A 57,671-nucleotide genomic window follows, 5' to 3' on the forward strand; every position below is an offset into this window, starting at 1 on the left:
ATTTGCACCAAGTCATATTGTGATTTCATATAAAAATGTAAAATGATATTTACAACTTCCAGTTTGTCAGGTTCTGTGACAGTCAAGGCGGTTCATCACGAGCCGCCTTTTCCATTTCTATCGTTTTTTCTTCCTGCCGGATCGTCCGGTTTTCAGCAATGAAGACTTTTTTAAGATATTTATGAACTGCTGAAATTCAAGAGGTGTCAACTTCGAGTAGTTGATCCCAAGCTGCTTTAGATAAATCATCGCCTGCCTTTCCAGAGGGTTTCCGTTGAATTTCTGGGCGTCCTCTATGGCCTGTCGAATGTTCTCTGCTGCGGTTTCATCCGGGGCGGTCTCCTTATCCTGTGCATGGCTCTTTCTTATCTCTTTTACAATAGAGAAAAGGTCTTCTGCGATCCGGTTGTTAAAGAATTCGTCTTTCCGGACATGAGCAGCACGGAGTACGTTTAAGGTGGGATCGCTTTCCTCCGGATGATACTTTTCTATAATTTCATTTCGAACGAAGTCTACATAGGAGTTCAGGTTCTTTATCTGCATACTGGCGATTGCATCCACATAGATTTCTATATCGGCCATGAGTTTTAGAAAGTCCTTGTGTGCGATCAGCTCACTAAGAAGCCTTGCATTGAGTTTCCCGGACGATAGAAGTTCCACCACCTCATCGCTTAAATGTAGGCTTTCCAGGGGGCGTATTAGATTGCTTCCGAAGGTTGGTAAGCCCCAGGAGATAATCAACGCTCACGCCGTAAAATTGGGCCAGCTTCATCAGGCTGCCATGGTTGATCTCCTTAAAATCATCTGCCTCGTAACTTCCCAGGGCAGATTTGGAAATGCCGGTTTTCTCAGCCAGCTCCTCTAAGTTCAGTTCATCGATGGATTTATCCAATCGAATGACCGGCCTGTTTGGGATATGTTCCCCGGAGAAGCAAGGCAAAGACCTACCGGAAGAAGGAAGCGAGCGTGCCAAAGGGAAGAAAACGCCGCTGTGAGAGTCAGGGGCAGGAACGGCAGACAGAGAGAGCCGGCTGGACTTAATGATTAAGAGCAAAAGCTCAGGAAAAAGAAACGATAAGAGGGCGGGCATAGTTTTGTCTGCTCTCTCCCATAAGAGCGAGAAAACCAGGAGCAAAAGCTCCCTGCTTTGAAGGCAGAACGCTCTGTAAACATACGAATGAATGACAGTCTCCGGAGAAGTGTTTCCGGAGTTTTTTGTGAAGGAGGAAATGAAAATGAATGAGTTTTTGACGAGAGAAAAGAAGCTGCCCTACTGTCTTGCACTACCGAGAGTGCTGCTGCCTTATCCGATCAGCAGTACGGCAAAGCTTCTGTATGCCATGCTCCTTGACCGGGCAATCTGGGCAGGGGAGGAAGATGCGAACGGATATATCTATGCCAGTTATCCGATCCGGGAGCTCGCAAAGGATATGAAAAAAAGTGTGCCGACGGCCAAAAGGAGTTTAAGTGAATTGGACGAAGTCGGATTTTTGTTACGGGTGCGAACAGGATTTGCGATACCGAGTCGGACATATCCTTTGCTGCCGTAAAGCAGGAAAAGGGTTCAAAGGGTGCGGGTCGCCAGTGGCGACCTTTGCGGTGCAACCGCAAAAGCACCGACCGAAGCGGAGCGGAGACCGAAGCCCTTGCCGGGCTTGGGGCGGACAGCCCCATCGGGTCAAGGGTGAAACGCCTTGGCGGGGTTGAGGGGCGGCAGCCATCATCGGGTCAAGGACGAAGTGCCTGTCGGGTTGAGGGCGGAAAGCCCCATCAGGTCAAGGGTGAAACACCTTGCCCAGTAAGTGGCGTCTCGCCACTTAATACTGGGTATTACTTGGAGCTAAAAGCAGCAAGGAAAAAGCTAGTCTGCCCTCTCCCCCCCCCTTCAGGGAACCGCTTTTTAGAAACGGAGGATTGCGAATGAAATTGACAAGACACAACGGTCGTGCCGGGAAGAATAGAACCTACAATCCGAAGCACAATGACCGGAGCTTCGATCTGAAAAACAGCGATCACATCGACGAGGAACGAGCCGGAAAAAACATTTACTGGGATTGCTTCAACGGATTCAGAACACAAAATCTCACGCAGTATGAGAACGACGTAGCGGACACTTTTGAAGAAGCAGAAAAGACCTACTATGAAATCAAGTACAAGGATTTCATCAAGGGACAGCATGAACGAAATCGAAAGAACCGGCACCCGGAAAGAAACCGCTCCGCTCTCGATCTGCTTCAAAGCAAAAAGACCTGTCCGGAGGAAACGGTCTATCAGATCGGCACCATGGAGGATCACATTCCGGGAGAAAAACTTCTTGAGATCGTGACGGAGTTTATCGGGGAAATGAACACAAGGTTCGGTTCCCATGTAAAGACTTTGGACTGGGCGCTCCACATGGATGAGAGTACGCCCCATATCCATGAGCGGCACGTCTTTGAATGTGAAAACAAATATGGAGAGCTTTGCCCCCAACAGGAAAAAGCATTGGAAGCGTTGGGCTTTGAACTTCCGGAACCGGATCAGCCGCCGGGAAGAACCAACAACCGGAAAATGACCTTTGACTCTGCCTGCCGGGTGCTTCTCTTTGATATATGCAAGAAGCATGGCTTAGAGCTGGAAGAAGTACCGGAATACGGGGGACGGGCTTATCTGGAAAAGCAGGACTTCATCTTAGAAAAACAAAAGGAAAAGATCGCCTGTCAGGAAGAAAAGCTCACCGAGCTGACCGTTAAGATCGAGGATGTGGAACGATTGGTAGACGAGGTGACGGACGCTGCCTATGACAAGGCGGTAGAAGTCGTAAGCGATACGGTGTGCCTGGAAGTTCACAAAGAGGATATAAAGATAGCGGAAGGCTATAAGAGCTGGCTGCAATCTCCGGAGAGGAAAGCTCCGAAGAACTTTCGGGACTTTGCTGTGCTGCAACTGGACAGCCTGATCAAAAAATTCAAAAAGGCAATGGATTCCACCCTTGAAAAAATCCAGAGAAGGCTGATGAGCCCGGAGGTGAAAAAGGCAGCGAAAGAACAGATCAAAGAGAAAGCCCAGCCTTCTGTTTTGGGAATGATCGAAAGATTCAAAGCGGACATTAAGAGGGAGAATGAGGAAAAAGCAAAGAGGAAGGAAGAACTGAACAAAAACCAAAAACAAAATAGGGAGCGATAAGCGTCTGACCGTTTGAAAGAAAAACAGTTAGGCGCTTTTTTTGTCCCCAAAAACAGGAAGGAGTGACGGAATGAACGTATTTGAAGCGGTCAAAGAGAATGTGACTACGCTGGAAGCTGCAAGGCTCTACGGGATCAAGGTGAACCGAAACGGCATGGCAGTCTGCCCTTTCCATGATGATAAAAACCCAAGCTTGAAACTGGATAAAAGGTTTCATTGCTTCGGCTGTCAGGCAGACGGAGACGCTGTGGATTTTGTGTCACAGCTTTATGGGCTATCTGCAAAGGAAGCTGCGGTGAAGCTGGCTTCCGACTTCGGGCTTATGTACAGCAAAAACGCAAAGCCGTCCATCAGGAAGCAGCTTAGAAAACCGTCCATAGAGGAACAGGAGCGATCCGAAGAACACCATGCCTTTCAGGTGCTTTCCGGCTATTACCACACCCTCAGAGATTGGGAAAGCGCCTATGCTCCCCGCTCTTTGGAAGAAGCCTGGCACCCGAAATTTGAGGAAGCTCTGCAAAGGAAAGGATATGTGGAATATATGCTGGACACCCTCCTTTCCGGAACGCCGGAAGAAAAAAGGGAGATCGTGACACAGCAAAGAGAGGAAGTGAGAAAACTTGAGAAAAGATTTGACAAGCGTAGAGCAGGTCAGAGAAGCCCTGGCCGTCAACCAGAAAGGTAAGCCCTCCAATACGGCTGCCAATTACAAGCTGGTGCTGGAGTATGACCTGCTCTTAAAAGGTGCGATCCGGAAAAATATGCTGACGGAGCGGATCAACATTGTAAAAGATTTAGGCTGGAAGCGGGAAGAACCGACCTTAACGGATGTGGACTTGAAATATCTCCTGCTCTACTTTGAAGAAACCTATGGTCTTTCGGTAGAAAAGAAAATCCAGGACGCCGTCATGGTGGTTGCCAATGAAAACCGGTATCACCCGATCCAGGACGTTCTAAACGGCCTTGAATGGGATGGGGAGTACCGCATCAGGTATACCCTTCATCATTTCCTGGAAGCCGAGGTGAATGACTACACCGAAGAAGCCTTCAAGCTCTTTTTGCTGGGAGCCATATCCAGAGTCTTTCATCCGGGTTGTAAGTTTGAGACCATGCTCTGCCTTGTGGGCGGACAGGGAGCCGGGAAATCTTCTTTCTTCCGGCTGCTCGCCATCAATGACGACTGGTTTACGGACGATCTGAAGAAGCTGGATGATGAGAACGTCTATCGGAAGATGAACGGCCACTGGATCATTGAAATGTCCGAGATGATGGGAACGGCTACAGCAAGGAGCATTGAAGAAATCAAGTCCTTTTTAAGCCGTCAGAAGGAGACCTACAAGGTGCCGTATGAAACCCACCCGGCGGACAGGAAGCGGCAATGCGTGTTTGCCGGAACTTCCAATACTTTGGACTTTCTGCCCCTGGACAGAACGGGAAACCGGAGATTTCTCCCTGTGATGGTAGACCCGGACAAGGCGGAGGTTCACATCCTGGAGGATGAAGAAGCGTCCAGAGCCTATCTTCTGCAAGTATGGGCGGAAGCCATGACCATTTACCGGAGCGGTAATTTCAAGCTGAAATTGAGTAAGGAAATGGACGCATACCTTAAAGAACACCAAAGGGCTTTTATGCCGGAGGACACAAAGGCCGGTCAGATTATGGGATTTCTGGAAAGCTATTCCGGAAATATGGTCTGTTCCAAGCTGCTCTATAAGGAAGCCTTGAACCATACGTTTGAGGAACCAAAGCAATGGGAGATACGGGAGATCATGAATAACGCAGTGACCGGCTGGAAGTATTTTAAGCAGCCGAAAACCTTTCCGGGTTACGGCAGACAGAAGGGCTGGGAAAGGGAAAATGGTGCAACGGGCAGGTGCAACGGGGATAAAAAAAATGAGGATGGCTTTGTGCCGGTTCCGGAGCAGACCGTCCTTCCCTTCTAAAAATGCCCTCCGGTTGTACATCTGGTTGCATTCCCGTTGCATAGCCGGTTGCATGAGAAATCCTTATTTTTCAAGGCTTTTTCTACCTACTGCAACCAAAGCAACAGAAAATAATAAAAAAAAGAAAATAGAAAGAATAAGCCCGACAGAGAAGAAAGAAAGATTTTTTGAAGTCCGTTGCACGACTTCGTTGCACTTCCTCTCTACCGGGCATTTTTATGTGAAGGAGGAAAGAATGCCTATGAAAAAAGTCCCAATTTGGGAAAAAAGTAATTTAAGTCTGGAGGAAGCTGCAGCTTATTCGGGTATTGGTATTAACAAATTGCGTGATCTGACAAATGATAAGAATTGTGATTTTGTCTTATGGGTAGGAAATAAACGGCTGATTAAACGGCGCCTGTTGGATCAATATATCGAGAAAGCATTTTCTATTTAACGGTTTAGTGATAATTGTGATGGGACAGATTGTCTTGGTATGGTATAATAAAATGTCATATCAAGGCTCTTTCCATCACGGAAAGGAGATTGAGAATGTCCGAGAAACGCAAAGACCATAAAGGTAGAATCCTGCGGACAGGAGAGAGCCAGAGAAAAGACCTGATATATCAGTACCGGTATACAGACTGCAAAGGCAAACGACACAACATTTATTCCTCTGATTTGAAAGAGCTGCGTGAAAAAGCAAAAGAAATCCAGAAATAGCTTGACGAAGGAATTGACTATGCTGCCGGAAAGGCAACTGTGATTGAACTTGTAGAACGCTATATCAGCTTGAAACAGGGCGTGCGCTACAATACCAGAGTCGGTTACAATTTTGTTCTGAACCTGATTAAGAAGGAAGATTTTGGCTGCCGGCAGATAAGGGATATTAAGGTATCAGACGCGCAAAAGTGGATTGTGAAGCTCCACAGTGACGGGAAAGGATATAGCACCATTACGAGTGTCAGGGGCGTTGTAAAACCTGCATTTCAGATGGCGTACAACGAGGATATTATCCGCAAAAATCCGTTCGATTTTAAATTAGTGGACGTAGTTCCCAATGATTCTCAGAAGAGGATCGCCATGACCGTGGAACAGCAGCGGCTTTGGATGAGCTTTATCCGGGAAGACAAAACTTACACCAAGTATTATGACGAATTTGTTGTGTTGCTGGGAACGGGTATGCGCGTCAGTGAATTTTGCGGTCTTACAAAAAGCGATTTGGACTTTGAAAACCGGCGAATCCGGGTAGACCATCAGCTTGTTCGGGAACGGGGCGGAAAGTATTATGTCGAGAAAACCAAGACGGAGTGCGGCTGCCGCTTTATTCCCATGACAGAGGAAGTCTATCAAAGTCTGAGCAATATCCTTGAGCGCCGCAAGAAGGTAAAGACGGAAATCATTGTAGACGGGTACAGCGGCCTTCTGTTGCTGGATAAGGACGACAAGCCCAAGGTAGCGTTACACATAGAAAATGAAATGCGCTGGGCGATGAAAAAGTATAAGAAGCTGTATCCGGATAAGCCGTTGCCGCACATCACGCCTCATGTGTTCCGGCATACTTTCTGTACCAATATGGCAAACGCTGGTATGGATATAAAGACCTTACAGTATGTGATGGGACACTCTGATGTGGGCGTAACGCTGAATGTCTACACACACGCCAGCTATGCCCGGGCGGCGGAGCAGATGGCAAAAATCATAGATTTCAAGGGAACTGTCACTCCGGAAAAGCAGAGAAAATCAGGCTGAAATTGAACAGAGTTACTACACCATTTACTACACCATTTACTACACCATTTGGCCGTGAATTTATGTGGATTTATGAAGAAAGACGTAGATTCGGGGGAGAACAGAGAAATTGAAAACGATGCCAAAACGCTTGAAAAATCAAGGTTTGAAGGCTTATGAAGGGATATAAGAAATATGATAAAAGTATTATTCGTGTGCCACGGCAATATTTGTCGGTCACCAATGGCAGAGTTCGTTATGCAAAAGTTAGTAAATGAAGCGGGGCTTAGTGATCAGTTTCATATTGCGTCGGCAGCAACGTCTCGTGAAGAAATAGGAAACGATGTTCATTATGGGACAAAGCAAAAAATGGCAGAGATGGGCGTGCCGATATGGCGACGTGAAGCGCGTCAGATGACGAAGCAAGATTATCTTTCCTATGAGTATGTTATCTTGATGGATGACAATAATTGGCGCAACACAATGCGAATTATTGGTAAGGATCGGGATAATAAGGTGTATAAGGCTATGTATTTTACAACACCGGACGTGTCGCTACAGGCAGATGAAGGTCAGCGGCGAGCGCCGCGTGACGTGAAGGATCCATGGTACACGGGAAATTTTGATGAAACCTATGATGATGTCATTGTAAGCTGTACGAATTTGCTGGCAGTCATTCGGCACAAGCATGGAATATAAAAAAGGTTCTTCTATGAGCACGGATAGTGTCATAGGAGAACCTTCTTTTTATAGATTTTATAGATTTTGTAGATTTATAGACTTACGAAACACTTCTGTATGACTACGATAGGAGAGTAGTTTTGTAATCTAAACGACAATATAAAATTAATCTGTTCCCACTCTTTCGGTGGGGTGAATACGTGTTGCATGATGCGTACGACGGCACTCGCGATAGGAAAGGCTGCGCTTTATATCTTGCGTAGTGATGGTAAATAAATCGGAAAGTTCATAGTCAAGGGCAAAGGCGACTAAGCATAATTGACTCATAGTGATGCCGCCGGCTCTTTCACCTCGCTCGAGGCTACTGATATAGCTTACGCTTAGACCGGTAATATGGGCCAAGCTTTTTTGTGACACGTCTAACGAATAGCGGCGAAAGGCTAACTTTCTTCCCACACAAAGGGCCAGTTCATCAATTTTCTCTTCCGGGTTTGAAAGAGTCTCGAACAGACGATCATCCAAGGAATTTTTTTCTTGTAAGAAAAGGTGGGCTATTTCTTTGAGTGAAAATAGCTTTTCCAATAGTTGTGTACATCTTCTTTCTTTGGTTAGATTCTTCGCTTGTTGGAAAGCAAAGGGGTATTAGCGATTTTGGTAGTCGCACTTGTCATAATAATACAAGCGTTCAATATCTTTTAAGGAAATGCTGAAGAGTTCACCGAGCTGAAAGTTTACAGCATGGGCGATGGTCCATAAAATTTGTAAGGTAATGCCGGAACAGTTGCGACCACACTCGATTTTACTGATGTAGCTGGTGCTGACACCGGCGCGTTTTCCAAGCTCCTTTTGTGATAAATTCATGTTATAGCGACGTTCGGCCAATTTTCTCCCTATACAGCGGAATACGATGAGTAGTGTTTCCTTACTTTTTTCAGGATTAAAGTGGAATAAACAGTTATATGCACCGTCAATGAGTCCCTTTTCGTTAGCAAGCGATATATGGCTAGATGGTTCGGTAGGGGATGAATTATTCGGTGACTTCTTAGAATTTGATGTGTGAGAAACGTTGGCGGATATACTCTGTGTACTTCCTTCCGGTTCTTCTGAATTTGATACTAACACTGGCTTTTTCATTACTTAGACACTCCTTAATAAAAATATCAAAAATAAAAACATATATTATCTTACTATTTGTAGACATAAAAGTAAATAATTTGTGATAAATTGAAATAATGAATTTGTAGATATGTCAAATGATTAAGAATATATATTGATTGAAATGCAACGGCGTCGTCTGTATAGGTTGTATAATTGTAAGATGATTGCAGATACAGATATGATTTATAAATTCGGAGTCTTTTGCGATAAAATAGGATAGAGGTTGTAAGGAGAAAGCTAAGTTTGATACAATCTACATACTGGTGGTTGTGTAACAGTGGGTATACCAACGATTGTTGCGTATACCGGTGTTTATATAGATGTGAGTAGAGTAGGAGATATAGATGGCGGTACAAACTACGAAAGAAATACGATTAATTGTCAGTGATGTTGATGGAACATTAGTGAATAATAAAAAGAAGATAACTCCGGGGACGATGGCTGCCGTAACAAAGGCGCAAGCTGCCGGTATTCGTTTTGCTATTGCCTCGGGACGAGCATGGGGCGAAATGGATGAGATTTTAACTACATTGCCTATGGTGGAGGATTTTATTTGTAGTAACGGTGCATTGGTTGTTCATTATCATGAGGGAAAGGAAACTACATTGTTTCGCGAGTCTTTTAGTAGAGAGCAGACAAGGGCTATTTTAATGGCGTTGAAAGATGTAGATGTTTATATAGAGGCTTACTCGGGATCCCATATTTATGGCGAAGAGGCTTGCGTGTCTCATTTTAGCGATTATGTTAGTGATACCATTGCTCCGTTGATTATGGCAACGCGGCAAATGGTGCCACACATGGTAGACTATGTATTAGAAAAACAACTGCCGATAGAGAAGGTGCAAATTTTTTACGGTACAGAAGGTAAAAAACAACAAGCGAAGCGTTTGGTAGAAGAGCTCGGTATGTTTACGGTTATTGAGTCCAGTGAAGGCAATTTGGAATTTGTGCTTCCGCAAATCAGTAAAGGACGGGCCGTCAAAGCATTGGCAGATTCAATGGGAATTACGGCGGCACAGGTTATGACCATTGGTGACAGTAACAATGATTTATCTATGTTGACGTACGCCGGTACCTCCTTTGCTATGGCCAGCGGCGAAGATACGGCAAAGCAGGCGGCCAAATATATAACGGCCTCCAACGAGGAGGATGGTGTAGCACAGGCCATTTATACTGTTTTGGCGAGGCAAGGGAAATAAACACATGCGACAATTTAGTATAGATAGCGATCGGTGTGTTAAGTGCGGAGCCTGTGCCATGGATTGTCCGGAGCAAATTATCGAGGAACGGGATGTATCCTTTCACATTGGCGATGGTTGCATCGGCTGTGGCGACTGCTATGAAATTTGCCCTGTAGGGGCTGTGGTAAAGAAGGGTTGAGTGGGCGTAATACTTTACAAACAGGCCTCTTTTTGGTAAAGTTAATCTATATGTATTTTATATTTTTGGTGTAGAACAAAGAGGGATAGAAGTGGCCTTAATTGTTAAGAAATTCGGTGGTAGCTCGGTAGCTACGCCGGAAAAGATGTTCAATATTGTAAACCGCGTACTAGCGGGCAAAAAAGAAGATGACAATATTGTATTGGTTGTGTCGGCTATGGGCGATACAACAGATGAATTAGTGAGCCTGGCAAAACAGGTGACTTCGCATCCGTATGGCCGTGAAATGGATCGCCTTTTATCTACGGGGGAACAGATGTCGATTGCACTTATGGCAATGGCATTTATGGAAAAAGGGCACCCGGCTGTTTCAATGACAGGCGAACAGGCGGGCATTAAGAGTAGTAATGCTTACGGAAAAGGTCGTATTACGGACATCGATCCGTCGCGTGTGTTTGAGGCACTTAAGGGCGGCAACATCGTAATTGTAGCCGGTTTCCAGGGAATTACCGACGATGGTGATATTACTACCTTGGGACGCGGAGGTTCCGATACGACGGCAGTAGCCTTGGCAGGTGCTATGAAGGCTGACGTGTGTGAAATTTTTACGGACGTAGAAGGCGTTTATTCTACGGATCCTCGTATTTCTCCCAATGCGGTTAAGCTGGCCGAAATTACCTATGGTGAAATGCTTGAAATGGCGCGTCTCGGTGCCGGTGTCATGCAGCCGCGGGCAGTAGAAATGGGTAGTCGTTACGGCGTACCGATTCATGTACGTTCTACCTTTAGCGACAATGAAGGGACTATTATTCGGGAGGCATATACTATGAGTGCAAATGAACATGTAATTACCGGCGTAGCCGATGATACCAATGTAGCAAAGGTATCTTTGGCCGGTGTTGAAAATAAGCCGGGCGTGGCGCATACGATTTTCCAGACATTGGCTGATGGCAATGTTGACGTGGATATGATTGTACAAAGCGTACGCACTATCAATGATGCATTGACGGATATTGTATTTACAATTACCCGTGATGATGTAGTATTGGCAAAAGATATTTTGGAAAATTTGAAAAAGACCATTCGCATGGATGATTTTGTGATTAACGAACACATGGCCAAAGTATCTATCGTTGGTGCGGGCATGCTTGGACAGCCGGGTGTGGCAGCTAAGATGTTTGGTATCCTCAGTGCGGAAGGCATTAATATTGAAATTATCAGCACCTCTGAAATCAGTATTTCTTGCTTGATAGCGGAGGATCGCGTAAAAGAAGCGGTGCACGCTATTCATGACAAGCTCGTACTTGACGGTCGTGGCTAAAAATTGTAGGTGTGAAGAACAGGGTTCAAGTGTGACTTGAGCCCTTTTTACATATAATTATGGATGGGAGTTGGCAATTATGGAGCTTTTGGCACCGGCCGGTACATGGGAAAATTTTTTAGCTGCCTTAGAATCGGACGCCGATGCAATATATATGGGCGGCAAGGTATTTAATGCACGATCGCATGCCGCTAATTTTTCAAGCGAAGAATTGCAGGAAGCGGTACGCCTGGCTCACATCTTGGATGTAGATGTGTATGTGACGGTTAATATTCTTATCGGCGACGCTGAAATTAATGAGCTCATTGCGTATTTGCAAGAGCTGGAAGCCATTGGCGTTGATGCAATTATCGTGCAGGATTTAGCGGTGGCTCGCTTGGCACGACGGGTGGCACCGCGGTTGCATTTGCACGGAAGTACGCAAATGACGGCATCCAATTTGGGAACCGTACAATTTTTAGAACGGTTGGGCTTTACCCGTGTTGTACTGGCCAGGGAGCTTAGCTTAGAAGAAATTACCGATATCTGTCGAGCCGCTAAGGCTGAAATTGAAGTGTTTATACATGGGGCTCTTTGCGTATGCTATTCGGGACAATGCTTAATGAGTAGTTTCATCGGTGGACGCAGTGGTAACCGAGGCTCTTGTGCGCAACCGTGTCGATTGCCGTACGAACTTTTAAATGATGCAGGTGAAGTTGTGAACGCAGCGAACGAAGGCTATATCATGAGTCCCAAGGATCTCAATTACAGCGAATACATGAAAGAATTGATTGAGGCCGGCGTCGCATCGTTTAAGGTAGAAGGGCGCATGAAAAAGGAATCCTATGTAAGACAAATCATAGGTACCTATCGTCATATTATTGATGAAGCCGGTGAAGTGACAGCAGAGGATACAGCGCGTTTGGCAGAGGGTTTTAATCGAGGGTTTTCGACGGCGTATTTACAAAATACCACGGGGCGTGCCATGATTACAGCGGTGGCACCGAATAATCAAGGAAAGGAAATCGGTCATGCTACGGTGCGTCACGGTGCTATGCAATTACAATTGACAGAACCCGTACAGTGTGGCGATTTACTAAAGGTGATTCATCCAGCCGGACGTATTGCTTATGTAACGGTAGACAAGCAGTGGCCGTTACCGGAAGAGCAGGTAGATGTTAAACAGGCAAAGGCAATCCATAAGGGACAGCCGAAAAAACAGAAAGCAACGCATGACAGTTTATATATTTATAATGATGTTCGTCTGGAAGTGGTGCAAAGTGGCAGGGTTTATTTAGCCGCTAAGGCAAATAGCGAAGCAAAGCGACGGGGATTGCAAGAGTTTACGCGAAAACACCGTGTCTATGCATATCTGGACGGTGCGGAAGATGCGTATCCGACGTTGACATTGATGATGGAAAGCGGCGAGGCAGTAACGGTCAGTGTAGACTCGTATACGGTTGCCATTGCTAAAAAAGCACCTACTTCTCCGGAAAAAGTACGGGAGCAGTTAGGGCGTTTGGGAAATACCTTATTTGTATTGGCAGAAGTCACCATGCCCGATGCACCGTATATGTGGCCCAGTAGCGTATTAAACGAATTGCGTCGCAAGGCGGTAGCGGAGTTAGAGCGGCTGATATTAGAACGGCGGCAGCGTAAACAAATGGATGGACAAGCGTATCCGCAGGATAATGACTATTCATTTGCCACATATGCCAATACGACTAGCGAAGCACCTACGGTAACGGTGCAAATAGACGAGCCGGAGCAAGTGGAAGCGGCGCTGTTGGGCGGAGCTGATCGCATTGTATTTGGTGGCGACCGCTTGCAACGTCGCCCGTATGATACCAATGTGTATGAAGCGGTAGTGTCGTTATGTCGTAATGCCCGTGTGCCTGTCGTGGTGGCAACACCGCGTGTAGTACGAGAATCCGAACGAACAGCGTATTATGAAACATTGCGCCATATCGTGGCGGCTAAGCCGGATGCGATCAGTGTTCACTTTTTAGGTGCGTTGGAATGGTTACAAGCATTGGGCTATACAGGTGCGGTAGAAGGTGACAGTAGTCTTCAAGTATTTAATTCAGAAGCGGTGGCTATGTTGGAAGAACTGGGATTATCCGGCGTTGTGGCTTCGCAGGAGGCTACTTTACAGCAAGTCGGTGTGATGGCAAAGCGTTCACGGATTCCGATTAGCTGTATTGTGCAAGGCCATACGGAGCTGATGATTTCCGAGTATTGTGTTATTAATGCCTTTGCCGGTATTGGCTGTAAAACAAATTGTCCGGCTCCGTGCCTAACAGGACGGTATCGTCTAAGAGATCGCAAGGGTGTAGAATTTCCGTTGCGAACCGATCCGTATTGCCGGATGCACATTATGAACAGTCGCGAATTGGATATGCGCGCCTATGTGCCGGAACTGTTGCGCAAGGGTGTGGCAGATTTTCGTATTGATGCGCGGCAACGCAATGTGAAATGGGTAACGGATATTGTTACCGAATATAAGGCACTCGTAGCTGGACAGAAACAGGCTCCGCCGAAGAGTGCCGGCGCGGATGTAATTACGCGCGGTCATTACTTTAAGGGAATCTTTTAAAGGAAGAAGGAATTACATATATGCATAGTGAAGCACTGCTGGATTTCGGCAGTATTCGGGAGCGCTTGGCAGAGCATTGTTCGTCGGTTATTGCCAAAGAATTGGCAATGCAGCTGGAACCGATGCGTGATGCGGTGAAGATAAAGGAAGCTCTCGACGAAACGGTAGAGGCAATGCAATCATTGCAAACCGAAATAGAACAGCCTTTGGGAGGCACGCGTGATATTCGGAGTGCCTGCGCCAAAAGCCGTAAGGAAATCGTTCTCAGTCGCGAAGAATTGTGGGATATATATACGACGCTCGGTGCGTATCGACGAATGTATACGTTCTTTCGAGAAAAGTATGCGCAGTATCCTTTGTTAACGCTGTGGGCGCAAGATATTCCGTCTCATGAAAAGTTGGAACGACGGTTTGAACGCATTTTTGACAAAAAGGGGGAATTGATGGATTCGGCCAGCCCGAAGCTACAACATCTTCGCTCGACTATTGTCAAGACAAAGGAACGTATAAAAAATGATTTACAGGCTATTCTTCACGATAAGGATAACCAAAAATATTTTCAGGAGGCTATCGTAACGCAGCGTAATAATCGGTATGTAATTCCTGTAAAGCAGGAATATCGATATGCCTTTGAAGGTTTGATTCACGATCGTTCGGCTACGGGGGCTACCTTATATATCGAACCGATGCGGCTGGTTAATCTCAACAATGATTTGCAGGAAGCCGTTATGGAGGAAGAGCAGGAAGTACTGCGCATTTATCGTGAGCTGTCGGGGTTGGTACGCCAGAATAGCAATACCCTTATGGATGCATGTGAACGTGTATCGCATATTGAGTTTGTTTATGGTAAAGCAAATTTAGCATTGGCCATGAAAGCGGTACCGGCTGTATTGAGCGGAGCACGCGAAGTTAATTTGATACATGCCCGTCATCCTTTGATTCCGGCCAATGTTGTCGTACCGACGACGATTACACTGGGGACTTCGTACAGAATCCTTTTGATTACCGGCTCGAACACCGGCGGGAAAACAGTGGCATTGAAAACATTGGGTCTCTTGAGTCTAATGAATCAAGCAGGACTTTGTATTCCGGCGGAAGCAGGCTCGGTCTTGCCTATCTTCAATACAATCTACGCTGATATCGGTGATGAACAAAGTATTGAGGCTAGCCTCAGTACATTCTCCGCACATATGACGCAGGTAGTATCCATTCTTAAATCGGTGGGCAGTAAGGATTTGGTATTGCTTGATGAATTGGGATCTGGTACCGATCCTGAAGAAGGCAGTGCCTTAGCGATGGCTATATTGGAATATTTCCGTAAAAGCGGTGCTCTTCTTATGGTAAGTACACACTATAATGAATTAAAACGGTATGCCTATGATACGGATGATATTGAAAACGGTCACGTGGAATTTGATGAGAGAACCCTGCGCCCTACCTATCGCCTGCATATCGGTGTTGCCGGTAGCAGTCACGCACTGAGTATTGCTGCACGGTTAGGGTTGCCGCGTGAAGTGATTGATATGGCGAAGGCGAACAAGGACGGTTCGGCCAACCGTGATATGGAAGCCGTTCTCAGTGATTTGAATGAACAACTGCGACGGACGCGAGAACGAGAACGAGCACTGAAAAAAGAATTAGAAGATACACGACGCATTAAGGCATCGGTAGAACGTGAAAAGAAGCAGATGAATGAACGGCGCAAAGCTATTCTGACAAAGGCCCAGGAAGAGGCGCAAAATTTGAAGCGATCTATTCGTATCGAAGGGGAACAGATTATAAAAGAATTGAAATCACAGTTCTCTGAAGGGGACAAGCAAAAACGGCAGGATGCTATTACGCAGGCAAGAAAATCAATTGCCGGTGTACAGATTCCCGAGGCACCTACGGATGAACGACGTCGTATAGAAGCTAAAGAGGTTGTAGAGGGAATGCCTGTCTTTGTAGATTCTCTCGGTCAGTTAGGTACTGTGTTGGCAGTGCAGGGGAAACGCGTGCAGGTGGATGTTAACGGGTTAACGGCAACGGTCAAATTGGCAGATCTTCGTGAAGCTTCACGGCAGGAGGCCGGTAATTTACGGCGTAAGAATGAGGCACCGCAACCGAAGGCGCGCAAACGGTCGGGAACGGCAGTATTGCGACAGCAGCAGGCTACGACGGAATTGAATGTCATCGGTCAAACGGTAGATGAAGCTACGGTGACAGTAGGACGTTTTATCGATCAGGCGATCTTGGCCGGCATTTCGCCGGTGCGCATTGTACATGGCAAGGGCACGGGCGCATTACGCGCAGGTATTCAGCAATATCTTAAGCATCTGCCGCAGGTTAAGCATTATGAAATTGCAGGTCTTGACGAAGGTGGTGCCGGTGCTACCATCGTGTATTTGAAATGAGTGACATATACCATAATGATACCGGCTGTGGTATAATGGACACAATATGGCATAGTTTTATAATCTATGTACTGACTAACAGAGAGGTGTCGTATGAGCTTAAGGGGTTCGTCTCAAAAGAGACGACAAACTACAATGAGTACGCCTAAATCGACGAAAAAGAAAACTTCACCGGTTCGCCGATTTTTATGGATTGTATCCATACTTTTATTTTTGATTATTGCCGGCGCCGGTTGCGGATTCACATTTGCTACTATGTCCAGCTTGCCCGATGTAGCGAATGTAAAGCCACCGGCATCGTCACAAATTTATGATGTGCACGGGGATTTAATCACTACGGTGCATTCAACGGAAAATCGCTTGCCCGTTAAATTGAGCCAGGTGCCTAAAAATCTTCAGAATGCTTTTATCGCTACGGAAGATTCACGCTTCTATAGTCATCATGGCATCGATCCTATCGGTATTTTGCGTGCTATCTGGGTAAATATTGCTCATGATGGAGTGGCCGAAGGGGGCAGTACCATTACTCAACAGTTGGCGCGTAATGCATTCTTGACGCAGAATCGAACGCTGAAGCGTAAATTGATGGAAGCCATGTTGGCGATTAAAATTGAACAGCACTACACTAAAAATGAAATTCTTGAAATGTATATGAATCAGATTTACTTCGGACAGGGAGCCTATGGCGTACAGGCTGCCTCCCATGTATACTTTGGTAAAGATGTAGGCGAGTTGAATCTGGCACAGTGTGCTATACTGGCCGGGTTACCACAGAGTCCAAACTATTACTCTCCCTTCAACAACTTGAAGGCCGGCAAAGCACGTCAAGCCATTGTATTGGGACAGATGGTAAAATACGGTTATATCGATCAAGCAACGGCCGATCAAGCGAAGGATGCCGATTTAAAATTAATGAATAAAGCAGATGTGGCCCATGACGATTCGAAAGCATCGTATTTCATTAATTATGTTATTTCGCAGGTAGCCGAAAAGTACGGTGACAATGCCGTTTACAAGGATGGCTTGAAGATTTATACCACACTGGATATGAAGGCTCAGGAAGCAGCTGTTAAAGCCATGGATAACTTACCGACCTTCTACACAGATAAGAACGGGTTACATCAGCCGCAAGGCGCATTGGTAGCCATTAATCCGCATAACGGACACATTGTTGCCATGGTCGGCGGGCGCGGTACGGATTCCTTTAACCGTGCAGTCATGGCAGAACGTCAGCCGGGATCGGCATTCAAGCCGTTTGTTTATTTGGCTGCTATTCAGGACGGTATGACACCGGGGGATATTATTGAGGATAAACCGGTTACTTATAATGGTTGGAGTCCGCAGAACTATGAACGTACTTTCTCCGGAAGTATGACATTGCGTTATGCATTGCAACATTCCGTTAACGTACCGGCTGTAGAATTAGCCGATAAGGTGGGCATGCGTAAGGTTCTTGATTTGGCGGAAAGCTTGGGTATCAGCACACTGGTGCGTAAAGGCGATACGACAGACAATAACTTGGCAGCTGCATTAGGTGGTTTGACTCATGGGGTACGACCGATTGACATGGCTGTGGCATACGGTACGTTGGCTAACGGCGGTGTTAAAGTAAAGCCGGTAGCGATTACGAAGATTATTGATCGCAACGGTCAAATCGTGGAAGAAGCATCTATGGATGAAAAGCGCGTTGTCAGTGAAAAAGATGCGTACATTATTACTAATATGCTTGAATCGGTTATTACCGGCGGTACCGGTGGCGGTGCGGCTATCGGTAGACCGGCAGCAGGTAAAACGGGGACAACCGATGAATCCAAGGATGCCTGGTTTGTAGGCTATACGCCGGATTTGGTAGCGGCCGTGTGGATGGGTGACGACTTTGGTGTAGAAACCTTGAACGGCACGACAGGTGGTACTATCCCTGCACATATTTGGAGTGACTTTATGCGCGTTGCATTGGCGGATACGCCGGCATCGGACTTTACGGCACCGCCGGGAGCAGCGGCCATTGCTAACCAGGGGTATGAAGCGCCTAAACCGAAGGAAGATCCTAAAGCAAAGGATGAAGACAAAGATAAGTCTAAAGATAAAGACGGTGTTAAAAAGGATGACGGTGCTACCGTTGAAGATGGTGATGATGGTGGCTCCAAAGACAGTGGCGAAACTAAATCGTCAAATGGTAAATCATCCGGTAAAAAGTCTAAATCAGAATAGATGATTTTATGTGAAAGCATCTCTCGATTAGCGGGAGGTGCTTTTATATGTGCATAATTTCTAAATCTTGTGTATAATAGGGAGCAAAGGTTAATTTTAAGGAGGATGTACGAGGATGAAAACAGTGGAAGAACAACTGCGCCTGATTAAACATGGTGTAGATACTATACTTCCGGAAGAAGAGCTAAAGAAAAAGCTGGAAGAATCTATGACTAAGAATAAGCCTTTGGTGGTAAAATTGGGTCTTGATCCGACAGCACCGGATATTCATTTAGGTCATACGGTAGTACTTCGTAAGCTAAAAACGTTCCAGGATTTGGGACATCAGATTGTAATCCTTATCGGCGATTTCACGGCTCGCATCGGTGATCCTACCGGTAAGAGTGCTACACGTCCGCCACTGGATGAAGAAGCAGTTCTTCGTAATGCAGCTACCTATAAGGAACAAATTTTTAAAGTATTGGATGAAAAGAAAACCATCGTTCGTTACAACAGTGAATGGCTTAGCAAATTAAGCTTTGAAGATGTATTAAAGTTAGCAGCCAAATACACAGTAGCACGTATGTTGGAACGCGATGATTTCCACAAGCGCTATACGGAAGGGCGTGCCATCGGGGTGCATGAATTTATGTATCCTCTCATGCAGGGGTATGACTCGGTAGCACTCCATGCTGATATTGAATTTGGCGGTACCGATCAGACCTTTAATGTGTTGATGGGGCGTCATTTGCAACAGGAATTCGGACAGGAGCCGCAGGTTGTTATTACCATGCCTATCTTGGAAGGCCTTGACGGTGTGCAGAAAATGAGTAAATCCTTAGGCAACTATATTGGTATCAGTGAAGCACCGGAAGAAATGTACGGTAAAGCAATGTCGATTCCTGACGAATTGATGATGCGCTATTTCATGTTGGTAACGGATATGTCCATTGAAGAGCAGGAAGCTTTGGAAAAAGCCTTGGCTGATGGCACGGCACATCCGCGTGATACGAAGATGAAGTTGGCACATACGATTGTGCGCTTGTATCATGGCGAAGAAGCAGCCGATCGTGCACAGGCTCATTTCGTTCAAATTTTCCAAAAGCATGCATTGCCGACCGATATTCCGGAGTATGCTATGGAAGCTCCGTCGGAAGCTGTGTATGTACCGCAGTTATTAACGGATGCCGGGCTTACGGCCAGCAACAGTGAAGCACGTCGCTCTATTAAGGCAGGGGCTTTTAAGATTGACGGTGAAAAATGCAGTGAAGAAAATATCGAGCTCACCGAGGGTATGGTATTACAGGTGGGCAAGCGGAAGTTCATCAAAATAGCATTTAAGTAATAAAAGAGCTAGGATGTAGCTTAGCCATATACATACTATAAGAGCACCTACCGGTTGCGTCTGTTGAAGACACATATCGATAGGTGCTTTTTATGTGGAGCAGATGGGATATACTGTATGTTCTATAGAGTAATTGCAGGAATGTAATTGAAAGCTTCTTCTTTGTTATATGACACATAGTTCAATGATGTACACTAAATAGTGTTGACATTTCCAGATAAGTGTTATACTATTTAAGAGAAATAAGTCATATGAATTTGAAATAGTGTGTATAGTATGGCATATGTGCATGTAAGATCGTATGTTAGATATACATTATGTCGTTATATTGCATATTATTTGGCGATTATATTATTTTGCGCATGGAATGATATAAGGCAATCAAATTCATAATAAGCAAAATGAGTTACTTGTTAGGTTACACGTTAGTGTAGGAGGTTACCAGTATGAATCGCGAGAATGCGTATGTGCTTTGGTTTGATGAATTACGTCGTGAAGACGTTGCGTTGGTTGGCGGTAAGTCTTCATCTCTCGGTGAAATGACTTCGTCTACAAATGTTCCGGTTCCTTACGGATTTGCAACTACGGCACACGGGTATCGTTATTTTATGGAACAGACCGGATTGGAAAGCCGTATTAAAGCTGAGTTGGATAAGTTGGATGACGTAGAAAACTCTGCTTTATTGCGCGAAGTATGCCAGAACATTCGCGATATGATTTGTAAGGAAGAGATGCCGGCAGATTTAGCACAGGCCATTCGTGATGGTTATGCAGAATTGGGCAAGAAAGTCGGCGAAGATAATCCGTTCGTAGCGGTTCGCTCCAGTGCGACAGCCGAAGATTTACCGGATGCCAGCTTTGCCGGTCAGCAGGATACCTACCTCAATGTACGCGGCGCAGATGTTATCATTCAGAAGGTAAAGGAATGCTATGCATCTACATTCACCGATCGTGCTACCTACTATCGTGTAAAACAGGGCTTTGATCATATGACGGTTGCTTTGAGTGCGGCCATTCAAATGATGGTATTCTCCAAAGCAGCCGGTGTTATGTTCACCGTTGATCTTGTTACAGGCAATGACGAAAATATTTTAATTGAAGGTTCTTGGGGCCTTGGCGAATATGTTGTACAGGGAACGGTTACGCCGGATAACTTCACGGTCAATAAGAAAGATATGAAGATTATCAATCGTATGATTAATGATAAAAACATTTCCTTGGTACGTCGTCCAGAAGGGGATTGCGTAGAAGAAATCGTACCGCCGGAAAAAGCTAAATCTCAGGTAATTACCGATGAACAGGTATTGGAATTGGCTACCTATGCTAAGGCTATCGAAAAGCATTACGGTTGCTATATGGATATGGAATGGGGCGTTGATGAACGAGACGGTAAGATTTGGATTTTACAGGCTCGTCCGGAAACCGTTTGGTCTCGTAAAAATAAGGATGCTAAACCGGTAGTTGAAGAAACTACGGCACCGACGACAACGACGCGTGAAATTGTTGTAAAAGGCTTGCCGGCCAGCCCGGGATGTGCTGCAGGTAAGGCACATGTTATTCTTGATCCGGCAGATATTGATGGTTTCAAGGAAGGCGAAATTTTGGTAACCACCATGACTGCGCCTGACTGGGTTCCGGCTATGAAGAAAGCTAAAGCTATCGTTACCGATGCCGGCGGTATGACTTGTCATGCTTCCATTGTAAGTCGCGAATTGGGCATTCCTTGTATCGTTGGTACGAAGAGTCGCAGCGAAGAAGGTACCAAACGTATTTCCGATGGTCAGTTGATTACGGTAGATGCTACTAACGGTATCGTTTACGACGGCATGTTGGAAGAAGTACAAAAGAAAGCAGAACAGCCGGCAGCACAGCAGGTGGTGGAAAATGTGCCGGTAACGGGCACGAAAGTGTATATGAATTTGGGCGATCCTGATTTAGCGGAAAAATACGGTGTTCTTCCGTGCGATGGTATTGGCTTGATGCGTGAAGAATTTATCTGGACTACTTTCATTCATGAACATCCGTTGCATTTGATTGAAACCGGTCGCAGTGATTTTGCGGTAGATACCTTGGCTGAAGGTATGCGCAAGGTGTGTCAGGCCTTGGCTCCACGTCAGGTAGTTGTTCGCCTTAGCGACTTCAAATCCAGCGAGTATCGCGATCTTAAGGGTGGCGATAAATATGAACCGCATGAATCCAGTGCATTGCTCGGATGGCGCGGTGCTTCTCGTTACTATGATCCGAAATACGCGCCGGCCTTCTTATTGGAATTGCAGGCCATTCGCAAGGTTCGTGAGGAATATGGCTTCAAGAATTTGCAGGTTATGATTCCTTTCTGCCGTACAGTAAAAGAAGCGGAAGAAGTAACGCGTATTATGGCTGAAAACGGATTAGCACGCAGTGCCGATTTCAAAGTATGGTTGATGGCAGAAATTCCGGCAAATATTATTTTGGCAGATCAATTCAATAAGTTTGTAGATGGATACTCTATTGGCTCCAATGATTTGACGATGTTGATTTTGGGCTGTGACCGTGATAATGAAACAGTACAGCATATTTACGATGAACGCAACTTGGCAGTACGTCGTGCGGTTCGTCATCTTATCGAAGTAGCGCATAAGGATGGTAAGACGGTATCTATTTGCGGTCAGGCGCCTAGTGTATATCCTGAGTTCTGCGAATTCCTCGTAAAGAGCGGTATCGATTCTATTTCCGTAAACCCTGATGCGGTTGTATCTACTAAGAAAATGGTAGCACAGCTGGAACAGCGCATTTTGTTGGATGCGGTAACCGGTCGTGGTCGTGTAGACAATAACGAATTGGAATGGTAATAGATAACAGAGGAGGCTCTACGGAGCCTCCTTTTTTCATAGTAAAGGAAAAGGGGTGAGACTGTGAAGCTGTCAAAGCGACAAGAAACAATTGCGGCTATGGTAAAGGCGGACGGGCCCATTACCGGTAAAGAAATCGCAGCGCGCTTACATGTAACGCGTTCGGCCTTGCGTTCGGATTTAACGGTATTGACTATGACGGGATTGTTAGATGCGCGCCCTAAAGTAGGTTATTATTATGTGGGAACGAACCGACCGGATCCGGCGGCAGAGGAAATCAACCGATATAAGGTATCACAAGTAATGGCACAGGCAGTGGCTGTTACACCGGGGATGAGTTTGTATGATACAATTGTTATGATGTTTACGGAAGACGTTGGTACTCTCTTGGTGTGTGAAGACGGATATTTGGTAGGTCTGGTATCGCGTAAGGATTTATTGCGTGCAGCTATTGGACAAAACGATCCCAACACGATGCCTATATCCATGGTGATGACACCGGCCAGCAAGGTTATTTGGGTCGGACCGGAGGATAGTGTGGTAGATGCGGCGCAACGTATGATAGACTATGAAATAGATTGTGTTCCCGTTATCGAACGAGAGGATGTAGACGGGCGGCGTAAATTAAAAGTGGTCGGTCGCGTATCGAAGACATCCATTGTAAAAGTATTTCTTGAATGTGGCTTAAAATAAGTGAGGTGCACTATGGCAAATAAAATTATTTTTGCTATTTCGGATTCTTTGGGGGAAACGGCAGAGTCGGTGGCAAGGGCAACGGCTAGTCAATTCGATCAAGAAAATATAGATATTGTGCGTATTCCGTATATTAATCAGGAATCGCAAATTACGGATATACTAAAGGAAGCAGCCGGAGGTAAACATATTATTTGTCATACCATCGTGTCGCCGACATTGCGCAAATTTTTACATGAACAAGCGACGGTTATGGGCGTGCAAGCTGTTGATATTATGGGACCGGTATTGGATGCGGTAGGTACGGTGGCAGACACAAAACCGCGCCTTACAGCCGGTATGGTACATAAGCTTGACCAAGAATACTTTAAAAAGGTAGAAGCTATTGAGTTTGCCGTAAAATATGATGACGGTAAAAATCCACAGGGATTTGAAAAAGCTGATATCGTTATTATTGGGGTGTCCCGTACAAGTAAAACACCGTTATCTATGTTCTTGGCATATAAAAAGATAAAGGCAGCCAACTTGCCGTTAGTGCCGGAAGTACCGTTGCCGGAAGAATTATTTAAAATTCCGCCAAAGAAGGTAGTGGGTCTTGTTATCGATCCGTATAAATTAAATAATATTCGTAGTGAACGGTTGCGTACGATGGGATTAGACGGTGAAGCGAACTATGCAACAATCGCGCGCATTGAAGAAGAACTGGAATATGCTCGTGCCGTTATGCGTCGAGTACATTGTCCGGTACTGGATGTAACAAACAAATCTATCGAAGAAACGGCATCCTTCGTTATGCAAATTATTGATCGCAATCGCTTGCAGGAGGCGTAATACGAGTAGCTTACCCTTTACTTGTTCGTAATAAAAAGTGAATTATTATAGGTCTGAACTCGTAGTTACTGGGGGATACGGAGGCTGTTGTATATGAAGATGCGCATACGAGAAGAGATTGAAGAACGAGAAGAGACGATACTGTCGCCGTTGGCAGCTAAAAGCAGTCGGGCGGAACGCGATCGATATGAACCGAAGGATCCGCTACGCACCGCCTTTCAACGCGATAGAGATCGTATTATTCATAGCAAATGTTTTCGGCGTTTGAAGCATAAAACACAGGTATATATTGCTCCCGGCGATCATTATCGAACGAGGATGACACACACCTTGGAAGTGGGACAGATTGGTCGTACCGTTGCGCGGGCGTTGCGGTTGAATGAGGATTTAGTCGAAGCCATTGCTATGGGACATGATGTAGGACATACGCCATTCGGGCATGTAGGTGAATTTGCATTGCGTGATATGGTAGGACATTTTAATCATAACGAGCAAAGCCTGCGCATGGTGGAAGTCATCGAAAAAAACGGCTGCGGTCTCAATCTTACGAAAGAGGTACGTGATGGTATCCTGGGACATACCGGCGCACATATACCGTATACCTTGGAAGGACAAATTATACGAACCGCTGACCGCATTGCGTATTTATGCCATGACTTTGACGATGCACAGCGGGCAGGCATGCTGGACAGTCGGGCCCTTCCTATAGAAGTTCGGGAGTATTTGGGTACAACGCCATCGGAGATGATTACCAGTATGGTAAAGGACATGGTAGAAAGTTCTATGGATCAGGCAGCGATTAAAATGTCGCCTGTCATTACGGAAGTAATGAATAGTTTTCGCCGTTTTATGTTTACGAATGTATATCTGGCCCCTTCCATGATTCCGGAACGAGAGAAAGCGGCCTATGTAGTTAAGCATTTGTTTACGTATTATTTGGAACATCCCGAGGCATTGCGTCATGAGGTAGGGCACAATCGCATTGTCAGTGTTACGGACATTGTTGATTATGTGGCCGGATTGACCGATCAGTATGCTATTAAGTTGTTTAAAGAATTTCATATTCCTCACATTTGGGATGCGTAGGAAAGTAAAAAGCCTATTCGCTATTGTTCATCTATCGTTATTGAGTAACGATGATGATATAGTGAATAGGCTTTTTGTGTTATTGGTATTATCGGCGACCGCGGCGTCCCCCGGAAGATCCGGTGCGTCGTTGCCGTGTATTACTTCCTTTGTGACCACGAGCTTTATGTGCCTTGGCTTTGGTGGCCTGATACGTAGAGGTGATGGTTGTTTTTTTCGAAGATGTTACTTTCTTGGGTGCTTGCTTACTGCCCTTGGTTTTAATTTGTCCATCCTTTGTATATTTTGTTAAGGTAGCCTCGATGGCTCGTTCGATGCGACGGAGCCAAATTTCTTCATCCGGTGAAGCAAAGGTAACTGCAACGCCGGTGGTACCGGCACGACCGGTACGGCCGATACGATGGATATAGTAGTCTACGTCATGAGGTACTTCGTAATTGTAGACGTGACTGATACCTTCAATGTCAATACCGCGTGCTGCAATATCGGTAGCTACCAAAATCTGCGTGCGGGCACGTGCAAATTCTCGCAATACCTGTGTACGTCGGCCTTGTGTCATATCGCCATGCATTTCTCCGATAGTAAATCCGGCTGCGGTTAATTCATAGGAAAGTCGGATGGCACTTTCACGAGTATTGCAGAAGACGATGGCCAGATACGGATTATCTTCCCAAATCATTTCGATAAGACGGGGCAACTTGTCCTTGGCATCCATCATATACACTCGTTGATCAATGGTATCTAAGGTAATATGCTCACCTTTGACCGTAACAGACATAGGCTTTTTCATATAGCTTTTAGCTAAGGCGCGAATGCGGTCGGGGATGGTAGCGGAGAATAGAAGAAGCTGTCGATTGGCATCGGTACGATCGATTAATGTTTCTACATCCGGCAAGAATCCCATATGTAGCATTTGATCGGCTTCGTCTAATACAACGCGACGTACTGTGTCAAGGTGAAGAGAGCCGCGCTCAGCATGATCCAACAGACGTCCCGGTGTACCGAGGATGACTTGTGGGCGTCGTCCGAGTTGTTGTAATTGTCCTTCTATAGTACGACCACCTGTTAAGGGTAGCACATCAACGCCGAGAATATCTCCGATGTATTTCGCTTCGTCGGCTAATTGACGAACTAACTCACGGGTAGGAGCGATAATAAGTGCTTGTTCTTGATGGAGATCAATATGGATACGTTGAATAATAGGCAGTAAGAACGCCAATGTTTTGCCCGTACCTGTTTGGGCTTTAGCAATGACATCGTGACCCTTAAAAATGGGAGGGATAGCCTGCGCTTGAATCGGCGTGGGTTCTTTGATTCCTTTTTTTAATAGTGCATCTTGTAATTGAGGGAGTACCCCTAATGGTTGAAATGTTTTCATAGCAGTTTCCTTGGTCATAATAAATAACAAAATAATAAATAAAATCTTGTAAATAAAATCTTATAAATAAAATCTTATAAATGAGGTGTCATCGTGTGCCTTAGGTGATATATACAAATCAATGTACATTCTCGCTTTATCAATTAGTAGAGAAAATACTGAGGCTGAGACATCTATTAATTGAAAATATCCTTTTTTTAAATTATACAGGAAAGTTATAGGGGAGAGCAAATAAATACCTTGTTTGCGTGACGTGGGCAACATAAATAGAGAAAGTGAAAATATAAATGAGAAAATATGGACGTTAAAATGCATGGTCATAAATAATTTTGATAAAATTTCTCAATTTAAAAAGAGGTGGATTATCATGTAAATGATAATGGACAGAGTGGATGATGATAGGTATAAAGAGGATAATTAAGCTATTTTTAGATATTATCTAAAATATTCGAAGTGTATCGAAAATATTAAATATTGATAATGGTTATTGAAATATTGGGAGAAGGTTGTTATAATTGAGTTGCAATTATTTATCATTTAAGTGGCAAGGCTGTTTGTGAGTGTCTTGCATAGGAGGTGTAGTTATGGCTACGAAGACATTGGCACAGATGAAACCAAATGATGAAGGGATTATCGTTGCTCTTCGTGGTACCGGCAACATCAAGCATCGTCTTATCGATATGGGACTGGTGCCGGGGACGAAGGTTCGTGTGATGAAGTTTGCTCCTTTGGGGGATCCGGTGGAGATTAAAGTTAAAAACTTTGATTTAGCACTGCGTGTAAGTGAGGCAGCAACAATAGATGTAGAGGCTGATTAGGAGGAAGTGTAATGGCAGACAGTAAGGCCAACAGCATCCGGATTGCGTTAGCCGGCAACCCGAACTGCGGCAAGACTACTATTTTTAACAATATAACAGGTTCTAAACAGCATGTGGGTAACTATCCCGGTGTAACTGTTGAAAAGAAGGAAGGCGAATGTACTTATAAAGGACAAGAGATGATGCTCATCGACTTGCCGGGGACATACAGCTTAACGGCACGGTCACTGGATGAATTAGTGGCTCGTAATACAATTATTAACGATGAACCGGATGTAATCATCAATGTATTGGATGCATCCAACCTCGAACGAAATTTATATTTAGCGGCACAGCTTTTAGAATTAGAACGTCCTTTGGTTATGGCCCTTAATATGGCGGACGTAGCTAAGGAAATGGGCATTGATATCGATATCAGAAAATTGAGCGAAATGACCGGTGCCACAATTGTCAGCACGGTAGGCAGAAATAATGTAGGGACTAAGGATCTACTTGATGCTGTTATCGATGTAGCAAGAGAGCAAAAGAAACCGGGTATTACCATTAATTACGGTGATGTACTGGAACCAGCTATTCAAGAGTTGGTAGCAGAAATCGAAAAGGCCGGCAGCATTACCTATCCGATTCGTTGGGTAGCAATTAAGCTACTTGAAAATGATGCGGACGTAGCTAAAAAGGTACGGGTTTTTGAAAATACGGAGAGGGTATTAGCTAAGGCTGAAGAGCTTCGCAATACACTGAAAGATAAGGTGGATTTGGAAGTTGTATTCCAAGAATTCCGTCACCGTTATGCAGTAGCTACGTATACGGCGTCTCTTAAAGGTGAAGCAAAAATGCAGGATACCCAGTCGGATAAGTTGGATAAAATTTTGACACATCGAGTATTGGGGCTTCCGATTTTCCTTTTTGTTATGTGGCTCATGTTTAACTTAGTTAATGAAATCGGTGCCTATCCGCAGGGCTGGATTGAAGATGGTGTGGCAGCGTTGGGAGAATGGGCGAAGACCGTTATTCCGGCCGGACAATTACAATCGTTGGTTGTTGACGGGATTATCGGTGGTGTTGGTGCTGTTCTCAGCTTTGTGCCGCTGATTGTCTTGTTATTCTTGGGCATCTCCTTCTTGGAGGACACTGGATATATGGCACGTGCAGCGTTTGTTATGGACCGTGTCATGCGTGCGTGCGGTTTACACGGTAAATCCTTTATTCCGTTGCTTCTTGGTTTTGGGTGCAGTATCCCGGCTATTATGGGCGCGCGTATTTTGGACAATCGCCGAGATCGGATGATTACGATTCTGGTATCGCAACTCATGAGCTGTAGTGCTCGTTTGCCGGTATATACTTTATTTATCGGAGCCTTTTTCCCGGTTGCGCAGCGAGGGACAGCACTTTTTGCAGTATATATTGCAGGTGTTATTTTGGCCGTTGTTATGTCTAAGATTTTCCGTAAGTTTTTATTCCCCGGCGAATCTGAACCGTTTGTTATGGAAATGCCACCGTATCATATGCCTACACTAAAAAATGTATTAATGCATATGTGGGAACGGGCTTGGTTATATATTAAAAAGGCCGGTACGTTTATTTTGGCTGCATCCGTATTGATTTGGTTCCTGGCCACTTATCCGCAGGATGTTCAATATTCCCAAGACTTTGATGCGGCTCGCGAACAGGTGACCCAAACGTTTGATGCTAAGGATGATGCGCTGTTAGCTCAGTTCGGTATCAACACATCTGACGGTAAGGATGCTGTTATGGCCATTGTTGATGAAATGACGGCAGCTACGGAAGAAGCCGAAGCGGCTGCCGAAGAGGAAGGCGATGATGAAGAGACAGCAACGGCAGAGGAAGCCGCTGATGAAAAAACAGCAGAAGTGCCTGAATACATGTCCTCTATCCGCGCTACCGCTAATGGTAAATTCGATGTAGCTTGGGCTATTTATTTGAATAATCAGGAACGTGATGAACAGATTAGTCTCTTGGATCAGCAGGAAGCGTCTGAAAAGATTCAAGGCTCCTATGCAGCGATGATTGGTAAAGCGATTGAACCAATTATGAAACCGCTTGGCTTTGATTGGAAGATGAGTGTATCTTTGGTAACTGCTTTAGCTGCTAAGGAAGTTATGGTAAGTACACTGGGGACGATTTATGCGGTAGCTGCTGATGAAGATAATGAAGCACCGCTTCAGGTATATCTCCAGCAGGATCCGGCGTTCAGTCCTTTGGTAGCAGTTGGCTTAATGACGTTTGTGCTTATTTATCCGCCTTGCTTTGCAGCAATGGCTGTGTTTAAACGTGAAGCCGGCGGATGGAAATGGTTAGCCTTCTTCTTTGTGTATTCTAATGTGTTGGCTTGGGTTTGTACCTTTGCCGTATATCGCATTGGTTTGCTCATGGGCTTCCATTAATTGTAAAATTCAAGGAAAGCTTTCAACTTTCTAATTGAAAATCAATAATTATCTATGGAGTGATAAAGTTATTTAACATATAGGGATTTATATATTTCCTTACATGTGCATGTTAATATCTAATTGATAATAGAAAGAAGATGGTTTATAATGATGGAAACAATGATAGTCTACTTAATCGGGCTTTTGGCAGTGCTGTATGTAGCGAGAAAAGCGTATCGTAGTTGGCAGGGAAAAGGCGGCTGTGGTAGTTGTGGCGGTTGCGGCGCAAGTAAGGCAGAGTCTTCCTCCGGTTGCGGTGGATGTAGCAGTATGATGGAAGCAAAAAAATAAATGGTAGGATGTTGTTGTTCGTAAGGGTCTGTATATCTATTGGGTAGTTACAAAGGGGGCCGAAGAAGTAAGTGATTATTTCTTCGGCTCTTTTTGCTACATATATACATGGGATTTGTGTAAAGCGGGCATCTATACTGATGCCAAGTAATGAAAGGTGGTTTTCATAATGATGAAATTCAACAAGAACAAGGTACAAAACGCAAACTTCTTTATGTCCGGATTGGCTTTAGGTACGTTGGGCCTCAAAGTATTGACCAGTAAGGATGCGCGTAAAGTGTATGCAAATGTTGTAGCGGCAGGATTGCGTGCGAAGGAAAGTATTATGCAGACAGCAGAAAAAGTACAGGCCAGCAGCGGTGATATTTTAGCGGAAGCTAAAGAAATTAACGAAGCACGCAGTGAAGAGTTATTTAAAGAAGTTACCAAAGAAGTAAAGGAAAAATAATATGATACGCTTTTCTGTAATCAGACGATTGCGCCGCCGGTTGCATGTGAAATGTACAGGTTGGCTATTTACTGATGCACAGGCTGCTTACATAGAAGAGATGCTGGAACGAACGGATGCTATTGAAAAGGCACAGTTTTTTACACGCTCCGGTGAAGTTGTGGTGATACATAACGGTGATGAAGCGGCAGTTAAGGCGGCGATTCTCTCTATACGTGATTTGGATTTAACGAAGGCTCCCGCATTAACAGAGTACTCGCCGCGCCTTGTGAACAAGCGTTATCGAGAAGATATGATCAATCAAACGCTTTTGTATGTAGGGAAGCGTTTGCTTTTACCTATGCCATTGCGTACGGCTTGGTCGTGGGTGAGTGCAGTTAAGTTTGTTGGCAAGGCTGTAAAAGCCTTGTGGAAACGGCGATTGACAGTGGATGTGTTGGATGGTGTCGCTATTACGGTATCGTTGTTACGTGGGGATGTATCAACGGCAGGCGCAGTTATGTATTTGCTGGGAATCGGCGAAACCTTGGAAGAATGGACTCTTAGAAAATCCGTTTTGAATTTGGCGGAAAGTATGTCGCTTAACGTCGATAAAGTGTGGGTAAAGGTTGATGGTACGGAAATCAGTCGGCCTGTAGCCGAAGTAGGCGAAGGTGATTTAGTAGTTTTGCGGCAAGGTGAGGTTGTGCCTGTTGATGGTGTTGTCGTTGATGGTGTAGTCCTAGTAAATGAAAGTTCTATGACCGGTGAACCTGTACCGGTAAGACGCGATGCGGAATCATCTGTCTACGCGGGTACGGTAATCGAGGAAGGCGAGTGTACCATCGAAGTGCGAGGGAATTCGAAGAGCTCTCGGTATGAAAAAATCGTATCACTCATCGAGGAGTCGGAACAGATGAAGTCAGGTATGGAGCAGAAGGCATTCCACATGGCGGATCGATTAGTTCCCCTCAGCTTTGCCGGCACCCTTTTAACATATTTACTAACGCGTAATACTATGAAAGCACTTTCGTTCCTAATGGTGGATTTTTCTTGTGCGCTTAAACTAAGTATCCCGTTGGCGGTACTATCGGCTATGCAAGAGGCTTCACAACGAGGAATTACGGTGAAGGGCGGTAAATTCCTGGAGCAAATTGCGGCGGCAGATATGGTTGTTTTTGATAAAACCGGAACATTGACGAAAGCAGAGCCTGTGTTTGAACAGATAATTCCATTTGATGGACGCGATGCGGATGAAATGCTAATGCTCGCTGCTTGTTTGGAAGAGCATTTCCCTCATTCTATGGCAAAGGCCGTTGTTAATGCGGCGACACAGCACAATTTACCTCATAAAGAGCTTCACTCTAAGGTGGAATATATTGTAGCGCATGGTATCGCATCGAGGGTAAGTCGCTATCGATGCCGTATTGGCAGTGCGCATTTTATTTTCGAGGATGAAAAAACAGTTATCCCGGAAGATGAAATAGATAAATTTAATGCACTGCCCAACACGTCATCCCATCTGTACTTAGCAATTCGCGGTCGCTTGGCAGCGGTTATCTGCATTAAAGACCCGGTGCGCGAAGAAGCAGCACAGGTAGTTCGCGAACTTCACGAACTGGGAGTAAAAAAAGTGGTTATGATGACCGGCGATAGTAAACGCAATGCGGAACGGGTAGCAGCGGATATTGGTATCGATGAAGTGTATGCCGAGGTGTTACCCGATGATAAGGCAGCCTTTGTTAAGCAGGCAAAAGAGGATGGTTATACGGTTATGATGGTTGGCGATGGCATTAACGATTCTCCGGCACTGTCGGAAGCGCACGTAGGCGTTGCTATGAACGAAGGTGCACCTATTGCACAAAAAATTGCTAACGTCACTATTTCATCGAATAATCTGCAAGCTCTTGTCGATTTGCGTCGAATTTCCATGGCGTTGATGAAGCGCATTCATTTTAATTACAATTCGATTGTCGGTGTCAACGGTGGCTTAGTAGGGCTTGGTGTATTTGAAATATTGACACCGAGTATTACAGCATGGCTGCATAATTTATTTACGCTGGGAATAGGATTACGGAGTATGACTCCGTTGCTACCGGATACTTGCGCTGAACAAAATAGAGAGGCTAACCGGTAAATTTATTTGATACTAAGGCTGTTATCGTTGAGAACATTGACGATAACAGCCTTTTCCTATGTGTTATGCTTGTCTGGGAGCCATAGATATAGTAGAATGAGAAGAGTTGAGTTTGCATGACAAGTATGTATGACAAGGGGGTTATCATGAAGGTTCTTACCGATATATTAGGACGGACGCTATTCATGAGCTTTTTTATTATCTTATTGCCCATAGGTGCGTATACCATACACAATGGATCGAGTGCGATGGCAGCCGCGTTTAGCTATGCGGTACTGTCCGTGTGTATTCCTTTTTTTTATCTTACTTCATCGCGTAGTGGCTTTGGCCCGGCAGAAAAACGCGCCAATCGTTGGGTGTATCTCTTAATGTGGTTTCTCATTCAAGTAGGCACATATGGAATTTTTATGGCCTTTGATTTAACGTGGTTGTGGGAATTACCGACTATCGGCCGTGATGTTGTCTTTATACTGATCATGTATTGTCAGGTGGCGATGGGACTGTGGTTGGCGTATGGTGTTTCCGGTTTAGTAAGAGGTGAACAGTAATGGTGCAAGGTATGCTGCGATTTGGTGCACTGTCGGCGTTGGGATGTATTCCCTTTTCTCTGCTGGCCGGTATGGGGCATTTAACAGGTACATCCGTGTTGGTGTTTGTGCTATTGGCACTGGTTGTGCCGGTGTTGGTATATCGTAATATGCATGTACGCTTAGGCATGGAGTTTCCTTGGCGCACAGGAATGTATGTATATAGCTGGTTGGGGTGGAATGTATTTTTCCTAGCCGGTAATGGCTTGGTACCTTTATCAGTCACGTTAACAGCACCGTGGCAGATTACGATTGTGTGGGCAGCGGTGATGCTACTGGCTATTGTGCTAATGGTAGGAACAGCTTCATTGTTAACGGCGTTTTTTAATCGACCGCGCCAATTTGGGTTGGTCGATGAAACACTGGATATTGCGGTGTATAGTTTACCTTTACCGATGCTGCTGCTTGGTGATTTATTGGTGCTGGACGTAAGTGACCCATTGGTTGCCATGCAAATCAGCAACACTGTGTTTGGTATGCTGGCTCTTGTTGTGTATGCACTGGTAATCTTGACGATGGCTACGATTGCTTTGTATTTATATCCGCGGCACGGAGAGAATAAGGCCGTTAGGTTATGTCGTATTTTGGTTACGGCTGCAGTATGGTTGGCTATTAACGGCCATATGCTATACGGCTGGAAGCCGGAGTGGTCATATATGGTGCTTGATTTCTTGCTTCCGGTATTCCGTGGTAGCTATTTAGTATATGTAACGCCCGGCCTTTTTGAAGTTGTTGTACTATATATTTCTATGTGGCTTGGCAGATGGGTAGAAATTATTTGGGAGCGTAGACAGCATCAGAAAGAAAAGATAGCCAATGTAGATATCATTATGCCATCTAAAAATAATAATGATAAGTGATAACTAAATAAATGAATATATTGATAGCGGCTTGACAAATGCAGGTCGCTATATTAGTATACTAGATGATTTTGTGACCTCTTAATGTCTGTATCTTTTTGAACAGAACGGAATGAGGCATGTACGAAATCATCTTTTTATTTTTTTATTTCGACTTATATCCCGTGGGGAATAAGAACGGAGGAATTACACATGGCAAAAGAACAGACAATGGATGTAAAGGCACCGTACGCGAAAAAACGATTTTCGCTTCGGCAAATTGCGGTGGTAGGTTTACTTTCGGCACTGACCGTAGTACTTAGCGTAACCGGCTTGGGATTTATCCCTATTCCGCCGATTAATGCTACCATATTGCATATTCCGACTTTGATAGGGGCTCTCGTAGAAGGTCCTAAGGTAGGGATGGTGATTGGTTTTGTTTTCGGTGCGTATAGTATGCTACAAAATATTATGGCACCAAACATTATGTCCTTTGCATTTTTAAATCCTTTGGTAGCGGTAGTCCCGCGTATGTTAATTGGACCGGCAGCATATGTAATCTATAAATACATGCCGATAAAACGAGCAGCGATAAAAGTGGCAATTTCGCTTTTCTTAGGAACGATGATCCATACTATTTTGGTTATGGGGATGATTTATCTCATTTATGCGGAACCTTATGCGGCAGCGCAAGGAATTCCGGTAAGTAATGTTCTTAACATTGTAATCGGAGTGGCTTTATTCCATGGACCGTTGGAAGGTTTAGCAGCAACCGCTATCGGTACTCCGGTAGTGATGGCATTACGTGCAAAGTTGAAGAAATAATATCGTAGACGGTATTGTTTACAGAAAATATATAGATGGCACTTCGTAAGAAGTGCCATTTTATTATGTATCTTTAGATTGTTGAAGTCACGTTAAGAGTCGAAATAATAAATTATCGCTAGTCGGGTGCAAAAAAGATTGTGTCCATATATTTTTATAGATGGTATAATATCTGTTAATATAAATTAGTAAAAATTATAGAGTGAATTTGACAATATTAATATTTTTAGATATAATAGATTACGTTATTGAAAATGAATAACCTATGGAGTTAACCCATCCATAGTTCGCAACTTGATATAACCCGATCGTGTTGCAGTACGTTTTATAAAGGAGGTTCGATTATGAGCAGAATCAGAACGTTATCGAACCGCTTATCAGTGCTGGGATATAGTGGTTTCGAAATTTCGCATATTATTAATAATGCCGCCGGCGGAAAGCATTTACATGCGTTGACGCACTCACAGTTGCATGAGGTAGCACGGCAGTTAGAAGAATATGTAGCGCTGGGTACGGAATACGTAGCGTCTTACAGTAAATAATGACTAGTAAAAGAGACTATCAATGGATAGTCTCTTTTTTCTTATATATGGATAGTATATAATAGATAAGATATAACAACTATGAGCGTAGTACTAAAGAAATATACTAGGAGGAATTATGATAAAAAGGCACGCAGATAAACGAAAAAAACGTGCTTCCGCGACAGCCTATGCGGCGGGAGAGAATGCACACGCCGTTGTAATTAAGGCAAACAGTACCAAAAAATTATATAAAAATAAAAAAAAGAAATCCGGTGTGACAGGTCGTGGTCGCAGTAATGTGAAACAAAGTGGCGGAGCACCGTTGGGAATAAAGTCAAATAGTGCTCGGCAAGGAAATCGCACATTACGGTATACTCGTCAAGACAATCCTATAGCTACGAAAAAGACGACACACATGAGTATGTCTGTTAAATGCATGGTATTCTGTGATGGCGAAGTACTTCTATTGCAGAAGAAAGATAGAGAGGGGCTGCGTCCGTGGGAATTTCCCGGCGGTGGTTTGGAGTTTGGTGAAGACTTGCGAGCGGCGGCTATTCGCGAGGTCCGCGAAGAAACAGGTCTGTCTGTCCAAGTGTTAGATGTGGCCGGCTTGTGGTCGTTTGCCCGAACGAAAACCAGTTTTTTAACAGGCGTTATATTCGTAGCAGAAACAACATCAAAGAAGGTACGTCTATCACATGAACATACGGACTATGCCTGGGTGCGTCCGGCAGATTTTCATCGGTATCACTTACAAAAATCATTGCGTACAGCATTGGAGGCTATTCGGGATACAAGTCCTCGCGGTGATGAGTTACGACATTATTTTGTAGAAACATTTCGCTAGGAGGTTGCATGAGCGAAGAGAGTAATAGGCAAGGACGTGCAGTGGATGACATGTCGACACAGGATGAGGGAAACGTAGATTGCCATAGAGAAAACGATGTACGGGCGAAGGGGAATCAAAATGATATGCCCTATGTGCGTATGCTGGAAGAATATGTGTCGCAAGACTATGTACCGTTCCATACACCGGGACACAAAATAGGTAAGTCTGCCCCAGTCTTGTTACAACATTGGATGGGGCCGGCCTTACCGTATGATTTGGGTGTCATGTATGCCCTGGATGATTTACATGAGCCGGAGGGACCATTAAAAGAAGCGCAGGAGTTGGCAGCGCAGCTGTACGGCGCAGAGCATACTTGGTTTTCTATTAACGGCACCACAGCAATTATTCAAGCTATGATTCTAGGGACAGTTGGCGAAGGGGATGCGATAATTGTTCCTAGAGAGGCACATCGCTCGGTAATAGGCGGTCTTGTGTTAAGCGGCGCGCGGCCTATTTATATGGAAGGACGATTTAGTGAACGATGGGGTGTTCCTTTGGGAGCTTCTGTTGATGAAGTATGTCGGACGATGGATGCGCATCCTGAGGCTAAAGCGTTGCTATTGGTACATCCTAATTATTATGGTATCGGTATAGCTATAGAGGACATTGTTGAGGAGGCTCACCGTCGAGGAGTGATAGTTCTTGTCGATGAGGCCCATGGACCGCACTTACCTTTTGGTAAAACCATGCCGCTAGAAGCAATCGCTGCTGGTGCTGATGTAGTGGCACAGAGTACGCATAAGCTAGCAGGATCCTTGACGCAGACCTCTATGTTACACGCACAAGGTAAATTGGTGGATTACCGACGTATTACACAAGCGCATCAATTACTACAAAGTACCAGTCCAAATTATATTTTTATAGCTTCTTTGGATATGGCACGTCATCAATTAGCTACGGAAGGTAGGCAATTGGTAGCGGCTACGGAACACTTGTCCGTTTCCGTGCGGCATCGGTTGCGTACTATTACAGGTATAGCGGTGCCGGAAGCTAACGACTTTGGCGGCGATGGCGGACTTGACTGCACAAAAATTCTTATTGATTTTAAAGGGCTACAGTTATCAGGCCGTGAGGCGGAACAGCGATTGCGCAAGCATCGCATTGAAGTTGAATTGGTGCAGGGCTATCATGTGCTCATATTGTTGACAATCGGTGATGACGAAACATCAGCTAATGCCTTAGTACAGGCGGTGGCGGCTGTTAGCAAGGAGCGACTTGACGAATTACATAGAATGAATATAGAGGGTGTACAAGGTAAGCATAGTGATCCTGCTCATGAGCTAGGGCGAGATGCAATTACGGCCCTCGCAGGTTCGGAGGTGCGATTGCCTAAACCTGATGTGGTGTTGACACCGCGCCAAGCCTGGCAGGCAAAGAGAGAAACCGTAGCATTGACGGATGCGATAGGTCGTATTAGTGGCGAAACCATCAGCTATTATCCGCCGGGAATTCCCTTTTTGGGGATGGGAGAACGGATTACACCGGATGTAGTAGCGTATATAAAACGACGTCGTTCCCTGGGATATGTACCGAATGGTGCCAAGGATGAAAGCTTACAGATGATAGTGGTGTGCAATGAGGAGTAATATATGGGACGATTGATTATTATTGAAGGTGGCGATGGCAGCGGTAAGGCCACGCAAACAAAGGTATTGGCACAGCGTTTACGCAGTGAAGGGTATGCGGTTAAGACTATAAGTTTTCCTAATTATGATAGTCCGGCAGCTATGCCTGTTAAGATGTACTTAGCCGGTGACTTTGGTACATCTCCTGATGCTGTCAATCCCTATGTGGCCAGTTCTTTCTATGCGGTAGATCGATTTGCTTCCTTTCGCCAAGACTGGCAAGAAGCTTATGAAGGTGACGCGATTATTTTGGCAGATAGGTATACTACGTCAAACATGATTCATCAGATGGTAAAATATGATAATCCTGCAGAGCGCAGAGCCTTCTTAGATTGGTTGGAGGACTTTGAGTTTAATAAATTTGGATTGCCGCAGCCTGACGCGGTATGTTTATTGGATATGCCTTTATCTGTAAGCGAAGCGCTGATGGCAGACCGTGTAGCTAAAACGGGTGGTGCTACCGGTGATATTCACGAAAATAATCACGCATATCTCAAGGCGGTTCATGCTGCTTACGATGAGTTGGTAGCACGATATGGTTGGCATAGGATTGCTTGTTGCAATCAGAAGAATCAATTGCGTAGTATTGCCTCGATTCATGAAGAATTGTATGCGGCGATACAATCCGTAATTCTTTAAAATATCCTCTTTTTAGTATATAATATAGATACTTACGCACAGTAGGAACAGTAGTTGTATATAGGGAGGAATGCGGATGTCATATTTTTCACAGGTAGTGGGACAGCAATCGATTATCAATCATTTGACTACGCTCGTTACACGGAATATGCTACCGCATAGTCTGCTATTTTATGGCGAATCCGGTTTAGGAAAATTAAATACGGCTATCGGATTGGCCTCTCTTTTAATTGGCAGACAGGCACTCAGTCCCGATCAAGGTGAAACCTTTTTGCAACAGGTGCACGAAGCAAGGCGGCAAGATGGTGAGTCTGAAAAGAAGGCATCCGAAGAAGGTTTGCCTATTTATGTTGACGGTGGTACTGTCTTTTGGATCCGGCCGACGAAGACCGTGCTAAAAGTAGAGCAATGGTATCGTTTGTTGCAGGAATACATGGGACGCGCCGGTGATGGTAACCGTGTGGTAATTGTGGAGGATTTTCAGACGGCGAATGCAATTATGGCTAATGCCATGTTAAAGACGATTGAAGAGCCGCCACCGAATGTGTATTTTATTATTATTACTACACAGCTTTCTTCTGTCTTACCGACAATTCGGTCCCGCTGTATGGCAGTAGGATTTGGAGCTGTTGATGATGACAGTATACGACAGGCTATGAAGCAAAGAGGCTATCACGGTGATTTGACAGAGGCGTTGGCAGCGGGACACGGAAATCCCTTATTGGTGCAAAAATTAGCCGAAGAAGGGGTACCTAAACAATTAGAAACAGCTGTTACCGTATTGGAATTGTTAGGTGAACGTCGATTTTTTACACGTATTTCTTTATTGTTGGAGTCGCTGGATAGGGAAAAGCTGCGAGAGGTGTTTCGCTGGATGCGCGTTTTGGGACGTGATATGATGGTACTCCGTGCCGGTGGTGCCCATAGTTTGTTGCAGTGTCCCTTATATGAGAAACGACTGTTGCGTATGTTACACGGATGGAGCACGCGATCATTGGTAGCACTGCAGCGAGAGCTGTTGGATGCGGATGATGCGTTACGATTATATGTGAAAGCCGCCTTGGTGGTAGATGGAGTCATTATTGCTCTGCGCCAAGCGGTGAAGGAGGATATACGGTGATTACCATTGTAGGTATTCGATTTAAAAAAGCCGGGAAGATTTATTATTTTTCTCCCGGTGGTGCTGATTTGGCATTGGGCGACGGCGTTATTGTTGAGACGGCGCGCGGTGTTGAATTCGGTGATGTAGTGATTGCGCCGCGGCAAGTAGACGATAATTCTGTGGTACAGCCGCTGAAAAGTGTTATTCGCAAAGCGACGGCTAAAGATTATAAGCAGGTAGAAAAAAATAAACAGCGTGAGAAGAAAGCCTTCGATATTGGTTTGGAAAAAATTGCACATCGAGGCTTGCCCATGAAACTTATCAATGTAGAGTATACATTTGACATGAGCAAAATTATTTTCTTCTTTACTGCCGACGGTCGTATCGATTTCCGCGAGTTAGTTAAGGACTTAGCCACTGTATTCCGTACACGTATTGAATTGCGTCAGGTCGGTGTGCGTGATGAAGCAAAAATTATTAACAGTATCGGCGCCTGTGGACGACCGCTGTGTTGTTCCACGTTTTTAGGAGACTTCACACCCGTGTCAATCCGAATGGCTAAGGATCAGAATTTAAGCTTAAATCCAACTAAAATTTCCGGCGTTTGCGGCCGTTTGATGTGTTGCTTGAATTATGAAAACGATTTGTACGCCAAGGGTGGCGATTTATATACGGAAAAAACAAAACAGGCGCCGGTTATTACGGAACCACCAGGGGTGGGCAAAGAAGTAGTTACCGATGAAGGGCTTGGAAAAGTTGTTCGTATTAATCGTAACAAGAAAATGGTGAAGGTACAATTTGATGGAGGTCGTACTGTTGATTTACCGTGGTCGGAGGTAGCTTTGCCGGATGACTGAGCATGTGAAAGAACGGTTAGTGGATCTTTTAATCGACGATTTGAAAATTTGGCAACGACCCGATGAATTTTGTTTTTCGTTAGATACGGTTATTCTTACTTATTTTGCTACCGTGCATAGCAAACGAAAGTATATTGATTTAGGGACAGGAACGGCAGCTATCCCCTTGCTGTTGACATCAAGGGGGGCCGGTACGGTTACTGCGGTAGAAATAAATCCGATTATGGCTGATCTGGCCAGGCGGAATGTGAAGATGAATGAACGCGAGCATCGTATTACCGTAGTGGAAGGAGATTATCGCGATCGTACGCTACTAGCGGCGGAAGCCTTTGACGGTGTCATTGTGAATCCGCCGTATTTTTCTGTAGGCAATGGGCGTGTAGCAACCGGAGTTGGACGGGCTATGGCTCGCCATGAAACGGTGACGGCATTGGATGATGTCTTGGAGTCGGCCTACCGTCTGGTCAAGTTTCATGGACATGTGTGGTTGATTTATAGGGCGGAACGATTGGCGGAGCTACTCGTCGGTATGGAGCGATATAGGCTTACACCGAAACGATTGCGAATGATACATAGTTTAGTAGGGCGTCCGGCAAAGTTGGTTGTGGTGGAAGGTCGTAAGGGGGCTGCGGCCGGTATGGAAGTGGAGCCTCCCTTATATATTTATGATACACCTGGCGTGTATAGTGAGGAGGTGATGAGCTGGTATGGAGAAAAAGAGTGGCATACTGTATCTTGTGCCGACACCCATCGGTAACATGGAGGATATGACGTACCGCGCCGTTAGAACATTGGCAGAGGTAGATTATATTGCTGCCGAAGATACAAGACACAGCGGTATTTTGTTATCTCATTTTGACATTCATACACCGATGATATCCTATCATGAGCATAATAAGGCGGAAAAAGGAACGCAGCTGTTGACGATGCTGCAAGAGGGTAAATCTATAGCAGTTATCAGTGATGCGGGCATGCCGGCGATTTCAGATCCCGGTGCGGATATTGCACGGCGGGCACTGGAATTAGGAATTCAGGTTGTTCCTTTGCCGGGGGCCAATGCAGGACTGACGGCACTTATTGCTTCCGGTCAGGATACGACGGGATTCTGCTTTATCGGTTTCTTACCGAAAAAGGGACGACATCGCCTCGAGGTATTAACGCGCGTCGGCGCCTATGAAGAAACATTGATTTTCTATGAAGCACCACACCGAATCCGCGAAGTATTGAGTGATATGAAGAGGGTGTTGGGAAATCGCCCGGTTGCTATTGCCCGCGAGCTAACCAAACGTTTCGAGGAATTTACGTATACCAATCTTGCATCTGTTGTAGCCGATGAGGAGAGTTTAACCTTGAAAGGTGAGTTTGTTATTATCATTGGCGGCGTTAAAACGCGACTTGATGAAGATAACGCTGAGGGGTATACTAATATAAATGACCTATCCTACGAGGAAGAGGTTGGAGAACTGATGGCAAAGGGTATCGCCAAAAAAGAAGCCATACGCGAAGTGGCGAAGCGGCGCGGTGTATCTCGCCGTGAGGTATACAATGCCGTTGAACGAGCGAATCAAACTAATAGTGAGGTTCGTAGCCAAGCCGAGGAGGAACAAGAATGACAGAGAAGAAAAAAACGTTTTATATTACGACACCGATATATTATCCCAGCGCGAAACTGCATATCGGGCATACCTATTGTACGGCTATTGCCGATACAATTGCTCGATATAAACGCCGTGCCGGATTTGATGTACGCTTTTTGACGGGGTCCGATGAACACGGTCAAAAAATTCAGCGTATTGCCGAAGCTATGGGAATTACTCCTTTGGAATATACCACTGATATTGTTAAAGGCTTCCAAAATTTGTGGAAGAAAATGAATATCTCCAATGACGACTTCATCCGGACGACGGAACCTCGTCATGAAAAAGTGGTACAGGAGCTATTCCAAAAGGCCTACGATAAGGGAGATATTTATAAATCTACCTATGAAGGTTGGTATTGTACGCCGTGCGAAACCTTTTGGACGGAACAAAAGCTGGGAGAAAATCACACCTGTCCCGATTGCGGTCGCCCTGTAGAACGCATTCAAGAAGAAAGTTATTTCTTTAAGATGAACAAATACGCCGATCGTTGGCTGAAATTTATCGAGGACAATCCGGACTTCATTCAGCCGGAATCACGCCGTAATGAAATGATTCAATTTGTAAAGCAGGGGCTGGAAGACTTATGCGTATCCCGTACCAGTTTTGATTGGGGGATTAAGGTGCCCTTCGATCCGAAGCATGTTGTGTATGTATGGTTCGATGCATTGGTTAACTATATCAGTGCGCTGGCACCGGATGATCCTTCCAGTGATTTGTATGAACGGTTCTGGCCGGCTGATTTACACTTGGTTGGTAAAGAAATTGTTCGATTCCATTCTATTATTTGGCCGATTATGCTTATGAGTCTGGAGTTGCCGTTGCCTAAAAAGGTATATGGTCATGGCTGGCTTATTGTTGATGGTACCAAGATGAGTAAATCCTTAGGGAACGTAATCGATCCAATTCCACTTATCGATACGTATGGTTCGGATGCACTGCGCTATTATTTGCTCAGTGAAATTCAGTTGGGACATGATGGTAACTTTACATTGCCGAATTTTGTACAGCGTGTCAACTCTGATTTAGCTAATGATTTAGGTAATCTGTTAAATCGTACGGTAGCTATGATTGAAAAATATCATGGTGGTGTGATTACGGCTATGCCGTCGGTTGGTGAATTTGATATCTCCTTAAAAGAAATGGCAGAAGAAACGGTGTCTACCTACGAACAATGCATGGAAAGCTATGAATTGAACCGTGCATTGAAAGCGGTATGGGCATTTATCGGTCGTACGAATAAGTATATCGATGAAACCATGCCGTGGGTATTGGCGAAGGGTGCTAACGAAGGAGATGCAGAACGTCTGCAAACGGTTATGTATCATTTGGCTGAAGCATTGCGCATTATCGCTGTATTGGTAGATCCGGTAATTCCGACAGGAGCACCGAAAATTTGGGAACAGCTGGGTCTTTCCGGATTTGAGACAGCATCACTTGATGATGTACGCGCTTGGGGCGGATTGGCCAGCGGTACTAAGGTACAGAAGGGACAACCGATTTACCCTCGTTTTGATATGCCTGAAATGGTAGAGGCAACACCGGTTGAAGAACCGGCACAGGAAGAGGAAGCTCAGGATATTCCACCGATTAAAGAAAACATTGAATATGATGATTTCGCTAAACTTGATTTACGTGTAGCTACAGTGTTGACCTGTGAAAAGGTGAAAAAATCTAAGAAGTTGTTAAAATTCACGTTAGACGTAGGTGTCGAAGAACGTACGGTAGTAAGCGGCATTTCGCAATATTATGAACCGGAACAGTTGATTGGTAAAAAGGTAATTTATCTGGCTAACCTGGCACCGAAAAAATTGATGGGCATTGAGTCGTATGGTATGATTTTGTCCGCATCAGATTTTGCGGATAATTTGGAAGTAACAAACATTGATTCTTTGCCGGCAGGAAGTCTGGTGAAATAATATGCGTTTATTCGATACTCATGCGCATGTGAATGAGGAGCGCTTTGATAATGATCGTACCGAAATGTTGGACGCTTGTTTTGCGGCAGGGGTAGAATATATTATGTGCCCCGCTGTGGATAGGGCTACGGCAGAGTCGGCCATCGCCTTGGCTGATCAGTACGAACAAATTTATGCAGCGGTAGGTGTGCATCCTCATGAATCGAAGGATGTTACCGAAGAAGACTACGAATATTTTAAAGATATGGCATTACATCATGATAAGGTAAAGGCCATTGGTGAAATCGGATTAGATTATTACTATGATTTCTCTGATCGTGAAACACAAATGAAAGAGTTTAAGCGTCAGTTAGCGCTGGCTCGTGAAGTCGATTTACCTATCATTATTCACGATCGTGATGCACACGGTGATATTCTTGATACACTGCGTACGTATGGCAAAGGAAATTTCGGTATTTTCCATTGCTATTCCGGTAGTTGGGAAATGGCTAAAGAGTGTATGAAGCTGGGATATTATATTTCGTTTGCAGGACCGGTAGTATTTCCGAAGTCCACACGACTAAAAGAAGTAGCACAGCAAGTGCCGTTGGACCGGATTTTGATTGAAACAGATTCGCCATACTTGACGCCGCCACCGTTCCGCGGTCGCCGCAACGATCCGACAAAGACACAATTTGTAGCAGAAGAGATTGCGCGATTGAAAGGGATAACAGCAGATGAACTGGCTGAAATTGCGTTGGAAAACGGTAAACGTCTCTTTGGCATTCAGTAGATGATTTCACTGATTCGTTAATGTTGATTACTGACAATTTTGCGAATGATAAACTTATAAAGGAAAGCGTCGCTTTTGATGGGAAAATCCTATTGAAGGCGACGCTTTTTTGTGGTTAGACTTGAAAAGAATGTCTGCATTGGGTAAGATTGAAGTAGATCGTCTACCGCAATACGGTAGATTTTACTTACCATAGGTAATGCAATTAGTATCGAGCAGTGAATTATTATAGGGGGATGCGATGAAGCGAGTTTCGTTTATAGATTTGGGTTCTAACTCCGTACGATTTGTAATTATGGAAATTGCAGATAACGGTAGTTATCAGTTGATTTATCAACAGAAGGAGAGTATCCGCTTAAGCGAGAATATGTGGACACATAACCGTCTTACGGAAGAGGCGATTCAACGTGCGTTGAGTAGTATGAAAGCCTTTTCTCATATGGCAGAGGCGATGGATAGTCATGAAATTTACGCGGTTGCGACGGCAGCGGTGCGGTTAGCGCATAACGGCGGCGAATTTATCGAACGGGTAAAAGAAGAAACCGGGATCGATTTGGTTTGTATCAGCGGTGAGGAGGAAGCGCATCTTGGGTTCCTCGGTGTCATTAACACAATCGGTTTACGAGATTTTGTGTTGTTTGACTTGGGCGGTGCCAGCGTGGAAGTGACATTGGTACGAGATAGACAGGCTTTACGATCGGTTAGTCTTCCCATGGGGGCACTAACATTAACCGGTAAATTTCAAAGTGGTAAAGAGATGTCCGGTGAAGAGCGGCTGCGCATGCAAGCATATATTCAGGAGCTGTTGTCGGATGAAGAATGGCTAGCCGGAGTGGGATTACCTTTGGTAGGTATCGGCGGTACGGCACGTAACCTAGCAAAGATGGACCAGCGTGCTCATGAATATCCTATAGCCAAACTTCATAATTACGAATTGACGAGAGAGCGGTTGGAGGCTATTTATCGTCAAGTATGTAATAAAACATTGGCACAGCGGCGCAAGATTTCAGGATTATCACAGGAACGGGCCGACATTATTATTGCCGGTACGGCATTAATCATAGAATTGATGGATTACACCAAAGCATCAGCTATGCGTGTCAGCGGATGTGGTTTACGTGAAGGTTTGTTTTATCGATATTACGGCGAGAATTACATGAATCCTGACGGTATCATTGATAATATTTTGCTTCATTCGGCAGAAAATGTATTGTTGGGAATGCCGCAAAACGATTTGATTCACGCGAAATACATTGCACGTTTAACGGATATGCTTTACGAGCAGTGGCAAAGTTTGCACGGCGGTGATGATCGAATGCGCGAACTGCTCCGAGTAGCTGCGCTACTGCATGATATCGGTAAACGAATTAATTATTACAGCCATGCGCGGCATAGTGCGTATATGATTGTCAACAGTAATTTGTATGGAATCTCCCATTACGAACAAGCAATGTGCTCTTTTATGGCCGCCGATTCTCATGGAGCTAATAGCAAATATATGAAGATCAGTCCTTATGGTCGTCTGCTCAGTGATGATGATAAAGGTGTGGTACATCGTACATCTATGATGTTGGCGCTGGCGGAGGCCATTGATGAAAGCCATGAACAGGCTACCGTGTCTGTATCGACAGTCATCAAGGACGACGTGGTAGAGTTGACTGTATGGACTAAGCATGGTGTAAATACATCGATTGCGGAAGTGGCAGTTAATAAATTGTTGAAGCAATTTAAGAAAGAATACAAGAGAACATTACATGTTAAATGGTGCGAAGCCTTGTAAGGAGGTAACGATATGGCCTTACAAAAGCCCTTGCTTTACGGAATTTTACATCTGGGAGCAAGTAGTATGAGTATGACTATCGTTGAATACACAACGTTAGACCAAGTAAAAATAATCGAATATGCCAGTCGTGATGTTACGTTCGGGGAAGAACTGTTTCAGAATCATCGCCTTTCCTTTGACACGATTGAAGAAATTTGTCGTGTGTTGAAGGGATATAAACGGTTGATGAAGGAGTACGGCGTAACGGAGTATAAGGTGTATGGCACGGCGATTGTTCGAGAAGCAGATAATAGAAGAAGTATTCTGGATCAGATTTTTATCCAAACCGGATTTACCGTTGAAGTTGTGGATATGCCGAAAGAAATTTATTATAAATACTTTGGACTGTACTATCATATGACAAAGGAAGGGTTTACCGATACAAAGGATGCGGCTTTATTTTTGGATATCACTTCGGGTGGTGTAGGCATCACTGTATGGCAAGGCGGTGCTATGCTCTTTCAAGAAAATGTACATATCGGTACCTTGCGTGTTATGGAATCGTTTAATCGGAACCAAAGATCGTCGTTATCGTTTCCTGATGCGGTAGGCGAATACCTTTATAGCATGTTATCGCCGGTGCGTGATGAAGTAAGTCGTTTTAATGTAAAATATGTTATTTTGTCCGGGGACGAAGCAAAACAAATTGCGCGCTTAATGGGTGTTGAGTCTTCGGGAGCAAGAGGAACGGTAGCTATGTTGCCACAACAATTCAATCAATTTGTGGATTCCTTTCACGGTGTCACCTCTACAAAACTGATGAATCGTTTCGGCTTACCGGAACACCGCGCTAATATTTTGATGCCTACATTGGTTCTGTATCATGAAATATTAAAAATGGTTCACGCTCAAACGTTACTTATCAGTTCATCCGGTTTTGTTAACGGAGTTACTTTGTACTATGGAGCGGAAGTAGAAAATCATCCGTTTTTATATATGCTGCGTGAACAAAATGTACAACTGGCACGATCGGTAGCACAACGATATCATGTGGATGAGACGCATGCTCGGGAAGCAGAACGGTTTGGGCTGCAGATTTGTGATGCTTTACAGGACCATGGAATTACAACGCGTATGGCATTTTTATTACGTATAGCAGCCATTCTTTCGGAAGTAGGTAAGTATGTAAGTCTGCGCAATCACAGTGAACACGGTTATCACATCGTAATGGGAACGGATATTTTCGGACTTTCCGATCGAGAAAAGGAAATTGTGGCCAATGTTGTGTATTATCAATATAAGGGAACGCCCGGTGATGACGATGATAATTTTAGGCGCCTTAGAGAATTGCAAAAAATTTGTGTCACAAAATTAGTGGCTATTTTACGTATGGCACGGGCATTGGATGCTAGTCATAAGCATAAGATTGAACGTATTTCATTACATCGCCGTGATAGCAACATCGTGGTAGAAGCCGTAGCACAAGAGGAGGTATCTCTGGAAAAATGGACCTTTGCCCGAGAAGCCGACTATTTCAGCGAAGTGTTCGGCTTATCTATCAAGCTTAAGATTGGAGGCAGATAAGGGATGTTTACCAATTCGAAATATTATTTTAATCGTGAATTATCCTGGTTAAAGTTTAATCAGCGGGTATTGCAGGAAGCCATCGACAAATCAAATCCACTTATGGAAAAATTACGCTTCATTGCTATTACCAGTTCTAACCTGGATGAATTTTTTATGATTCGCGTAGCCGGATTGAGACATCAGGAGGCTAATGGCATTGTTCGTTACGATGCGGCTCATATGGATGCGAAAGCACAACTCAAGGCAATTGATGAATCGGCTAAGCGCCTAGTGCGCGTACAATATACCTATTTGCGCAATGTGTTGAGTGCCTTGGAAAAGGAAGGTTTATATTTTGTTACGCCTCAGGACTTAACGGAGAAACAGCAGGCATGGCTGCGAACGTATTTTGAACGAGAGGTATATCCTGTAGTAACTCCGCTGGCAGTCGATTCGGGTCACCCGTTTCCGTTCTTGGCAAACAAGACGATGAATACAGTAGTTACGATTCGACATCGTGAGGGACATAAAAATAGCACAGCAAATGAAAAAATTGCTATCTTGCCGATACCTTCTGTATTGAATCGAATTGTGGAGCTTCCGTCGGTAGATAAAAATAAACGTCAGTTTATGTATTTGGAAGATATCATTACCTATTATGCCGATGCATTTTTTATGGGACACGAAATTGTCAACTCCATGACATTTCGAGTGACTCGTGATGCGGATTTGGAAATTGATGAAGAGGAAGCAAAGGACCTTTTGCGAGAAATGGAAGAGTCCCTGCGACGTCGTCGACGAGGGGAAGCCGTTCGCTTGGAAGTTATGGGGGAAGGAAATAAAGACTTATTGCAATTCATTTTGAACAGTCTTCGTTTACAACCGGGCGATGTATATGAAGTAGGCGGCCATTTAGATTTATGCATGTATTTTGGGTTTTGCGATATGCCGGGCTATGAGCATTTACGTTATAAGCCTTTTGAATCGTGCGAACCGGCCGAACTGGTAGGGCATGAGGGAGAACGCATTTTTTCAGTAATTCGTCAGGGGGATATCTTCGTTCATCATCCGTTTGAAACGTTTAGGGTAGTAGAAGACTTTGTGGCACAAGCGGCTAACGATCCGGATGTGTTGGCCATTAAGCAAACATTGTACCGCGTTAGTGGTGATTCGCCGATTATTTCTTCGTTGGTTAAGGCGGCGGATAATGGCAAACAGGTAACGGTTCTTATGGAGGTTAAGGCCCGCTTTGATGAAGCCAATAATATATTAATGGCACGACGTTTGGAAAAGGCAGGGTGCCATGTAATCTATGGTTTAAAAGGGCTTAAGACACATTCGAAAATTACTATGGTCGTACGTCGTGAAGATGATGTTATTCGTCGTTATGTGCATTTGGCAACAGGGAACTATAATGGGAAAACAGCGCGTATGTATACGGACTGTGGGATTTTCACCTGTAATGATGAATACGGCGAAGATGCGTCGGCTTTCTTTAATTTAATTTCCGGCTATTCGGATCCGCCGATTTGGAATAAATTTATTGTGGCGCCGTTAAATCTTCGTGAAAAAATTATGGCAAATATTGATGAAGAAATTGCTTGGGCGGAACGTGGCGAGGAAGCGTATATCATTGCAAAAATGAATTCGTTACTGGATAAAAAAGTAATTGCTAAGTTGTATGAAGCTTCTTCAAAGGGTGTTACTATTGATTTGATTGTACGAGGTATCTGTACATTGCGTCCAGGAATCCCCGGAGTCAGCGAAAATATTCGGGTGCGATCTGTTGTGGGACGTTTTTTGGAGCACCACCGATTATTTTACTTCCGCCATGGCGGTAAAGACAGTACATTCCTATCAAGTGCTGATTGGATGCCACGTAATTTGAACGATCGTGTGGAACTAATGATACCTATCGAGGAAAAACGTCATAAGGATCGCATACGTCGTATTTTGGATTTATACCTGGCGGATAACACGAAGGCGCATGTCATGCGTGCCGATGGTTCTTATCGAAAATTGGTTACTAAAGAAGATGGTATCAGCGTACAGAAAACGCTGATGAAGGATGCCTTGAAAGCAGTGGAGAAACCATCCATGACAGTTATAGAACGAATGCAACCGATGATGAAATCGGACAAATAAAATGGTTGAAATCGATGAATAGGGTTCTGCCATAAATCACCAACCTTATATGTATAGTGAGATGTATCTATCGTGGACATCCATAGGTGGATATAATTCTGCGAATCGTTAAGTTTGGTTGCCGTCGTTTATGGGGAGTTGGAATATGATTTTGATTCAATGAATTATCACTTCAAATGAATAATAGATTGAAAAGCCTTGTCCTAAGCGAATTTACAGCTCTTGAAGAATTGTAAATAACTTGACAAGGCTTTGCTATTACTTAAATGAATATAAAATGAAGAAATAAAAAGTGATAACATAATTTTAAAAATAAATATTTAGTCGGTGTGTTTTTGTGATGGACTTAAAGAGATGAGGGAAAAATAGGAAAAGCATGATGAAATAAGAGTTTATCGTATGCTTGAATGGACGATGTTTACCAATGTTTGACGGAGGTATCTCTTTGTGGTAGAATACGTAAGGCAGGAGGGATTAGATGACAAAATATCTGACAATGCAGAAACGTCATATGACGTTACTGTTAACACTCTTACTTGTCTTACTGATTACCGTTTCCGGCTTTGCTTGGAATGTAAAAACGGTGACGATCGAAGCCGATGGTCAAACACAGACAATTAAGACACACCTCAACTCTGCTTCCGGAATTTTACGTGATGCAGGTATTTCCATGGGCGCCAAGGATGCTGTACTTACCAGCACGCAGACCCTACAAGACGGTACCGTAATTACTGTTTTGCGCGCGTTCCCTGTAAACGTAACCGTTAATGGCAAGACATCAACTGTGATGACTGTACAGCATACGGCACGGGGGCTGGCTGATGAGTTGGGATATAAGGCACCTAATTACGTACCTAGTGGTGATGAAGGCGAAGTGCTTAAAGCAGGCAGTTCTATTTCCATTGCTCATGTGACGAGTCGTTCCGTCAAGGAAACAGAACGACAGATTGATGTGCAAGAGGTACGTCAGCGTGACGATACTATGCATATCGGTGAAACTCAGGTAGTGCAGGAAGGAACGCCGGGGGTAGAGCAGGTTCGTGAAGAAGTGCTCTATGAGAACGGCAAAGAAATAAAACGACGAATCATACAGAAAACTCCCCTTAAAGAAATGGTGCCAACTATTATTAAGGAGGGAGGCCGTGATTCAATCGAAACATCGCGCGGTAATATGCGATATAAAGAAGTGCTGACTATGGAGGCCAGTGCGTATTTACCCGGTGATGGAGACGGTCGAGGTATTACGGCAACCGGTATGGTAGCTCGCCGAGGAGTAGTGGCGGTTGACCCGGATGTAATCCCATTGGGTACGCGACTTTATATCCCCGGATATGGTGTGGCGATTGCAGCCGATACCGGTGGAGCTATTGTAGGTAACAGAATTGATTTATTAATGGAAGATTATGGCGAAGCAATGAATTTTGGTCGACGTTCGGTAGAGGTCTACATATTACAGTAAGTGCATTATAGGTGAATGTGATATATAGGTTTTGAGGCGTCGGGAGATAAATGAAATCTCTGTGATGAAATAAGATGCTCGTTAAAAGCGACAGACAGAACAGACGATGTGAAAGCTACTATCGTTTGACTGTTTGTCGCTTTTCTATTTATGGTAGATTTGCTAAAATAAAAGAGGCAAACTTGTAAGAAAGGCCGGTGATACATTATGTTAAAAGAAGTGATTGTGGTAGAAGGTAAATCGGATATACAACGCATTGCACAGGCGGTTGAAGCTGACTGCATTGCAACAGAAGGTTTTACACTGCGAGCCGGTGTGTTGGAACAAATCGAAGCGGCTTATAATAAACGAGGTATTATTATTTTGACGGATCCCGATACGGCGGGGGAACGTATCCGTAGATTTTTATCTAAAAAATTTCCTAATGCACAGCATGCATTTGTTGCGCGAGAAGATGCGTTGGCTAATAATGATATCGGCATTGAGCAAGCATCTCCGGAAGCCATTCGTCGTGCATTAGCTAAGTTGCATACGCAGACAATGACATCATCCGAATTGTTTACGATGCAGGATATGGTCGCTCACGATCTTACAGGCTGTCCGGCAAGTGCGGGCCGCCGTGCATTGATTGGTGATAAATTGGGAATCGGGTACGGTAATAGCAAACAATTTTTATATCGGTTAAATCATTATGGAATTACGCGTGAAGAGTTTAATGCTGCCTTGCGCGATGATCAAATCAGTTAACGGAGGAACTGCATGTTAGAATCTATTATAGCCAGTCCGGAAGTCGTACACTATGTCTGCAAGCGGTTCGGCATACATATGAGTAAGAAACTGGGACAGAATTTCTTAATTCGCCGCTCGGTGGTAGATGAAATTGTAGCTGCTGCGGAACTTACTGCAGGCGAGCCTGTGTTGGAAATTGGTCCCGGCATTGGTACGCTTACACAAGGCTTGGCGCAAAGTGGGGCAGCGGTGACGGCTGTTGAATTGGATCGTCGCTTGTTAGAAGTTCTTGATACTACCTTGGCACAGTACAACAACGTTCGTATTATTCATGGTGATGTATTAAAGGTAAATATTCCGGAAATTATGAATCATAAACCATTTAAGGTGGTTGCTAATTTACCGTATTACATTACAACGCCGATAATAATGTCTTTGTTGGAAATGAAGCTTCCCATAGAACGATTGGTGGTTATGGTGCAACGTGAAGTGGCTGAGCGCATGGTGGCACAACCGGGAACGAAGGCCTATGGGGCGTTATCGGTAGCGGTTCAGTATTATACGGAACCATCTATTGTAATGGATGTGCCTCCACGGGCGTTTATGCCGGCGCCGGAGGTAACCAGTGCTGTTATTTGTTGCCGCTTGCGGGAGAAACCACCGGTGGAAGTAGCTGATGAAAAATTATTTTTCCGCGTCGTTAAGGCAGCATTCGCTCAGCGTCGAAAAACCTTTAGTAATACGATGAAGACAACCGGTTTGGATAAGGAAACCATCGCATCTGTTTTAGCGAAAGCTAATATTGACGGCGCGCGGCGGGGAGAAACATTCTCTTTACAAGAATTAGCTGACGTAGCTAATGCATGGTATGCGTTGCTGCAAGATAAATAATGGTAAGATAATTAATAGTAAGATACGTAATGATAAGATAAAAAGTAAAGTGATGTAAAAGGAAAGAGCACTGAATTTTAATTCAGTGCTCTTTCTGTATGTAGGACCAATTATAATGGGTTATACGCTAACCGAATATAATAGGTATTATAGCATTTTTGCCATAAAGGTAATCAAAAATGCATTGGTGAAGTCAATGAGGAAAGCCCCAACTAACGAAACAACGAGCCATGCCTTAGGAGAAGGACCGTGTTTGTCAGCTAAGGAAAGCATATTAACGAGTGCGTTAGGTGTAGCTCCAAGGCCGAAACCGATTGCGCCGGTACCGAGCATAACTGCATCGTAATTGCGCTGGAAAATCCAGAAAATGAGGTAGGCAAAGATAACAATAGCAACTATCTGGTAGGCCAAAATAGCCAATAGTGGAATAGCTAAATCGATGAGCTGTACCAGTTTTAAACTGTTAATAGCCATGGTTACAAAGATACTTAACGAAACATTAGATACGGCATCTAATGCAGCACTATTAATATGATAGGACCCGGTAAGGTCACCGTAGTTTCGAATGACAGCAGCGACAATCATGGCACCGATGTAGGCCGGTAACGGACCAACAGCAATAGAAAGGCCATAACTTACAATGGTACCTAGGCCAAGGGAAATACCAACAATGGCGATAGTATTCATTAACTGCGGTAATGTAAAGCTCTTGCTTTCTGCGTCTTCGTTAGACATATCAATACCATCTGCCTGTAGCAGAGAAGGATCTTCAGCAGGCGTTGTTACTTTGTGCATCTTAATGATGCGTTCTCCCACTGGAGCTCCTATAAGCGTACCGGCTACCATACCGAAAGTAGCTGCTGCGATGGCTGCGGTAGCTATACCAGGCATACCCAACTGTTCTTGGAAGAAGAGGCCGAAGGCCCCGGCTGTGCCAAGACCGCCAATCATAGAAACGGAGCCGGCCATGATGCCGAATATCGGATGAATGCCCATAAGTTTTGCAATGATAATACCACCGGCATTTTGTACCACAATCCAGGCGGTACAAACAATCCAGAAAATAATAATACCGATACCGCCTTTTTTAAGAACGCTTAGGCTGGCCATAAGACCGATGGTGGTAAAGAAGGCCAACATGAGGAAGCTCTGTAAGGAGCTTTCAAAGGAAATGTTGATGATTTTATAATACGATAAAAACGCGCAGATAAATGCAAAGGGCAAACCGCCGATAGCCGGTGCCGGCATACACACTTTCTGCAAAAAGGATGAATGTTTTTTTATGAATTCACCCAGATACAATGTTACAATTGCCAAGGCAACGGTTTGGATCATGGATAATTTCAATGTCCAGACGCCGTTTACGAGGCTTAAGTCAATAAGACCTTTCACTTGAAAAACCCCCTTTTTGTATTTTATAGATTGGTCCTCGTCAACATAATAGCATAAAAATTTTTTCTATAGAATAGTTATAGGTATATCAATGACGCATATGTGTATCACTGTAATGTATATATTGAGGAGATACAATATACAGAACTGCTCCGGTCGTATTCTCAATAATTGAGAAGCGCACAGACAAAGGGTTTATATTTGTACGCACAGAGAAAATAGATTATTACTATATGAGATAGATGAGAAGGCTTTATGAAATACAATTACATAATTTATGACTTATCTATAATAGAAGGAGTTCTTACCAATAAATTTCATAGGTCAAGATATTGAAAGTCATGGCGAAGTGTGCTATTTTTATAACGCATTACATAGTTGGTGTAATGACAATGATGTAGGTGAAAATACCTCAACATTCAGGTGAACGGATAGGAATGGAGTCATAAGGGCATGAAACGAAAAATAAAATATTGGTGTACGGTTGTAGGCATATTTATATTAGGCGCGGCAATGTATATAGGTGGGTGTTGGTGGACAGCCTCTTATTCTACTATCGCAGGAGTACCTATCCTTAATTATCATCAAGTGAATGATGTGAATTATTCACCGCTTACTATGCAGGTGCCTCATTTTGAACAACAAATGGCATACTTGCACGATAACGGATATCATACAATTACCTTAGATGAGTTATATGCGTTTTTGGAGGAAGGTAAAGCATTGCCGGATAAGGCAGTGGTGATTACCTTTGATGATGGCTATCAAGACAATTATAAAAATGCGTTGCCGATTCTAAAAAAATATGGGATGAAGGCAACCGTATTTATGATTGGTGATTCTGTTGGAGCACCGCGGTTTATGACGGCTGATGAGTTGCGGACTATGCAACAAAATGGCATTGATGTTGAGTCGCATACATATAGTCATAAGGATTTGACGAAGATGGATCAAGCAAACGTTGAATCGGAATTGATGCGATCCAGGTTAATCTTGGAGGATGTATTGCATAAGCCGGTGCGTTATGTAGCATATCCTTGTGGATTTTACAACGACACGGTGTTGAAAGCCACCAAGGACACAGGCTATCGTCTGGGCCTTACAGTAACGACAGGGAATGCTCGGCGCGGCGATAATCCTTTAGCATTGCAGCGGTTGGCTGTGTTTGAAGGGGACGATCCATTCTTGAGTATGCGTATACGACTGCACATGGCTGATCTCGTAGGTAGTATGTGGAAGTTACGCGATGCGTTACGTGATCACGGTTATGTAGAAATTGCGTCTAAGGTGCCTTTGATTTAAAAAAGTAAAAAGACATCTTGACAGCAAGAGAAAAGTGTATTACCATATATGAGTACTAACTAAGAAGTAGAGGCCATCCGCTTCTCACCTTTTGCCATGAAGCAATAGGTTATTATATTACGATGAGTCAACGGATGGCGTATGCTGTCCGTTTTATTTATTTTGTGGAGGTGACTATCATTAGCAAGGATACGCCGCGTATTAATGAAGAAATTCGCGCCCGTGAAGTTCGTGTGGTGAGTGCTGATAACGAGCAGTTGGGTATTATGTCTGCAAGAGAGGCGTTGGCTTTGGCAGAGGAGCATCAGTTGGATCTTGTCGAAGTAGCACCGAACGGCAAACCACCTGTTTGTCGTATTATGAATTATGGCAAATATCGTTATGAACAGCAGAAACGTGAAAAGGAAGCGAAGAAGAAACAAAAAACATTTACCTTGAAGGAAGTGAAACTTCGTCCGCATATTGAAGATCATGATTTTTATGTGAAGATGAAGAATGCGTCCAAGTTCATTGGTGAGGGAAACAAGGTGAAAGTTACCATCATGTTCCGCGGACGTGAGCTAAGCCACCCCGAATTAGGACATAATGTATTAACCCGATTTGCTGAGGAATTGGCAGAACAAGCTGTTGTTGAAAAAGCGGCTAAGCTTGAAGGGCGAAACATGACGATGATATTAGCAAAGAAAGGTTAATTGAGGAGGATTATTAATTATGCCAAAGATTAAAACCCGCCGTGCAGCGGCTAAACGTTTTGTACCGACAGGTAGCGGTGAATTCAAACGCGCTAAAGCGTTCAAGAGCCATATCTTGGAAAAGAAATCTCCGGCTCGTAAACGCAATCTTCGCAAGGCTACTTTGGTAAGCAAAGCTGATTACAAACGCGTAGCTAAATGCTTACCGTACGCTTAAGATTGAATCTAATCGTTAATTCGTAGAGTAATGGAGGATATAGATAATAATGGCTAGAGTAAAAAAGGGCGTTACCGCTCATGCACGTCATAAGAAAATTTTAAAATTAGCTAAAGGTTATCGCGGAACCCGCAGCCGCTTATTCAAAAAAGCTAACGAAACGGTAATGAAGGCATTGTATTATGCTCGTCGTGACCGTCGCGCTAAGAAACGTGAATTCCGTAAATTATGGATTGCTCGTATCAACGCAGCAAGCCGCATGAACGGATTGAGCTACAGCCGTTTCATCGCTGGTCTTACTAAGGCTGGCGTAGAAGTTAACCGTAAGATGTTAGCTGACCTTGCTGTAAACGACGCTGTTGCATTTGCTAAGCTCGTTGAAGTAGCTAAAAACGCATAAGAAACTAGTAGAGTTGTAACCATAGGTTACAACTCTATTTCTATATATGAGCCCTCTTTTTCTATATACAGATTAGGAGATTTCGCTTATAATAAGGGAAT

Annotated in this window: 54 protein-coding genes; 48 read left to right on the forward strand and 6 right to left on the reverse strand. The window is 44.3% G+C overall.

Annotation, left to right across the window (positions count from 1 at the left end; all coding sequences use genetic code 11):
• Positions 1-117 precede the first annotated feature (117 nt).
• Together Q5873_RS04440 and Q5873_RS09705 are read right to left on the reverse strand one after the other, a co-directional pair.
• Positions 118-660, reverse strand: coding sequence for a hypothetical protein (locus Q5873_RS04440; RefSeq protein WP_303059482.1), 543 nt, complete (start codon positions 658-660; stop codon positions 118-120).
• Positions 661-664: 4 nt separating this feature from the next.
• Positions 665-892: a helix-turn-helix domain-containing protein gene (locus Q5873_RS09705; RefSeq protein ID WP_303059614.1), complete on the reverse strand. Its 228-nt coding sequence runs from the start codon at positions 890-892 to the stop codon at positions 665-667.
• On the opposite strand from Q5873_RS09705, the gene Q5873_RS04450 reads away from it, so the two are divergent.
• The 9 genes from Q5873_RS04450 (at position 837) to Q5873_RS04490 (ending at position 7,517) form a co-directional block, all read left to right on the forward strand.
• On the forward strand, positions 837-995 hold the full coding sequence (locus Q5873_RS04450; protein WP_303059622.1) for a hypothetical protein: 159 nt from the start codon (positions 837-839) through the stop codon (positions 993-995). The two genes, Q5873_RS09705 and Q5873_RS04450, sit on opposite strands and share 56 nt — an antisense overlap.
• A gap of 240 nt (positions 996-1,235) precedes the next feature.
• On the forward strand, positions 1,236-1,550 hold the full coding sequence (locus tag Q5873_RS04455; protein WP_303059484.1) for a replication initiator protein A: 315 nt from the start codon (positions 1,236-1,238) through the stop codon (positions 1,548-1,550).
• Between the two features lie 370 nt (positions 1,551-1,920).
• Complete coding sequence (locus Q5873_RS04460; protein ID WP_303059485.1) at positions 1,921-3,165, forward strand: serine/arginine repetitive matrix protein 2; 1,245 nt, start codon at positions 1,921-1,923, stop codon at positions 3,163-3,165.
• A gap of 70 nt (positions 3,166-3,235) precedes the next feature.
• Entirely contained in the window at positions 3,236-3,850 is a 615-nt protein-coding gene (locus Q5873_RS04465) for a CHC2 zinc finger domain-containing protein (RefSeq protein ID WP_303059486.1), read from the forward strand.
• Positions 3,786-5,108: a virulence-associated E family protein gene (locus Q5873_RS04470; RefSeq protein ID WP_438364092.1), complete on the forward strand. Its 1,323-nt coding sequence runs from the start codon at positions 3,786-3,788 to the stop codon at positions 5,106-5,108. The genes Q5873_RS04465 and Q5873_RS04470 overlap by 65 nt, the downstream gene beginning before the upstream one ends.
• Positions 5,109-5,160: 52 nt before the next feature.
• Positions 5,161-5,544 carry an excisionase gene (locus tag Q5873_RS09710; protein WP_303059487.1) on the forward strand — a complete coding sequence of 128 codons (384 nt, stop codon included), beginning with the start codon at positions 5,161-5,163 and terminating at the stop codon, positions 5,542-5,544.
• A 95-nt stretch (positions 5,545-5,639) separates the two neighbouring features.
• Positions 5,640-5,810, forward strand: a complete 171-nt coding sequence (locus Q5873_RS04480) for an integrase DNA-binding domain-containing protein (protein WP_303059489.1) — start codon at positions 5,640-5,642, stop codon at positions 5,808-5,810.
• 39 nt (positions 5,811-5,849) lie between these two features.
• The gene (locus Q5873_RS04485) at positions 5,850-6,839 is read left to right on the forward strand and encodes a tyrosine-type recombinase/integrase (RefSeq protein WP_303059491.1); all 990 of its coding nucleotides are present in this window, start codon (positions 5,850-5,852) and stop codon (positions 6,837-6,839) included.
• A gap of 174 nt (positions 6,840-7,013) precedes the next feature.
• Positions 7,014-7,517: a low molecular weight protein-tyrosine-phosphatase gene (locus tag Q5873_RS04490; protein WP_303059492.1), complete on the forward strand. Its 504-nt coding sequence runs from the start codon at positions 7,014-7,016 to the stop codon at positions 7,515-7,517.
• A gap of 147 nt (positions 7,518-7,664) precedes the next feature.
• Here Q5873_RS04490 and Q5873_RS04495 read toward each other — a convergent pair whose 3' ends face one another.
• Positions 7,665-8,081: a helix-turn-helix domain-containing protein gene (locus Q5873_RS04495; RefSeq protein WP_303059494.1), complete on the reverse strand. Its 417-nt coding sequence runs from the start codon at positions 8,079-8,081 to the stop codon at positions 7,665-7,667.
• Between the two features lie 60 nt (positions 8,082-8,141).
• Positions 8,142-8,633, reverse strand: a complete 492-nt coding sequence (locus tag Q5873_RS04500) for a helix-turn-helix domain-containing protein (RefSeq protein ID WP_303059495.1) — start codon at positions 8,631-8,633, stop codon at positions 8,142-8,144.
• A 368-nt stretch (positions 8,634-9,001) separates the two neighbouring features.
• On the opposite strand from Q5873_RS04500, the gene Q5873_RS04505 reads away from it, so the two are divergent.
• From Q5873_RS04505 to Q5873_RS04555, 11 genes are all read left to right on the forward strand, one after another.
• Entirely contained in the window at positions 9,002-9,856 is an 855-nt protein-coding gene (locus tag Q5873_RS04505) for a Cof-type HAD-IIB family hydrolase (RefSeq protein WP_303059497.1), read from the forward strand.
• Between the two features lie 4 nt (positions 9,857-9,860).
• Entirely contained in the window at positions 9,861-10,037 is a 177-nt protein-coding gene (locus Q5873_RS04510; RefSeq protein WP_028255588.1) for a 4Fe-4S dicluster domain-containing protein, read from the forward strand.
• A gap of 91 nt (positions 10,038-10,128) precedes the next feature.
• Positions 10,129-11,358 carry an aspartate kinase gene (locus Q5873_RS04515; RefSeq protein WP_028255589.1) on the forward strand — a complete coding sequence of 410 codons (1,230 nt, stop codon included), beginning with the start codon at positions 10,129-10,131 and terminating at the stop codon, positions 11,356-11,358.
• A 79-nt stretch (positions 11,359-11,437) separates the two neighbouring features.
• Positions 11,438-13,933 carry a U32 family peptidase gene (locus Q5873_RS04520; RefSeq protein ID WP_303059500.1) on the forward strand — a complete coding sequence of 832 codons (2,496 nt, stop codon included), beginning with the start codon at positions 11,438-11,440 and terminating at the stop codon, positions 13,931-13,933.
• 20 nt (positions 13,934-13,953) lie between these two features.
• Positions 13,954-16,326 carry an endonuclease MutS2 gene (locus Q5873_RS04525; protein WP_303059502.1) on the forward strand — a complete coding sequence of 791 codons (2,373 nt, stop codon included), beginning with the start codon at positions 13,954-13,956 and terminating at the stop codon, positions 16,324-16,326.
• 135 nt (positions 16,327-16,461) lie between these two features.
• Positions 16,462-18,537 (forward strand): transglycosylase domain-containing protein, encoded by a 2,076-nt coding sequence (locus Q5873_RS04530; protein ID WP_303059503.1) that lies wholly within the window; start codon positions 16,462-16,464, stop codon positions 18,535-18,537.
• A gap of 115 nt (positions 18,538-18,652) precedes the next feature.
• Positions 18,653-19,861, forward strand: a complete 1,209-nt coding sequence (gene tyrS, locus Q5873_RS04535) for a tyrosine--tRNA ligase (RefSeq protein WP_205088178.1) — start codon at positions 18,653-18,655, stop codon at positions 19,859-19,861.
• Positions 19,862-20,307: 446 nt separating this feature from the next.
• Positions 20,308-22,692: a phosphoenolpyruvate synthase gene (ppsA, locus tag Q5873_RS04540; protein ID WP_303059505.1), complete on the forward strand. Its 2,385-nt coding sequence runs from the start codon at positions 20,308-20,310 to the stop codon at positions 22,690-22,692.
• A gap of 63 nt (positions 22,693-22,755) precedes the next feature.
• Positions 22,756-23,385: a helix-turn-helix transcriptional regulator gene (locus Q5873_RS04545; RefSeq protein ID WP_276627424.1), complete on the forward strand. Its 630-nt coding sequence runs from the start codon at positions 22,756-22,758 to the stop codon at positions 23,383-23,385.
• A 12-nt stretch (positions 23,386-23,397) separates the two neighbouring features.
• The gene (locus Q5873_RS04550; protein ID WP_028255596.1) at positions 23,398-24,216 is read left to right on the forward strand and encodes a pyruvate, water dikinase regulatory protein; all 819 of its coding nucleotides are present in this window, start codon (positions 23,398-23,400) and stop codon (positions 24,214-24,216) included.
• A gap of 99 nt (positions 24,217-24,315) precedes the next feature.
• Positions 24,316-25,302, forward strand: coding sequence for a deoxyguanosinetriphosphate triphosphohydrolase (locus tag Q5873_RS04555; RefSeq protein WP_288759334.1), 987 nt, complete (start codon positions 24,316-24,318; stop codon positions 25,300-25,302).
• A gap of 88 nt (positions 25,303-25,390) precedes the next feature.
• Here the strand turns inward: Q5873_RS04555 and Q5873_RS04560 are convergent, their stop codons facing one another.
• Entirely contained in the window at positions 25,391-26,680 is a 1,290-nt protein-coding gene (locus tag Q5873_RS04560; RefSeq protein ID WP_303059509.1) for a DEAD/DEAH box helicase, read from the reverse strand.
• A 584-nt stretch (positions 26,681-27,264) separates the two neighbouring features.
• Between Q5873_RS04560 and Q5873_RS04565 the strand changes: the two genes are divergently transcribed.
• The 24 genes from Q5873_RS04565 to rsmA all read left to right on the forward strand — a co-directional run bounded on the left by Q5873_RS04565 (position 27,265) and on the right by rsmA (position 53,567).
• Entirely contained in the window at positions 27,265-27,498 is a 234-nt protein-coding gene (locus tag Q5873_RS04565) for a FeoA family protein (RefSeq protein ID WP_028255599.1), read from the forward strand.
• 11 nt (positions 27,499-27,509) lie between these two features.
• Positions 27,510-29,903: a ferrous iron transport protein B gene (gene feoB, locus Q5873_RS04570; RefSeq protein WP_303059511.1), complete on the forward strand. Its 2,394-nt coding sequence runs from the start codon at positions 27,510-27,512 to the stop codon at positions 29,901-29,903.
• Between the two features lie 150 nt (positions 29,904-30,053).
• Complete coding sequence (locus tag Q5873_RS04575) at positions 30,054-30,236, forward strand: FeoB-associated Cys-rich membrane protein (RefSeq protein WP_038155262.1); 183 nt, start codon at positions 30,054-30,056, stop codon at positions 30,234-30,236.
• 169 nt (positions 30,237-30,405) lie between these two features.
• Positions 30,406-30,684: a DUF6110 family protein gene (locus tag Q5873_RS04580; protein WP_303059512.1), complete on the forward strand. Its 279-nt coding sequence runs from the start codon at positions 30,406-30,408 to the stop codon at positions 30,682-30,684.
• A gap of 1 nt (position 30,685) precedes the next feature.
• Positions 30,686-32,800 (forward strand): heavy metal translocating P-type ATPase, encoded by a 2,115-nt coding sequence (locus Q5873_RS04585; protein WP_303059514.1) that lies wholly within the window; start codon positions 30,686-30,688, stop codon positions 32,798-32,800.
• Positions 32,801-32,946: 146 nt separating this feature from the next.
• Positions 32,947-33,348 (forward strand): hypothetical protein, encoded by a 402-nt coding sequence (locus tag Q5873_RS04590; RefSeq protein WP_303059516.1) that lies wholly within the window; start codon positions 32,947-32,949, stop codon positions 33,346-33,348.
• Complete coding sequence (locus tag Q5873_RS04595; RefSeq protein WP_303059518.1) at positions 33,348-34,247, forward strand: hypothetical protein; 900 nt, start codon at positions 33,348-33,350, stop codon at positions 34,245-34,247. Before Q5873_RS04590 ends, Q5873_RS04595 begins: the two co-directional genes overlap by 1 nt.
• A gap of 192 nt (positions 34,248-34,439) precedes the next feature.
• Complete coding sequence (locus Q5873_RS04600) at positions 34,440-35,051, forward strand: ECF transporter S component (protein WP_028255606.1); 612 nt, start codon at positions 34,440-34,442, stop codon at positions 35,049-35,051.
• Positions 35,052-35,395: 344 nt separating this feature from the next.
• A complete protein-coding gene (locus tag Q5873_RS04605; protein ID WP_028255607.1) occupies positions 35,396-35,593 on the forward strand; it encodes a hypothetical protein in 198 nt (65 codons plus the stop codon).
• 118 nt (positions 35,594-35,711) lie between these two features.
• Positions 35,712-36,422 (forward strand): NUDIX hydrolase, encoded by a 711-nt coding sequence (locus Q5873_RS04610; RefSeq protein ID WP_288190274.1) that lies wholly within the window; start codon positions 35,712-35,714, stop codon positions 36,420-36,422.
• Between the two features lie 125 nt (positions 36,423-36,547).
• Entirely contained in the window at positions 36,548-38,050 is a 1,503-nt protein-coding gene (locus Q5873_RS04615) for an aminotransferase class I/II-fold pyridoxal phosphate-dependent enzyme (RefSeq protein WP_303059619.1), read from the forward strand.
• A 3-nt stretch (positions 38,051-38,053) separates the two neighbouring features.
• Positions 38,054-38,728 carry a dTMP kinase gene (locus Q5873_RS04620; protein ID WP_288190273.1) on the forward strand — a complete coding sequence of 225 codons (675 nt, stop codon included), beginning with the start codon at positions 38,054-38,056 and terminating at the stop codon, positions 38,726-38,728.
• Between the two features lie 76 nt (positions 38,729-38,804).
• The gene (locus Q5873_RS04625; RefSeq protein ID WP_303059521.1) at positions 38,805-39,848 is read left to right on the forward strand and encodes a hypothetical protein; all 1,044 of its coding nucleotides are present in this window, start codon (positions 38,805-38,807) and stop codon (positions 39,846-39,848) included.
• The gene (locus Q5873_RS04630) at positions 39,845-40,687 is read left to right on the forward strand and encodes a PSP1 domain-containing protein (protein ID WP_303059523.1); all 843 of its coding nucleotides are present in this window, start codon (positions 39,845-39,847) and stop codon (positions 40,685-40,687) included. The genes Q5873_RS04625 and Q5873_RS04630 overlap by 4 nt, the downstream gene beginning before the upstream one ends.
• Positions 40,680-41,444, forward strand: a complete 765-nt coding sequence (locus tag Q5873_RS04635) for a tRNA1(Val) (adenine(37)-N6)-methyltransferase (RefSeq protein ID WP_288300815.1) — start codon at positions 40,680-40,682, stop codon at positions 41,442-41,444. Before Q5873_RS04630 ends, Q5873_RS04635 begins: the two co-directional genes overlap by 8 nt.
• Complete coding sequence (gene rsmI / locus Q5873_RS04640; protein WP_303059526.1) at positions 41,395-42,300, forward strand: 16S rRNA (cytidine(1402)-2'-O)-methyltransferase; 906 nt, start codon at positions 41,395-41,397, stop codon at positions 42,298-42,300. Before Q5873_RS04635 ends, rsmI begins: the two co-directional genes overlap by 50 nt.
• Positions 42,297-44,243 (forward strand): methionine--tRNA ligase, encoded by a 1,947-nt coding sequence (metG, locus tag Q5873_RS04645; RefSeq protein WP_288300819.1) that lies wholly within the window; start codon positions 42,297-42,299, stop codon positions 44,241-44,243. Before rsmI ends, metG begins: the two co-directional genes overlap by 4 nt.
• Before the next feature lies 1 nt (position 44,244).
• The gene (locus tag Q5873_RS04650) at positions 44,245-45,015 is read left to right on the forward strand and encodes a TatD family hydrolase (protein ID WP_205088164.1); all 771 of its coding nucleotides are present in this window, start codon (positions 44,245-44,247) and stop codon (positions 45,013-45,015) included.
• 241 nt (positions 45,016-45,256) lie between these two features.
• Positions 45,257-46,795, forward strand: coding sequence for a Ppx/GppA phosphatase family protein (locus Q5873_RS04655; RefSeq protein WP_303059529.1), 1,539 nt, complete (start codon positions 45,257-45,259; stop codon positions 46,793-46,795).
• A gap of 12 nt (positions 46,796-46,807) precedes the next feature.
• Complete coding sequence (locus Q5873_RS04660) at positions 46,808-48,361, forward strand: Ppx/GppA phosphatase family protein (RefSeq protein ID WP_303059531.1); 1,554 nt, start codon at positions 46,808-46,810, stop codon at positions 48,359-48,361.
• Positions 48,362-48,364: 3 nt separating this feature from the next.
• Positions 48,365-50,488 carry an RNA degradosome polyphosphate kinase gene (locus Q5873_RS04665; RefSeq protein ID WP_205088161.1) on the forward strand — a complete coding sequence of 708 codons (2,124 nt, stop codon included), beginning with the start codon at positions 48,365-48,367 and terminating at the stop codon, positions 50,486-50,488.
• A 478-nt stretch (positions 50,489-50,966) separates the two neighbouring features.
• Entirely contained in the window at positions 50,967-51,947 is a 981-nt protein-coding gene (locus Q5873_RS04670; RefSeq protein WP_205088160.1) for a resuscitation-promoting factor, read from the forward strand.
• A 207-nt stretch (positions 51,948-52,154) separates the two neighbouring features.
• Positions 52,155-52,694: a ribonuclease M5 gene (gene rnmV, locus Q5873_RS04675; protein WP_028255620.1), complete on the forward strand. Its 540-nt coding sequence runs from the start codon at positions 52,155-52,157 to the stop codon at positions 52,692-52,694.
• 12 nt (positions 52,695-52,706) lie between these two features.
• Complete coding sequence (rsmA, locus tag Q5873_RS04680) at positions 52,707-53,567, forward strand: 16S rRNA (adenine(1518)-N(6)/adenine(1519)-N(6))-dimethyltransferase RsmA (protein WP_205088159.1); 861 nt, start codon at positions 52,707-52,709, stop codon at positions 53,565-53,567.
• Positions 53,568-53,714: 147 nt separating this feature from the next.
• Here rsmA and Q5873_RS04685 read toward each other — a convergent pair whose 3' ends face one another.
• Positions 53,715-54,902, reverse strand: coding sequence for a sodium/glutamate symporter (locus Q5873_RS04685; RefSeq protein ID WP_367997316.1), 1,188 nt, complete (start codon positions 54,900-54,902; stop codon positions 53,715-53,717).
• A gap of 510 nt (positions 54,903-55,412) precedes the next feature.
• Between Q5873_RS04685 and Q5873_RS04690 the strand changes: the two genes are divergently transcribed.
• From Q5873_RS04690 to rplT, 4 genes are all read left to right on the forward strand, one after another.
• On the forward strand, positions 55,413-56,261 hold the full coding sequence (locus Q5873_RS04690) for a polysaccharide deacetylase family protein (RefSeq protein WP_276627391.1): 849 nt from the start codon (positions 55,413-55,415) through the stop codon (positions 56,259-56,261).
• Between the two features lie 134 nt (positions 56,262-56,395).
• Entirely contained in the window at positions 56,396-56,953 is a 558-nt protein-coding gene (gene infC, locus Q5873_RS04695) for a translation initiation factor IF-3 (RefSeq protein ID WP_303059536.1), read from the forward strand.
• 19 nt (positions 56,954-56,972) lie between these two features.
• Positions 56,973-57,170: a 50S ribosomal protein L35 gene (gene rpmI / locus Q5873_RS04700; RefSeq protein ID WP_006555054.1), complete on the forward strand. Its 198-nt coding sequence runs from the start codon at positions 56,973-56,975 to the stop codon at positions 57,168-57,170.
• Positions 57,171-57,219: 49 nt separating this feature from the next.
• Entirely contained in the window at positions 57,220-57,570 is a 351-nt protein-coding gene (gene rplT / locus Q5873_RS04705; RefSeq protein WP_028255626.1) for a 50S ribosomal protein L20, read from the forward strand.
• The last annotated feature ends 101 nt before the right edge of the window (positions 57,571-57,671 follow it).

The sequence above is a fragment of the Veillonella magna genome (assembly GCF_959600285.1).
Classification (GTDB): Bacteria; Bacillota; Negativicutes; order Veillonellales; family Veillonellaceae; genus Veillonella_A; species Veillonella_A magna.

Bases quoted from the DNA above. Each gene is read 5' to 3' on its own strand.
- Q5873_RS04450 (WP_303059622.1), top strand. From the start codon at position 837: ATGCCGGTTTTCTCAGCCAGCTCCTCTAAGTTCAGTTCATCGATGGAT.
- Q5873_RS04455 (WP_303059484.1), top strand. From the start codon at position 1,236: ATGAATGAGTTTTTGACGAGAGAAAAGAAGCTGCCCTACTGTCTTGCA.
- Q5873_RS04460 (WP_303059485.1), top strand. From the start codon at position 1,921: ATGAAATTGACAAGACACAACGGTCGTGCCGGGAAGAATAGAACCTAC.
- Q5873_RS04465 (WP_303059486.1), top strand. From the start codon at position 3,236: ATGAACGTATTTGAAGCGGTCAAAGAGAATGTGACTACGCTGGAAGCT.
- Q5873_RS09710 (WP_303059487.1), top strand. From the start codon at position 5,161: ATGAGAAATCCTTATTTTTCAAGGCTTTTTCTACCTACTGCAACCAAA.
- Q5873_RS04480 (WP_303059489.1), top strand. From the start codon at position 5,640: ATGTCCGAGAAACGCAAAGACCATAAAGGTAGAATCCTGCGGACAGGA.
- Q5873_RS04490 (WP_303059492.1), top strand. From the start codon at position 7,014: ATGATAAAAGTATTATTCGTGTGCCACGGCAATATTTGTCGGTCACCA.
- Q5873_RS04500 (WP_303059495.1), bottom strand. From the start codon at position 8,633: ATGAAAAAGCCAGTGTTAGTATCAAATTCAGAAGAACCGGAAGGAAGT.
- Q5873_RS04505 (WP_303059497.1), top strand. From the start codon at position 9,002: ATGGCGGTACAAACTACGAAAGAAATACGATTAATTGTCAGTGATGTT.
- Q5873_RS04510 (WP_028255588.1), top strand. From the start codon at position 9,861: ATGCGACAATTTAGTATAGATAGCGATCGGTGTGTTAAGTGCGGAGCC.
- Q5873_RS04520 (WP_303059500.1), top strand. From the start codon at position 11,438: ATGGAGCTTTTGGCACCGGCCGGTACATGGGAAAATTTTTTAGCTGCC.
- Q5873_RS04525 (WP_303059502.1), top strand. From the start codon at position 13,954: ATGCATAGTGAAGCACTGCTGGATTTCGGCAGTATTCGGGAGCGCTTG.
- Q5873_RS04530 (WP_303059503.1), top strand. From the start codon at position 16,462: ATGAGTACGCCTAAATCGACGAAAAAGAAAACTTCACCGGTTCGCCGA.
- tyrS (WP_205088178.1), top strand. From the start codon at position 18,653: ATGAAAACAGTGGAAGAACAACTGCGCCTGATTAAACATGGTGTAGAT.
- ppsA (WP_303059505.1), top strand. From the start codon at position 20,308: ATGAATCGCGAGAATGCGTATGTGCTTTGGTTTGATGAATTACGTCGT.
- Q5873_RS04550 (WP_028255596.1), top strand. From the start codon at position 23,398: ATGGCAAATAAAATTATTTTTGCTATTTCGGATTCTTTGGGGGAAACG.
- Q5873_RS04555 (WP_288759334.1), top strand. From the start codon at position 24,316: ATGCGCATACGAGAAGAGATTGAAGAACGAGAAGAGACGATACTGTCG.
- Q5873_RS04560 (WP_303059509.1), bottom strand. From the start codon at position 26,680: ATGAAAACATTTCAACCATTAGGGGTACTCCCTCAATTACAAGATGCA.
- Q5873_RS04565 (WP_028255599.1), top strand. From the start codon at position 27,265: ATGGCTACGAAGACATTGGCACAGATGAAACCAAATGATGAAGGGATT.
- feoB (WP_303059511.1), top strand. From the start codon at position 27,510: ATGGCAGACAGTAAGGCCAACAGCATCCGGATTGCGTTAGCCGGCAAC.
- Q5873_RS04575 (WP_038155262.1), top strand. From the start codon at position 30,054: ATGATGGAAACAATGATAGTCTACTTAATCGGGCTTTTGGCAGTGCTG.
- Q5873_RS04580 (WP_303059512.1), top strand. From the start codon at position 30,406: ATGATGAAATTCAACAAGAACAAGGTACAAAACGCAAACTTCTTTATG.
- Q5873_RS04585 (WP_303059514.1), top strand. From the start codon at position 30,686: ATGATACGCTTTTCTGTAATCAGACGATTGCGCCGCCGGTTGCATGTG.
- Q5873_RS04590 (WP_303059516.1), top strand. From the start codon at position 32,947: ATGAAGGTTCTTACCGATATATTAGGACGGACGCTATTCATGAGCTTT.
- Q5873_RS04595 (WP_303059518.1), top strand. From the start codon at position 33,348: ATGGTGCAAGGTATGCTGCGATTTGGTGCACTGTCGGCGTTGGGATGT.
- Q5873_RS04600 (WP_028255606.1), top strand. From the start codon at position 34,440: ATGGCAAAAGAACAGACAATGGATGTAAAGGCACCGTACGCGAAAAAA.
- Q5873_RS04605 (WP_028255607.1), top strand. From the start codon at position 35,396: ATGAGCAGAATCAGAACGTTATCGAACCGCTTATCAGTGCTGGGATAT.
- Q5873_RS04610 (WP_288190274.1), top strand. From the start codon at position 35,712: ATGATAAAAAGGCACGCAGATAAACGAAAAAAACGTGCTTCCGCGACA.
- Q5873_RS04615 (WP_303059619.1), top strand. From the start codon at position 36,548: ATGCCCTATGTGCGTATGCTGGAAGAATATGTGTCGCAAGACTATGTA.
- Q5873_RS04620 (WP_288190273.1), top strand. From the start codon at position 38,054: ATGGGACGATTGATTATTATTGAAGGTGGCGATGGCAGCGGTAAGGCC.
- Q5873_RS04625 (WP_303059521.1), top strand. From the start codon at position 38,805: ATGTCATATTTTTCACAGGTAGTGGGACAGCAATCGATTATCAATCAT.
- Q5873_RS04635 (WP_288300815.1), top strand. From the start codon at position 40,680: ATGACTGAGCATGTGAAAGAACGGTTAGTGGATCTTTTAATCGACGAT.
- rsmI (WP_303059526.1), top strand. From the start codon at position 41,395: ATGGAGAAAAAGAGTGGCATACTGTATCTTGTGCCGACACCCATCGGT.
- metG (WP_288300819.1), top strand. From the start codon at position 42,297: ATGACAGAGAAGAAAAAAACGTTTTATATTACGACACCGATATATTAT.
- Q5873_RS04650 (WP_205088164.1), top strand. From the start codon at position 44,245: ATGCGTTTATTCGATACTCATGCGCATGTGAATGAGGAGCGCTTTGAT.
- Q5873_RS04655 (WP_303059529.1), top strand. From the start codon at position 45,257: ATGAAGCGAGTTTCGTTTATAGATTTGGGTTCTAACTCCGTACGATTT.
- Q5873_RS04660 (WP_303059531.1), top strand. From the start codon at position 46,808: ATGGCCTTACAAAAGCCCTTGCTTTACGGAATTTTACATCTGGGAGCA.
- Q5873_RS04665 (WP_205088161.1), top strand. From the start codon at position 48,365: ATGTTTACCAATTCGAAATATTATTTTAATCGTGAATTATCCTGGTTA.
- Q5873_RS04670 (WP_205088160.1), top strand. From the start codon at position 50,967: ATGACAAAATATCTGACAATGCAGAAACGTCATATGACGTTACTGTTA.
- rnmV (WP_028255620.1), top strand. From the start codon at position 52,155: ATGTTAAAAGAAGTGATTGTGGTAGAAGGTAAATCGGATATACAACGC.
- rsmA (WP_205088159.1), top strand. From the start codon at position 52,707: ATGTTAGAATCTATTATAGCCAGTCCGGAAGTCGTACACTATGTCTGC.
- Q5873_RS04685 (WP_367997316.1), bottom strand. From the start codon at position 54,902: ATGATCCAAACCGTTGCCTTGGCAATTGTAACATTGTATCTGGGTGAA.
- Q5873_RS04690 (WP_276627391.1), top strand. From the start codon at position 55,413: ATGAAACGAAAAATAAAATATTGGTGTACGGTTGTAGGCATATTTATA.
- infC (WP_303059536.1), top strand. From the start codon at position 56,396: ATGGCGTATGCTGTCCGTTTTATTTATTTTGTGGAGGTGACTATCATT.
- rpmI (WP_006555054.1), top strand. From the start codon at position 56,973: ATGCCAAAGATTAAAACCCGCCGTGCAGCGGCTAAACGTTTTGTACCG.
- rplT (WP_028255626.1), top strand. From the start codon at position 57,220: ATGGCTAGAGTAAAAAAGGGCGTTACCGCTCATGCACGTCATAAGAAA.